This window comes from Pseudomonas sp. ASL4 (genome assembly GCF_056680395.1).
The window spans coordinates 5,200,134-5,254,554 of sequence record NZ_CM155280.1 but is presented as its reverse complement, the minus strand read 5'-3'; the positions used below and the strand labels follow the sequence as shown (position 1 = coordinate 5,254,554).

Sequence of the window (54,421 nt, the reverse complement as noted above, 5' to 3'; positions counted from 1 at the left end):
CAAATTTCCCTGGTTCTACAACTACGGCTCCTCCGGGACCATTTCCGCCCCGAAACTGGCGCTGTTCGGCCATGACCTGAACACGCCCGTCGGCCGTTATCTACTGACGCTGACGACGGTGCTGCTGTTGACCTGGGTTGCGATCAACCTGGTGAAAAGCCAGATCGGCCGCAACTGGATGGCGATCCGCGACATGGACACTGCCGCCGCCGTGATCGGCATTCCGGTAGTGCGTTACAAGCATCTGGCGTTCGCCGTCAGCTCGTTCTACCTCGGCATCGCCGGGGCGTTGTGGGCCTTCGCCTACCTGGGCACCGCCAGCGCCAGCAGCTTCGATATCAATCGGTCGTTCCAGATCCTCTTCATCATCATTATCGGTGGCATGGGCAGCATTGCCGGCAACTTCGTCGGCGCGGCGTTTATCAGTTTGCTGCCGATCCTGCTCAGCCACGCCGGGCAAGCCTTGTTCGGCGGTTCGGTGGACGCCGGGCAACTGCAAAACCTGCAAAAAATAATCTTCGGCGTGCTGATCATCCTGTTCCTGATCAAGGAACCGGAAGGCCTGATTCGCCTGCTGAGCAATCTTCGTGAACGGCTGAGTCACTGGCCGCTGCGCTTCTGAATTCCTGACCTGATTAGAGAGACAACATGCGTGCATCCTTGAAACGTTCCCTGATTGGCGCCGCTCTGACGCTGGCAGTTTTCGGCAGTGCAGTCCCGGTAGTCCAGGCCTCGCCAGACCAGCAATTCTTCCCGTTGGCCACTTACCGGGTCGGCGCCTACGCCTCCAGTGGCGTGCAGGTGTGGGCCGGGATGCTCGATTACCTGAACTACATCAACGAGGTGGAAGGCGGGATCAACGGCGTCAAACTGGTCTGGCAGGAATGCGAGACCGAGTGGACGGCGGAGAAGGGCATCGAGTGCTATGAGCGCTTGAAGAAAGGCCTGGATGGTGCTCCGGTGGCGATCTATTCCCCCAACGGCGCCCCGGCGGCTTATGCCCTGAGCGAACGGGCGGAGGTCGACAAGATCCCGCTGATCACCCTCGGCTACGGGCGCACGGAAGCCACCGACGGCACGGTGTTCCCCTACAATTTTCCGGTGATGCTGACCTTCTACAGCGAGGCGTCGAGCCTGATCAACTACATCGCCCAACGCGAGGGCGGCTTCGACAAACTCAAGGGCAAGAAAATCGCCACGGTCTACCACGACTCGGCTTACGGCCGGGAAACCCTTGGCCCGCTGAAGTTGCTGGCCGAGAAGTACGGTTTCGAAAACATCCAGATTCCGGTGGCTGATCCGGGTAACGAACAATCGGCGCAATGGCGGCAGATCCGCCAACTCAACCCGGACTGGGTGTTCTTGCGCACCTGGGGTGTGTCGACGCCGGTCGCGGTCAAAACCGCTGCACGTTTTGGCTTCCCGGTGGACCACATCGTCGGCGATATCTGGGCCAGCTCCAGCGAAGACGTGTTGCCCGCAGGTGCCGCCGCCAAAGGTTATCTGGCGCTGACGCCATACCCGGCCGGCACGGATTTCGAGATCCATAAACGCCTCAAGCAGTACATCCTCGACAAGGGCAAAAGCGACCTCAAGGACCTGAAGAATTTCGGCAGCGTCTACTACAACTCCGGGCTGGTGAATGCTGCGGTCATGGTCGAAGCGATCCGCACAGCGCAGGGCAAGTTTGGTAAACGCCCCTTGAATGGCGAAGAAGGTCGCTGGGGCCTGGAACACTTGAATATCGACGACGCGCGGCTCAAGGACATGGGTTACTTCGGGCTGATGCAGAACCTCAAGTTGTCCTGCAAAGATCACGAGGGCGGCGGTTCGGCGCGGGTCCAGCAGTGGGACGGCGCCAACTGGACGCTGATCAGCGACTGGATCCCGGCGGATCGTGCCTTGTTGCGGCCATTGATCGATGAAAAATCAGCGGCGTTCGCCAAGGAAAAAGGCCTGACACCACGCACCTGCAACGGGGATGAATAAACCATGAGCCAGGCCGCCAGTGACATTGCTGCCAATGACCTGTTGCAGGTCAAAGACATCGAAGTGATCTACGACGGCGCGATCCTGGCCGTGGCCGGGGTGTCGCTGACGGTGCCCAAGGGCGGTATCGTCGCTTTGCTGGGGGCCAACGGCGCGGGCAAAAGCACCACGCTCAAGGCGATTTCCGGGCTGGTGCGGGCCGAACGCGCGGAAGTCAGTCGCGGCAGCATCGAGTTTCTCGGCCGCGACACGGCGGGCGTCGATCCGAGCGTGCGGGTGCGCCAAGGCATGGTCCATGTGCTGGAAGGCCGACACGTGTTCCCGCAGTTGACCGTCGAGGACAACCTGCGCAGCGGCGGGTTTGTTCGGCGTTTGAGTCGCCAGGACATGGCCCGGGACCTGGAGCGGATCTACGCCTGGTTCCCCCGGCTGAAAACCAAGCGCAAGACCCAGGCCGGGCTGACATCCGGTGGTGAACAGCAGATGGTTGCCATCGGTCGCGCGTTGATGACACGTCCTACTTTGGTACTGCTTGATGAACCATCGATGGGTTTGGCGCCTATTATCGTCCAGGAGATTTTCGAGATCGTCGCCCAGCTCAATCGCGACGAACAGGTGAGCTTCCTGATTGCCGAGCAAAACATTAATGTGGCGCTCAAGTACGCCTCCCATGCCTACGTGCTCGATACCGGGCGGGTCGTGTTGTCCGGCAGCGCCGAGGCACTGCTGGCCCGTGGCGATTTGCACGACTTCTACCTGGGTAAACACTGACCATGAGAACGCCATGAATCAAACCTCCAGCGGACAGGCGACCGACGCCATCCGCCACGCAGACATCCTGATCATCGGCGGAGGCCTCAGCGGCGCGATGCTGGCGGCGCAGTTACTGCGTTTACCCGGCCAGCGTTCAGTGCTGGTGATTGAACCCCGCGCCGAACTCGGCCGGGGCGAGGCCTACAGCGCAGTCGAGTTGGGCCATACGTTGAACGGCAACGCGGCGAGGATGAGCGTCGACCCGGACAACGCCGATGACCTGACCCAATGGCTGACCGAATACATCGCGGCCGGTGGTTGGCCGGAGTCGGACCAGCAGCATGTGCCGGTCAGTGAGTTGTTTGCGCCGCGGGGGCTTTTCGGCCTGTACGTGCAGCAACGGCTGGCCGAAGCGAAAGCAGTTGGGGCGTTGAACGGTTCGAGTGTCGAGCATGTGCGGGCTGAAGTGGTTGACCTGCAAACCTTCGATGATTCAGTACGGCTGACCCTGAGCGACGGTCAACGCTTGCAGGGGGCTTTTGCGGTACTGGCCACGGGGATGTTCCCCGCCGCCCGCACGCCGCAGACCGAGTCCAGCGGTTTGAACGCGGCAGCGCTTGATCCGTGGGACGTCGCCGCCATGCGGCAGCTCGACCCGCACTCTACGGTGCTGATCATCGGCTCGGGCCTGACCATGGTCGATGCGCTGGTGTCGCTGGAACAGGCCGGGCATCGCGGGCCGATTGAAGTGTTCTCCCGGCATGGGTTGCTGCCGCATGTGCGGCGGCAACCACCGGCCTGGGTGGATTTTCTCGCCGAGGACCACAGCATTCGTACACCGCGTCAACTGGTGCGCGAGCTGCGCAGGCATTGCAAGGACGCCATTGCCCAAGGCATCGACTGGCAATCACCGCTCGACACCGTGCGCGCACACATCGGCCGGTTGTGGAGTCAGGCGACGGACGTGCAGCGTCGGCAATTCGTACGGCACGTGCGGCCGTGGTGGGAGAGTCATCACCACCGCTCGCCACCACTGAGTGCCGAGTTGGTGGAGCGCTTGCACGAGGAAGGGCGGCTGCGGATTCACGCCGCATCGTTCAAAGGCCTGGAGCCTGTTGTGGGCGGTGAAGTGCGCATCCGGATCCGGCGGCGTGGCGAGACTGAAACGGTGGTCGCCAGCGGCGCGGCGTTGATCAACTCCAGCGGCATCGAATACGACTGGCGCCGGGTCGCCCGACCGCTGCCGCAACAGTTGCTGGCCCGTGGGCTGATCCGGCCAGGGCCGTTGGCGCTGGGGATTGCGGCGGCGGTGGATGGCGCGGTGCTGGACGCCGAAGGGCGGGTTGCCCAACGGTTATTTGCCATGGGCCCGCCGTTGCGTGGCATGTGGTGGGAGAGTACGGCGGTGACGGACGTGGTGAGCCAGGCAAAGGCCTTGGCGGCGCATCTGGCGGATGTCCGCAAATAAGGAAGCGTGAGCCGATAAAGAAACCTGTGGCGAGGGAGCTTGCTCCCGCTGAGGCGCGAAGCGGCTCTTGCTTTACCTGAAAAGCAGAGGACTGCTGAGCAGTCCAGCGGGAGCAAGCTCCCTCGCCACAGGTTGATCTCGGCCTTTTATTTTTTCTTAACGTGTCAGGAATCGAAACGCCATGAAAGCACTGATCTTCGGCGCCACCGGCATGGTCGGCCAAGGCGTACTGCGCGAAAGCCTGCTCGCGGCGGATGTCGAGCAGGTGGTCGTCGTCGGCCGAACGGCGGTCGAGACGACGGACCCCAAGCTGCAATCGCTGGTGGTGCCGGACTTGACCCGGCTAGGTGCGGTCGAAACGCAACTGCAAGGCTTCGACGCCTGCTTTTTCTGCCTGGGCGTTTCATCGTCCGGCATGGATGAAGCGCAGTATTCGCGCCTCACCTATGACCTGACCCTGGCAGTGGCCGAGGGGTTGGCGCGGCTCAATCCGAACATGACCTTTGTGTACGTCTCGGGTGCTGGCACTGACAGTTCTGAAAAGGGCAAAAGCATGTGGGCGCGGGTCAAGGGGCGTACCGAGAACGCCTTGCAGCGCTTGCCGTTCAAAGCGGTTTACCTGTTTCGACCGGGGGTGATCCAGCCGTTGAATGGTGCGGTCTCCAAGACTTCGGCGTATCGCTGGACTTACATCGTGATGGGGCCGTTGTTGCCGCTTTTGAGACGGCTATTTCCGCGGCATGTGCTGACTACCGTTTCGGTTGGGCAGGCGATGTTGGGGGTTGTCAGAAAGGGTTATACGACTGCTGTGATGGAAGCGGCGGATATTCAGGCTGCGGCGCTCAGGGGTTAGTGAACTGGGCGCCGAACTCCTGTGGAAGCGAGCCTGCTCGCGATAGCGGTGTATCAGGCAGCAGTGATGTTGGATGTGACGGCCTCTTCGCGAGCAAGCCCGCTCCCACAGGGGGTTTGTGGTGTTTTATCGAGCCAGGTCAGGCGTTACTGAGCATTTCGATCAAACGCTCTGGCCACACCGTTTCGCGGGTTGCTTGCAGTTCGGTCACGGACCACCACTTGTGCTCGGTCATTACCCGAGCTTCGTCGACCGTCCAGCCGTCGCGGGACAGCAGTTCGCCGTCGGCGCGAACCACAAAATAGCGTTCCACGGACAAGACCTTTTCACCGCTGGGCAACATCATCGAAAAATGCCGTTCACCCACGCAAGCGCCCACGCTGTCGACTTGCAAGCCGGTTTCTTCACGCAGTTCACGAATCGCTGCAGCTTCGAAGGTTTCACCATCCTCAACACCACCACCGGGTGTTGCCCAATAGTCGCGACCATCGAGGGCATCGCCCTTGTGCTGGAAGCGAAACAACAGGACTTGATTGACGGGGTTGATGACGAGGAGTCTGGCGGCGTTGCGTTGGCGCATTGTTGATTCTCTGTCCATAGAAAGTGTCTGGCGGGCATAGAAAGATTGTGGCGAGGGGGCTTGCCCCCGTTGGGTTGCGGAGCGACCCCAATTCCGGCTCTGCGGTCTATCAGAGAGGAACCAGAGATTGGTTTTAGGGCTGCTGCGCAGCCCAGCGGGAGCAAGCTCCCTCGCCACAGGTTTCGAGTAAACCCAAGAATGCTGTCCTCACCCAGCGACAGCATTCACTTTAACGTTATTACGCAACCACTTGATAACACGGCACATAGGCCGCGCCACCCGGCAGTTTCATGCGGTGCTGGGCCACGAAGGCCTTGAGCAACTGATCCAGCGGTTGCATCACCGCCGCATCGCCACGGATCTGGTACGGCCCGTGCTCTTCGATCAGGCGGATGCCCTTGTCCTTGACGTTGCCGGCAACGATGCCGGAGAACGCCCGACGCAGGTTGGCGGCGAGTTCGTGGGCCGGCAGTTTACGGCTCAGTTGCAGGCTGGCCATGTTTTCGTGGGTCGGATCGAACGGGCGCTGGAAGCCCTCGTCGATTTTCAGCAACCAGTTGAAATGGAAGGCGTCGTTGCGCTCGCGGCGGAACTGCTTGACCTCTTTCAGGCCAGCGGTCATCTGCCGCGCCACTTCGGCCGGGTCGTCGATGATGATCGTGTAGTGCTGCTTGGCGGCTTCACCCAGGGTGGCGCCGACGAACGCGTCCAGTTGTTCCAGGTACGGTGCCGCATGTTTCGGTCCGGTGAGGACGACCGGGAAGGGCAGGCCTTCATTGTCCGGGTGCATCAGGATGCCCAGCAGGTACAGGAATTCTTCGGCAGTACCGGCGCCGCCCGGGAAGATGATGATGCCGTGGCCGACGCGGACGAAGGCTTCCAGGCGTTTTTCGATGTCTGGCAGGATCACCAGTTCGTTGACGATCGGGTTTGGCGCTTCGGCGGCGATGATCCCCGGCTCGGTCAGGCCGAGGTAGCGGCCGCCGTGGATGCGCTGCTTGGCGTGGGCAATGGTCGCGCCTTTCATCGGGCCTTTCATCACGCCAGGGCCGCAACCGGTGCAAATGTCCAGGCTGCGCAGGCCCAGTTCGTGGCCGACTTTCTTAGTGTATTTGTATTCTTCGGTGTTGATCGAGTGGCCGCCCCAGCACACGACGATCTTCGGCTCGACGCCAGGGCGCAGGGTGCGGGCGTTGCGCAGCAGGTGGAAGACGTAGTCGCTGATACCCTGGGAGGTGCTCAGGTCGATGCGCTGGGCGTCCAGTTCGTTTTCGGTGTAGACGATGTCGCGCAGGGCGCTGAACAGCATTTCACGGGTGCTGGCGATCATTTCGCCGTCGACGAAGGCGTCGGCCGGAGCGTTCAGCAGTTCCAGGCGTACGCCACGGTCTTGCTGGTGAATGCGGATTTCGAAGTCCTTGTAGGCTTCAAGGATGGTTTTGGCGTTATCAACGTGGGCGCCGGTGTTGAGGATGGCCAGGGCGCACTGGCGGAACAGGGTGTAGGTGCTGCCGGAACCGGCTTCGCTCAGTTGCTGAACTTCACGTTGGGACAGGGTTTCCAGGCTGCCTTTGGGGCTGACCGAGGCGTTGATTACTTGTCGTTGGGTCATTCAATGATCCTTAAAACGATGCCATTCATAGAGGAGGAGCGACTGGCATCCGAATAATATGTATCCATGAAAGAAGATGGCACGAACTGCGGTGTCTCGCCATGTTCTCCTTTTGACGATGAAAAGATGAAAAGGAGCCCCAGCATAGCTAAATCCTGCGATGAGGCGATAATGCCCCGCACGCTTTTTGCCCACTGACTCAAGGACGCTAGCCAAGATGTTCGAAATCCAGCCGATGAATGCCGAAACCTTTCGACGCCAGACCCGGCGCAGCACGGTGATCATCGCCCTGATTTTCCTGGCGCTGGCGATGGTGTTGTCGACCGGGGCCGTGGCGCTGTTCGGTGAGCCCGGCGGTGACAATCTGCGGTTCAATGTTGGTGGCGTGTTTGTCGCGGTGCTGCTGATGGCGGCGCTGATGCGCGGCAAGTTCTGGCACCAGGCGTGGATGGCCCCGGCCGTCTACGGCTGGCGGCTCAAGCGCAGTCTGATGCGCGTCACCAACGTCATGCACCAGGTGACGGCGGCGGTGGAGAAGGACGATCCGAACGCCATGAAGCTGCTGCGCTTCTACCATCTGGGGTTGAACCAGATGCACGAACTGGACGGCAACTCCAGCGATCACAGCCAGTTGATCCGCGAGATGGATAAACACAAGGAGCGGATGGAAGCGTTAGGTCTCGACATCGAGCAAATGCAACTGAACCCGGCGTGGCTCGAAGCCTTGAAGAAAACCCCCGCCTGACCCGTTTCAAACCCGCAGCCGCAGGGTTTCAAACAGTTGTAGGTCTTCCTTTTTGGCCGAACGGGCATGGCGCCGAATGACCTGCAACAGGCAATCGGTGAAGCACTGCGCCGGATTGCTCAGTGCACCGTTGCGGCGTGTCACGATGCTCAACTGTCGCGGTTCGAACTGTTCAGTCAGCGGCAGAGAAACCACTCGACCGAGGAAGGGCGGGGCAATACTGACGATGGACGGGCCCCAGGTGCACATGTCGGCCCGCTCGACCATCATCTGCAGGATCGCCAGTGAGTGGGCGCGGACGATACGGTTCTCATCGATCTGCGCGCCGTGTTGCCAGAACAACTCCTGCATCAGCCCGTCGTGTCCGTCTGGTGCGTAGTTCAGCGTCCAGTTTTCCTCCAGCAGTTCATGGATCGATCGAGCGTTCTGCCGGGCATGGCCCTGGCGGACCAGCACCGACGTCTGGTAATCGAGCAGTGTTTCGCAGGCAAACTCCTGGGTTGATTGCGCCGGGTGAAGCTGGCCGATTGCAAAGTCCATGCTGCCATCGCGCAGCAGCGGCTGGGCCACGGCCATCAGGCTTTCGAACAACTCCAGGCGGATTTGCGGCATGCGCTCGCGAAAAGCCAGGACCACTTCGGGCAGGAACGTCAGGGCGATCCACGGCGTGATCCCGACACAGAGCCGGCCCTGAGCCTTGCCACGCATGTGATCGAGCTCGGTTTGCGCGTGTTCCAGTTGCTTGATCACCAGTCGGGCGTGGGTCAGCAGCACTTTGCCGTACTCGGTGAAGTTCAGGCCGCTGGCGGTTCGGGTGAACAGCGGTAGTTGCTGGCTGGTTTCCAGCTCTCGCAGCGCTTTGGTCACGGCGGCCTGGGAAATCTCCAGCGAACGGGCGGCCGCACGAATGCTGCCGGTTTCGGCGCTGGCGATCAGCGCTTGTAATTGATGCAGTTTCATCTGCTCACCCTGATGACAACTAATGGTTGTCATCATAACCAAACTGCGTCTCCCCAGCCCAGAGCCTGTTCCCTAAGATCCACCCCATCAACCGCTCAGCTCTTGTCGAAGGGGAACAACAATGGATGTCGGCCATGTCCTGCCTGGTATTGCAGCGCTGCAAGATGAAATGATCGCGTTGCGTCACAGCCTTCACGCGCATCCCGAACTGGGTTTTGAAGAGTTCGCCACCGGCGAGCGCGTTGCTGAGTGTCTGGCGCGTTGGGGCTTCCAGGTCAGCACCGGCGTTGGCAAGACCGGCGTCGTTGGCACCCTGAAAAATGGCGAGGGCCGGTCCATCGGCCTGCGCGCCGACATGGATGCACTACCGATTCAGGAAACCACCGGTTTGCCCTATGCCAGCCGCATCGATGGCGTCATGCATGCCTGCGGCCACGACGGTCACACGGCCACCCTGTTGGCCGCCGCCAGGCATCTGGCGCAGACCCGGGCGTTCAACGGCACGTTGCAGCTGATTTTCCAACCGGCTGAAGAAGGGCTGGGCGGCGCGAGGAAAATGCTCGAGGACGGACTGCTCGAACGGTTCCCCTGTGACGCGATCTTCGCCATGCATAACGTGCCGGGCTATCCCGCCGGGCACTTGGGGTTCTACAGCGGACCGTTCATGGCGTCTGCCGACACCGTGACGATCAACATCATCGGCAACGGAGGGCATGGCGCGGTGCCGCACAAAGCGGTCGACCCGGTGGTGGTCTGCTCGTCGATTGTGATTGCGCTGCAAAGCATCGTCTCGCGCAACGTCAACCCGCAGGACGTGGCGATTATCACGGTGGGCTCCATCCATGCCGGAAGCGCCTCGAATGTCATCCCGTCCACTGCACAGATGAGCCTGAGCGTACGGGCATTGACCCCCGAGATTCGCCAGTTGCTCGAAGTCAGAATTACCGAGCTGGTCAACGGTCAGGCCGCCAGTTTCGGTGCCCGGGCCGAGATCGATTATCAGCATTGTCATCCGGTGTTGATCAACCATCCCGAGCCCACCGCGTTTGCCCGAGAGGTCGCCCGGGAGTGGCTCGGCGAAGAGCACCTGATCGACAACCTGCGGCCCTTTACGGCGAGTGAGGATTTTGCCTTCATCCTGGAGAAATGCCCCGGCAGTTACCTCGTAATCGGCAATGGCGATGGCGAAAGCGGCTGCCTGCTGCACAACCCCGGCTATGACTTCAATGATGCTTGCCTGCCAATTGGCGCGAGTTACTGGGTCAAACTGGTCGAAAGTTTTCTGAGTTGAGACGCCGGATTGTCGAGCGTCAATCTGTACAAACATCGTCTGCGGCCTGAAGAGGAACAATAAAAATGAACAAGATGATTGCGGCTGTTTCACTGGTTTGCCTGACGGCATCGAGCCTGGCCGGCGCGGCTGACTGGTCTGGCAAAGTCCTGAAACTGGGCGTCGACCCGACGTACCCGCCGCTGGAATACAAAAACCAGGACGGCACGCTGACCGGCTTCGGAGTCGATATCGCCGAAGCGCTGTGCGCGGAGCTCAAAGCCCGCTGTGTCTGGGTTGAAAGCAGCTGGGACGGGATGATCCCGGCGCTGCTGGCGCGTAAGTTCGACGCGGTGGCGTCGTCGATGACCGTGACGCCCAAGCGCCTGGAGCAGATTGCGTTTACCGACAAAGTCTCCAACGCGCCGGCACGACTGGTGGTCAAGCGAGGATCGGGTTTGTTGCCGACCCTCGAATCGCTCAAGGGCAAACGTATTGGCGTGGAGCAGGGCTCGACCCAGGAGGCGTATGCCAAAGCCGTCTGGGGTTCCAAGGGTGTGGACGTTCTGTCCTATCAGAATCAGGACCAGGTGTACGCCGACCTGGTGGTGGGACGACTCGATGCCTCGCTGCAGGGCGCCATTCAGGCCAGTTACGGCTTCCTGGGTACAACGGCGGGCAAGGACTATGAATTTTCCGGCGCGACACTGGATGATCCGGGCTTTTTCGGCGTCGGTGACGGCATCGGCTTGCGCAAGAGCGATGTCGAGTTACGCGAGGATCTGAACAAGGCGCTGGCGAACATTCTGGCTAACGGTACTTACGCGCGGATCAACAAAAAGTACTTCGACTTCGACGTCTACGGCGCGAAATAACGCCGCCTCGCGACTATGGGCAGGGCGGTCGACCAGGCCGCTCTGTTTCAGCATCCCCTTCACCTCAACCTAATAAGAACAAGGAGAGTGAAATGCTTCTGGAAGGCTTTGGCCCGCAAATCCTGCTGGGCACACTGGCCACGATCAAACTGGCGCTGTGGTCATTGTTGATCGCGGTCCTGGCAGGCCTGCTCGGTGCCAGTTCCAAGTTGTCCTCCAACCGTTTATTGCGGGCGTTGGCCACCGGTTACACCACGGTGATCCGCAGCATGCCGGACCTGGTGATCATGTTGCTGCTGTTCTTCAGCCTGCAGATGCTGCTCAACCGTATGACCGATTGGCTGGGCGTCAGTCAGATCGACATCGACCCGTTTTTGGCCGGCGTTCTGACCCTGGCTTTTATTTACGGGGCTTACTTTACCGAGACATTTCGCGGCGCCTTCCAGGCCGTGCCGGCTGGCCAGCTCGAAGCAGCGCGGGCTTACGGCATGAGCCGGGGAAAAACCTTTCGCAAGGTGCTGTTCCCGCAAATGCTGCGTCATGCGTTGCCGGGCATTGGCAATAACTGGCAGGTGTTGATCAAGTCGACTGCGCTGGTATCGATCATCGGCCTGACCGATGTGGTCAAGGCTACCCAGGACGCGGGCAAGGGCTCCATGCAGTTCTTTTATTTCACGTTGGTGGGCGGCCTGATTTACCTGGCCATCACTACGCTGTCCAACGGCGTGTTGCTGTGGCTTGAGCACCGTTACTCGGTGGGTGTCAGGAAGGCTGCGTTATGACCGGTATTTTCGAGGACTACTGGCAGGCTTACCTGTGGAGTGACGGGCCGCACTTTTCCGGGTTGGCGGTGACCTTGTGGCTGCTGATTCTGGCGGTGGTGAGCGGCTTCCTGCTCGCGGTGCCGTTGTCGATTGCCCGCGTCAGCCGCAATCCGCTGCTCCGTTTACCGGTCTGGTTTTACACCTACGTGTTTCGCGGTACCCCGTTGTACATCCAGCTGCTGTTCTTCTACACCGGGGTGTACAGCCTGCACGTGGTTCGGTCCCAGGATTTTCTCAACGCGTTTTTCCGAGATGGCTTTAACTGCACGGTGCTGGCGTTCGGGCTCAATACCTGTGCCTACATGACCGAAATCTTTGCCGGCTCGATCAGGGCGACTCCTCACGGAGAAATCGAGGCCGCTAGTGCCTATGGGATGAGCCGGTTCACCCTCTATCGCCGAATCATACTGCCGTCGGCGTTACGCCGGGCTCTACCGTTTTTCAGCAATGAAGTGATTCTGATGCTGCATTCCACCTCGGTGGCGTTTACCGCCACGGTGCCCGATTTGCTGAAGATTGCCCGGGACGTCAATTCGGCAACCTACGCCTCGTTCAGCGCGTTTGGCATTGCCGGAGTGCTGTATGCCGCCAGCGCATTTTTCCTGATCTGGCTGTTCCGGCGCGGCGAACTGCATTGGCTGGCCTATCTCAACCCACGCACGCATTGACCCATCGGACTTGCTCGAATGTATAAATTGATCGTTGAAGATGTCCATAAAAACTACGGCAGCCACGAAGTGCTCAAAGGTGTTTCGCTCAAGGCCAAGGCGGGTGATGTGATCAGCCTTATCGGTTCCTCCGGGTCCGGGAAAAGTACTTTCTTGCGCTGTATCAATCATCTGGAGCAACCGTCGGCCGGGCGGATTATCGTCAATTCCCAAGAGCTGCTGACCCGTAAAAACTCAAGGGGCGACTTGTGTGCGGTCGATCCGCGGCAGTTGCAGGTCGTGCGCAGCCAGCTATCGATGGTGTTTCAGCACTTCAATCTGTGGAGCCACATGACGGTGCTGGAAAACCTCATCGAGTGCCCGATGAGCGTGCTGGGTCTCGGTCGCTCGCAAGCGTTGGAGCGTGCGCGCCATTACCTCGCCAAGGTCGGTCTGCCCGCCAAGGTTGAGGGCCAGTATCCGGTCCATCTGTCCGGTGGCCAGCAGCAGCGCGTCGCTATCGCCCGCGCGCTGGCCATGGAGCCCCAGGTGATGTTGTTCGATGAACCAACCTCCGCCCTGGATCCGGAATTGGTCGGCGAGGTGCTCAAGGTCATGCAGCAACTGGCCGAGGAGGGCCGGACGATGGTGGTCGTCACCCATGAGATGGCCTTTGCCAGGCAGGTGTCGAACCACGTTATGTTTCTGCATCAGGGGCGGGTGGAGGAAGAGGGGGCGCCAGGCACGGTGCTGGAACAGCCCCGCAGCGAGCGGTTGCAGCAGTTTTTGAGCGGGAGCCTCAAGTAATGCGGGGCTGAACAGGTTGATCAGGCCGACGACCGCGTTTTTTCGGGCTAACCTGTCTGACGGTTGATGCCTCATAGTGGGCGGAGTACGAAGCGCCGCTAGACGGTACTCAACGGGCGAACGGGAAGATTCGCCACGTCATAAGGTTCAGGGAGCGTCATGGGACATCCGTCAGTCAAAGTGCGTATTGAAAGCCTTCAGCCGTCCTTTCTGGCCGAGCAAATCGAGGCCAAGCTCAAGGTTCGTTATGCCGTGGTTTTGCTGGTCGCGGTGTGCCTGTCCATGTCCGCCATTGCGATTTGGGAAGGCTGGAATTCGCGTGAGTACCACCTGCATGACCAGGAAGTGGCGATGTCCAACCTCGCCCAAACCCTCGCGTCCCAGGCGCAGTCAACGATCAAACAGGCCGACACGTTGCTGTTTACCCTGGTCGATCGCGTCGAAAAGGACGGGATGGGTCAGGCGCCGTATACCCGAATGCAAAGTTTGCTCAGTGCGCAACGCAGCGAGCTGTCCCAGCTCCATGGTTTGTTTATCTACGACGAAAACGGGCGTTGGCTCGTCAACTCCAACGGCGCCGTTGTGCCAGATGCCAATAATGCTGACCGTGAGTACTTCATCTTCCATCGTGACCATACCGACCGTGGCCCGCATATCGGCCCGTCGATAAAAAGTCGTTCGACCGGTGAGTGGATCATGACGGTGTCGAGAAGGATCAATCATTCCGACGGCAGCTTCGCCGGTGTGGCGTTGGCAACGATTTATCTCAATCATTTCCTCGCGCTGTACGACAGTATCGAGCTGGGTAACAACGGCGCGATCAATCTGATTGCGGACAACGGCACCATCGTTGTTCGTCGGCCCTTCAAGGAAGCCGACGTCGGCACCAGCGTTGCCAATGGGCCGTTGTTTACCCAGTTTCTACCCGTTGCCAGTTCGGGGACTGCAACGTTCAAGTCGGTGATCGATGGCGTTGAGCGGGTGTTCGGATTTCGACGGGTGAGTGGTTATCCGCTGATCGTCTCCGCAGCCATCAACAAGGAGGAAGTGCTGAACGGCTGGCGTCAGGAATCCACGAACAGTGCGATTATCGTGTCACTGCTGCTGGCGTTCCTTGGTGCGCTCGGTTATCGGCTCATTCGGGTCATGAAGCAGCAGAACCACATTCAAAGCGAACTGCTGGGGGCCCAGGAAAAGCTCATCGAAGTTAACCGCAGTCTGGAACTGCTGGCCCTCGAAGATGCGCTGACCGGGCTGTCCAATCGGCGTCAGTTCGATTTGTTCATGGTGGCGGAAATGGGCCGCTCCCGGCGCAGCCAGACCGGTCTTGCGCTGCTGATGATCGATGTCGATCACTTCAAGCTGTTCAACGATCTCTACGGGCATTTGGCCGGTGATGAGTGTTTGCGCAATATCAGCGTCATCATCAAAGACAACATCAAGCGCCCCGGAGACTTGGCGGCGCGTTATGGCGGTGAAGAATTTGCGGTGGTGCTGCCCGGCACCGACTATGTCGGGGCTTTCCTGGTGGCGGAAAAAATCCGTCGTGCGGTTCAACTGGCGGGTATCAAGCACACTGACAGTGCCGAAGGGACGGTGACGGTCAGCCTGGGTGTCTGCGCCTACGACCCGGCATCGCAAGCCACCTCCGACGATTTGATCGGCGCCGCCGACAAGGCGTTGTACGTGGCCAAGGCCAGTGGCCGGAACATGAGCGTCATCGCCAACTGAATTCAGATAAAGCGGTCGCTGCCCTGGACGAGTTGGGTCGCCAGCCAGGTTTGCTTGAGTTTCTCCAGCCACCAGCCAAGGGCACGACCGTCATGGTCGCCGCGCCAGCCGGCATAGAGGATGTTCGGCTCGCGCGGGTCGGCCATCTGCTTTTCCACCAGCGAGCCGTTTTTCAGCAAAGAGCCGACCCGATGCCGGGGTAACCAGCCCACGCCCAAGCCGTCGCATTGGGCGAGGATCTTGGCGCGCATGGTTGGCACGGCGAGCACTGGTTGCCCGCCGGAAACACCGTAGGTGCTGCCTTCGGTGGCACGGGAAGAGTCGGCGACGACAATCGCCCGGTGCTGTGTCACCAGTGTTCGGGAGATGGGTTCTTTGGCCTTGGCCAGCGGATGTTTCGGCGAGACGGCGAACACCCATTCCATTTCCCCCAACTGCATCCAGCGCAATGAAGGGATGGCGGGTGGTTCGTTGGTGGCGCCGATGATCAGGTCTGCGCGACCTTCACGCAGGGCTTCCCAGACCCCTTTGAGCACCTCCTGAGTGATGCGCAGCGGCACTCCGGATTCCAGCGCGTCGAACTCGTGAATCACCGGGATCAAGGTGTCGAATTCCAGCAATTCGTCAGTGACGATCCATAACCGGCTCTCCCAGCCGTTGGCCACTTGTTGCACGCGCTGAGTCAGCCGGGAGACGTCCTGCATCAGCCGCGCGGCCTCGTTTACCAGCAACTCGCCAGCGGCGGTGAGTTGCAGGCGGTAGCGGCGGCGGTCGAACAGCAAGGCGTCGAAGCGTTCTTCCAGTTGGCGCGCGGCGTAGGAAACGGTGGAAGGCGCCTTGCCCAAATGGGCGGCGGCGCGCGACAGGCTGCCGGTTTCGCGGATGGCTTGCAGCAATGCCAGGTCTTCAATCGACAGCATGTTTCAGATCCTCGACAGTCAAATGCGACACCGAACCTGTGGCGAGGGGGCTTGGCCCCGTTCGGCTGCGAAGCAGTCGTAATCCGGCCAACTCGGTGTGTCTGACAGAATGCGGGGGGGGCCGCTTCGCCGCCCAACGGGGGCAAGCCCCCTCGCCACAGTAAGCCCCTTAGCCACAGGTTTTGTGTCAGCCGAGCCTTACGCTGCCCGACGCAACTTCCACATCCGGATCAACCGAACATAGACCACCAGGTTAACCGCCAGCACCACGCTACCCAGCCCCAGTTGAATCGTCGGTGTCAGTCCGGCCGGGTAAATGACCGGCAAAACGTAATGCTCGACGAAACCGCCGCCATACACGGTTTGCCCGGCGGCTTCGCGCATCAGGTTTTCCCAATAGGTCAGCGGGCAGGTCAGGTGAAAGACTTCCACGATCACACCCCACGCGGCGGCGGGCAGGTGCCACCAGATCAGGTGGCGCCATTTGAGCATCAGCAGCCCGCCAAACAGCACGAACAGAATGAACAACAGGTGAAACAGCACCAGCCCGTCGGCGGCGATTCGGTAAAGCATGTCGGCTCCCTGACTCTTTAAGTGAATCGCTGCATGTTACTCGGGCTGGTGGCCTGCGCTCTATCGATTCAATGCGCCCAGTACGTCTTTCAAGCGCGCCACAGTGTTTTCGCCACTGCGCTGCATCGGCGCGCGCAGTTCGTCGTCGATCAAGCCTTGCAGGGCCAGGGCGGTTTTGACCGGGGCGGGATTAGGTTCGATGAACAGGCTTTGGATCAGTGGCAGTAACCGGAAGAACGTCGTTCGCCCCGTCGCGAGCTGGTTGTCGCGAATCTGTCGGTACAGCGCCACAAACAGCTCGGGATGCACATGGGCCGATGCGGCAATCGCACCTTTGGCTCCGAGGCACAAGGCGTTGAAAATTTGCGGATCTTCGCCGCACAGTACGTCAACCGTGCCACTGGCCAGCAGTGCGAGGGTTGTAGCGTGATTGCCGCCACAATCCTTGATCGCAACGATCCGCTCGTGGCTGACGATGTTGAGCAAGGTCGCTTGCTCGAACGCCACGCCGGTACGGTAGGGGATGTCGTAGAGAATGATCGGCACGCTGGAAGCGTCGGCGACAGTCTTGAAAAAGGCTTCGAGGCCGGCCTGGGACGGACGGATGTAGTACGGCGGCGGCACAAGCAGGCCTGCCAGGGGCCGTTTCAGGATTTCGCTCTGGAACTGCAGCAACTCGGTCAGGTTATTGCCGGCCAGGCCCATGACCACCTGCTCGGCCGGCACCAACTCAAGCACGGCGTCGAGCACCGCCAGTTGCTCATGTTTGCCCAGCGCCGCGGCTTCCCCGGTGGTGCCGCAGACCACAATGCCATCCACGCCGTTTTCCAGCAGATGGCTGACCAGCCGCCGCAACCCGACGAAGTCGATGGCGCCGTGGTGAAACGGCGTGACGATTGGGACCCAGATACCTTGAAACGATGACATGTACGTTCTCCTGAAGGTTGACCGATTTCGTCACCGTCAGAAGCGTAGAAGGAAAGTAAGCAAGGGAAGGGTGCCCGTCGCGCTCAATGTCCTGTCAGCTCATCTGACGGGACAGCGCGCCCCGGTCACATGAGCGACTGTTTCTTCGATTTGAGGGTGTTCGCAACGCAACCTTGCGCCTTGGCAATCAAGCCAATGACGACGGTGTTGAGGTTGAAGGTTGCGGACATGTTGCTGACACCCTGAATGAGGCGCTCAGTTTTAAAAGGCGCCGATGTGTTTGTCAACCGCGCTTTTAATCACGGAAATCGCCGAACTCGGCGCGCATCCGCCCATTGTGCTTGGCCCGGTAAAGCAATTTGTCGACCTGTTCGACGAAGTTCACTGCGCTATCGCCCAGGTGTACGACGGTGGTGCCAACGCCCAGACTCAGGGTCACCAGCGCTGAAACCGTCGACAACTCATGGGGAATTTGCTGCTGGCGAATCAAGTGCAGGCATTTGCGCGCCACCAGCCTGGCGGACTCGGCATCGGATTCCGGCAGCAGCCAGACGAACTCTTCGCCGCCGATCCGAGCGATGAAATCCCGTGGCCGGTTAGCGGCCCGGGACAAGGTTTGCGCCACGCGCCGCAGGCATTCGTCACCCTGAATGTGGCCGTAGTGATCGTTGTACTGCTTGAAGTAGTCGATATCCATAATCAGCAACGACAGCGGCAATCCGGTGCGCTGGGCATTGCTCCATTCGCGTTCCAGCACGGTGTCGAACATGCGCCGGTTGGCGATGCCGGTGAGGCCGTCCTGGAACGAATATTCTTCGAGCTGCTTCTGCAGGCGAATCAGGTGTTCTTCGGTTTTCTTGCGCTCGCTGATATCGAACATGAAGCCCACCAGCGCCTCCACTTCACCGTCCTTGCGCACCACGTGCACCACATCGCGAATCCACACGTAGTCGCCGTTTTCGGTCAACGCACGATAGTCGGCCTCATGATCGACGCCGGCCCGGGATTGCGACACGCAGAAGTCCACGACGTAGTCGCGGTCATCCGGGTGCATGCGCTCGACCCAGTCATTGACCGAGGTCCAACTGTCCTGCTTCCAGCCGAGCAAGCTTTCGATTTGCGGGCCGATGTAGCTGAACGTCATGGTTTTCCAGTCGATCCGCCAAGGAATCGCCTTGGTCGACTCAAGCAGGGTTTTGTAGACATCGCTGTCGGTGTCGACGGAACTCATAAAGGGCCGGCCTCAAGGAGAAATGCAGCGCCATCATGTTGATACTGCCGTGGCGAAGCAAGCCGGCAGCCGATGAAAGGCAGCGCAACGTGAGTAATGCCGATCAGTTAAGTCTGGCACCGAACCTGTGGCGAGGGAGCTTGCTCCCGCTGGGCTGCGAAGCGGCCCCTGCTTATCCCTAAAAAGCAGGGGACTGCTACGCAGTCCAACGGGAGCAAGCTCCCTCGCCACAGATGACTCATCGCCAATTCCATCTCTTAACTGACTGGCAGTTGGCAACGTGCGTTCCTTGAAAGTGCGCAAGATTGTTCAAGCCTTCGGCGCCGTCTGCTGGCACAGTCGTTGGTCCTTCCACGGGTTGTAGAGCGTTATGTCGAATTCACTCATGCCGCGCAGTGCCTTTCTGCGGGGGGCGGCGGCGATCATGCCGCTGTCCCTGGCCACCGCGCCCTGGGGGCTGTTGGCCGGTTCCATGGCCATCGAGGCCAACCTGACGCCCCTGCAAGGTCAAGGTTTGTCGAGCATCGTGTTTGCCGGTGCCGCGCAACTGGTGGCGATCGGCATGCTCAAGGGCGGGGCCGGGGTCTTTTCAATCCTGCTGACCACGCTGCTGCTGACCTCCCAGCATTTGCTGTACGGGATGAGCATGCGTTCGGTGATTTCACCGTTGCCGGGTCGCTGGCGGGTGGGGTTGGGCTTTTTGCTCACCGACGAGTTGTTCGCCCTGACCAGTCAACACGACAAACAGCAGTTCAACCGCTGGTACGCCTTGGGCGTGGGGCTGACGTTCTACATCGCCTGGAACCTCTTCACCCTGGCCGGCATCGTGCTCGGCAGCAGCATCCCGGGCCTGGAACATCTGGGGCTGGATTTCTCCATCGCGGCGACCTTTATCGCCCTGATTACACCCGTGGTGCGTAACGTGCCGACGGTGGTCTGTGTGGCGGTGTCGCTGTTCTGTTCGGTGCTGTTCAGCTATTGGCAATGGGGCTCGGCCCTGGTGTTGTCAGGGTTGGCGGGCATGACCGCCGGGTTTATCTGCAACAAGTTTTCCCGGGAGCGCACATGATCGTCTGGGCAGTGATTATCGGCATGGGTGTTTTGGTGTTTCTGAACCGCTACGTGTTTCTTGAGCCCCGATTGCCGGTGCGGTTGAGCAGCAATGCGCGGCAGTTTCTCGGTTTTGCGGTGCCGGGCATGCTCACGGCCATCTGCGGGCCGATTGTGTTTATGCCGGACAAACAACTGAACCTGCAGTGGGACAACCCTTATCTGCTCAGCTCGCTGGTGGCCGTAGGATTGGTGCTTTACACCCGTAATACGCTGCTCAGCATGCTGTTGAGCATGGGGTTCTTCTTTTTGCTGCGCTGGTGGCTTTGAGTCGGGCGGGTGAATCTGTTCTACGCTTAAAGCTGGTAGTTGATCGCTTCAGGAAGAGAGGTGGACATGGCAACTGAACCCAAGCAGCCGGACCTGGATGAAGACACGGATGAACCGAGTGAAGAAGAAATTGAGCGCCAGAGACGCTCGATGCCGGACTGGAAGCATCCTGACGATGGTAAAGAGCTGTCAGATCTCGACGTAGAAATTCCGCTTAAACCTTAAAGTCAAAAGATCGCAGCCTTCGGCAGCTCCTACAGGGGATTGTGTTCCTATGTAGATACCGTCTTGAATCTCACCGAGCAAGCGCAAATTCAGGGTCATATGGCTGGCCCGATTTGAGCACTGCGTAAACGTAATGCAGCAGCTTGCGCATGGCAGCACAGATGATCTGCTTGGGGGCCTTGCCGTTGGCCTTCAGGCGATCTTTCATGGCGATTATTGCTTTGTTGTGTTGCAACGCGACCAAGCCCGGCATGTATAGGCCTGCGCGCAAGCGCGCTGAGCCGATCTTCGAGATCGGGCTGCGGCCCTTGAGGAGCCCTGATTCCTGGAGTTCTGGATTCAGGCCAGCAGCCGCGACAAGTTTTCGAGGGTCGTCGTACTTGCGCAGGTCGCCCAGCTCAGCCAGCAACCGCTCAAGCGTTTTCTCGCCAATGCCGTCGATGGTCACGACCAAGTCGCGCATCTGGCGCATGTCGGGGTCGTCATCGATATGTTTTTTGATCGCCTTGTGGGTTTCAACGATTTCTTTTTCGATGTGGCCAATCACCGAGTTGATCGACTCTTTGACCTTTTCGTCGGACACGTCCAGACGATTACGCTCCATTTGCTCCATCTCTTGAAGGTCATCCAGGCGACGAACCATGGCCTTCAGTTGGCGGAACTTCAGCGGTTCCGGAGCCCAAAGCTTGAGCTTTTCATTTTTTTCTTTAGCGAAGTCGGCGATCAGCTTGGCATCACTCTTGTCGGTTTTGATCCGACGTAACTCGCTGCCCGCATACGCGTGAGTCGTGGCCGGATTCACCACGCAGACCCGATAACCCTTGTTGTAGACGAACTCGGCGAGCTCCAGATGATAGACACTGGTCGCTTCCATCACGATCAGGGTCGAAGGCTCGGCCTGCTTCTGCAACCAAACTTCAAACTCTTTGAAACCCTTGGAATTGTTAGCCAGTTTGGCCTTGGTTTTATGCTTGCCATTTGGCAGATGTGTAGCGATATCAAAGGTGTTTTTAGCGACATCGACGCCGACGAAACTGGACATAACACTCTCCCAATCAGATCAATTGCGATCATCACTGCACTCTGTCCGACCTTGCGAATGCGGGCTCTAGCCAGAGGCGGGCCCAAGATACCGTTCGAACTATACGAGTGAGTGCGGAGGGTTGGAGCACGATCTACGTCACAGGCAAAAAGCCTAAGGAGCTGCACGGCTTCCAGGTCCCTCCCTCGATGATCAGTCGAGAACTATCGCTCCTGACGGAGCAATAGTCGAGATACAAGGAGCTGCCGAAGGCTGCGATCTTTTAGCAGGCATCAAGCAGAATCAAATAGCTTCATTCCAGCGTATTTGCGTAATACCCAATTGCAACGCTTTGTCCCGCGCAGTTTCGAGGCTGGCGCATGGGGCAATCTTGTGACTGGTTTGGGGATAAGCATGGGCGGAGGCCGAACGAATCGCCTCGACATCGGAAAATCCCGCCGCCAGTTTGAAAAAGTGCTGTCGCACACCGTCGAGCAAATAGTGCACGGCATAAGGAATAAGTTCGCTCATGTATTCCTCCTGAAGCCATCAAGACTTAGGCCCGTCGTCAAATAGGAAATTCAGAGAGATCTGCGGTATTGCCCTCATGCAGAAAGGGTTCGCCTGAAAAAAGAGGCCGCTGCGCCTTTTTATTGAGAGTGTTTCTGTTCAGGGTTCGTTCAGTACTTATGCTGTATTAGCCCGCAAGCATTGCCCTAAACGTCTTCCAACTGAGGGAAGTCGGGATGAGCGGCTCGGTAACCGAGTGTTTTATCGATCCAGGCATTGAGTTCATTCACCATCACCGGCGGCTTGCCCGGATAGCTTTGCAAGGTTGAGCGCAGAGTGCTGTTGATGTCAGCGACTGAGCGCAGGTTTCGAGTCTTTATGTAATGGCCGATAAAGCCGTCGAGTTGCAAGTGTTCTGTCATCGAAAGATAGACACACTCCAGCCCACCGACTTGATGGATTGCAAAATCGTCGCGCACTTATTTCTCTGCAAGGTATGTAAAAGTTGTAGGGATTTATTCGGGTTGTTGACTCTTTGGTCAACTGGGAGGCGTTTATGGAAATACGGCGCGCATGCTATCTGCAGTCATTCTAAATGTATGTATGACGGTTGAAATGTCAGACCAGCGGTTGATGCGTCAAATGGCCACGCTTATATAAGTGTCTCTTTACTGAAACACTCGATGTAACGTTTAAATTTTTAATTTGTATAGACAAGTTCATCAGGCGTCGGCTGAAGATTTCAGCCTTATCTGCGTCAGATGACATGAGCCCGCTGCAACTCAGTCAATGACAACGCCTTGAGTCGTGCGAGCAATGGATCGCGGCGATCACGGGGATGGGCCAGGTCTACCGCCAATTCCTGGCGAATGCTGCTGGGTCGATTGTCCATCACCAGCACCCGATCACTCAGGTACAGCGCTTCATCGACATCATGGGTCACCAGCAGCAGTGCGATGGCGTGGCGCTCGGCCAGTTGCAGCAGCAGGTCCTGGAGTTTCATCCGGGTGAAGGCGTCCACTGCGCTGAACGGTTCGTCCAACAACAGCACCTGCGGGCGCGAATACAAGCCGCGCGCAATCGCCACCCGTTGCGCCATGCCGCCGGACAAGGCCTTGGGCAATGCCTGGGCGAAACCGCCGAGGCCGACTTCTTCGATCAATTGCGCAACCCAGGCCTTGTCGTATTGGTTGTCGGCGCTGAAACCGATGTTTTGTTCCACCGTCAGCCACGGCATCAGCCGCGGTTCCTGAAACACGAATGCGACTTCGCCGGCGTTGTTGTGCAGTTCGCCCTGAAAGTCCTTTTCCAGCCCGGCAACGATCCGCAGCAAGGTACTTTTGCCGCAACCGCTGGGGCCCAGCAAACTGACGGCTTCCCGGGGGTTCAATTGCAGATGAATGTTGTTGAGCACGGTGGTAGCGGCGAAGGTTTTGCGCTCCACGCGAATGTCCAGCAGGTGTTCGGTCATGGCTCAATCCTCTGCGCTTTGGCCGTTGAAGGTGTCGCGCCAGGCCAGGAAGCGTTTCTCCAGGCCGGCGAGGATGCCGTCGCTGAGTTTGCCCAGTACCGCCAGCACGATGATGGCGGCCAGGACGATGTCCGGACGTGAGGTTTCGCGACCATCACTGAGCAGATAGCCCAAGCCTTTGGTCGCGGCGATCAGTTCGGCGGCCACCAGAAACATCCAGGCCAGGCTCATGCCGCTGCGCAGTCCGGTGAACAGGCCGGGCAGGGCGGCGGGCAACAGAATCCGCCGCACCAGCCGGGCCCGACTGAAACCATACATCTGCCCGACTTCCACCAGTTTGCGGTCGATGTCGCGGATCGCCGCGACGCCGTTGAGGTACACCGGGAAGAAGGCGCCGATGGCGATCAGGACGATTTTCGAGGTCTCGTCGATGCCCAGCCATAGCAGCAACAGCGGCACCCAGGCCAGGCTCGGAATCGAGCGCAGACCGGCGAAGGTCGGCTCCAGATACGCTTCGGCTTCGCGGCTCAAACCGACCCACGCGGCAAACACCAAGGCCAGGCTGGCACCGATGGCGAACCCCAGTAGCACCCGCAACAGACTGGCGCTGATGTGTTTCCATAGCGCGCCTTCAGCCAGATCACTCAGGGTCAGGGCCACGTCGCTGGGGGCGGGCATTTGGTAGGACGGCAGCCAGCCGATGCGTACGACGAATTCCAGCACCAGGATGATCAGCACCGGCAGGGCGAGGCCTTTTAGGCGCAGTTTCCAGGCGTTGTTCAGGCGACGCGGTGCGGGCAATGTTAGAGGGGCGGGCAGGGTTTTACTTTTGCTGGTCATGGGGTTCTCCAGACAAAGATCGCATCCCTGTAGGAGCGAGGCTTGCCCGCGAAGGGGCCTTTGAAAACGCCAAAAGCTTCGCGGGCAAGCCTCGCTCCTACAGGGGCTGTGCTTTTATTGACGGGCCACGGTTTCTTTGAAGCCGGTGTCGATCAGTTGATCAATGACCTGGTCGACATTCACCCCACGGCGAACCAGTTCTTCGGACACCAGAATCGGCGCCGCGGCCTTGGAGGCAAGCACATCCTTGGCGGTCAATTGCGGGCTGCTCAGGTCGGTTCGCGACAGTTGCAGTTTGGCCACTTCCAGCGGTAGGCCGGATTCGCTGGCGAGCAGTTTCGCCAGTTCTTCCGGGTTTTTAACCGCCCATTCACGCGCCTGTTCATAGGCGTTGAGCACGGTTTCAATGGTTTTCGGGTGTTCCTTGGCGTAGCTGTCAGTGACGCTGACCACGCCGTAACTGTTGAAGTTGGTGTTGCGATAGAGCAACCGGGAACCGGCCTGGACCTGGCTGGCGGCCATGTGCGGGTCAAGCCCGGCCCAAGCGTCGACGTCACCTTTTTCCAGCGCGGTGCGACCGTCCGGATGTTGCAAATGCACCAGCTCCACATCGTCCTTGCTCAAGCCTGCCTGTTGCAGGCTACGCAACGTAAACAGATACGGATCGGTGCCTTTAGTGGCGGCGATTTTCTTGCCTTTCAGATCGGCCACGGTCTTGTAGGGCGAATCCTTGCGCACCACCAACGCGGTCCATTCGGCGCGGCTGTAAACGTACACCGACTTGATCGGGCTACCGTTGGCCCGGCTCAACACGGCCGCGAGGCTGGCGGAGGAGGCGAAGTCAACGCCGCCACTGTTCAGGTATTCCAGAGAGCGGTTGCTGCCTTGGCTCAGCACCCAGCCGACTTTGGTCTGGGGCAGGGCTTTTTCCAGGAAGCCGAAGTGCTTGAGCACCAGGCTGACTGGCGAGTAATAGGCGTAATCCAGATGCACTTCGGCCGGGGTTGTTTCGGCGGCCTGGACCATGGGTTGCATACTTAAGGCGATGGCGACGGCGCTGATCAGGTGCCTGGCTTTGGGGAAACGGAAGAGGGAACTCATGGGAGCAACTCCGGCAAGGCAACGGGATTCTTATGTCCTGATTATTGGTTTGTATAAATGCGTCCTGCATAAAAGGAATATTGCAGGCTCTGTGCCATGTGTTGGATTTCACGGTTTTCGGGGCTTTACGGGGTTTTTTAGGGGTATTCGATGTGCGCAGTGAAACAGTCTGTTGCGCCGCTGTTGCTGGGCAAACACTGACCGTTACTGGTCATGAGCTTATGCATAAATCGAATTTAAAAAGCTTGTGATAAGAGCGTTATGGTCTATCGGAATAACAGCCCCGGAGCCTCCGATGAACCTGTCCCGATTCCTGTGCAGCCTGCTGACCAGCGCACTGTTTACCGCGCCGTTTTCCTACGCCGCTGAACCGGTCGTCCTGCATGTCGGCGACCAGAACTACTACAACGTTCGCGCCTCGGTCGAGGCGTCGGGTGTGTTGGAGGGCGCGCCTTACACCGTCGACTGGAAACACTTCCAGGCCGCCGCGCCGCTGGCAGAAGCGCTGAATACCGGCGCGCTGGACCTGGGCTTTCTCGGTGATTCGGGCTTTCTGTTCCTGGCCGCCAAGCAAGCACCAGTGAAGCTGATTGGCGTGTCACGGCAGAACCCGGACACCATCGCCTTGTTGGTGCCCAAGGATTCGCCGGTCAAAACTATCGCCGACCTCAAGGGCAAGAAAGTCGCCTACTGGCCCGGCGCCTGGAGCCAGCAACTGACCTTGCGTGCGCTGGAGCAAGCTGACCTGCCGGAAGACTACGTCGACTTCATCAAACTGATGCCGATCGACGCTGCGGCAGCGTTACCCCAAGGCAGTATCGATGCGTTTCCGGTCTGGGAACCGTACATTTCCCAGCAGATTCTGTTCTCCGGCGCCCGGCCGATTCTCACAGCCAAAAACCTGATGCCCGGCCTCAGCGCGATTGCTGCCTCGACGCCGTCAATCGACAGCAAACGCGAGGCCATCGCCGACTTCCTCGGGCGCCTGAAAAAGGCCCGGGCCTGGGTCGACAACCACACTGACGAATATGCCGATCTCTGGGCAAAGAAGGCCAATCTCGATCAAGACGTTTCCCGCCATTGGTTGCGCCAGGCACACATGACCGTCGGCCCGGTGGATCAGCAAGCGGCGGCAGATTTGCAGAGTACCGCGGACTTCCTGTTCAAGGTCAAGGCACTGCCGGCAGCAATGGCGACGGCGCCGATCATCGACAACTCATTCCAGAAGTCCTTGGCCGAGTAACGCGTCACCCTGCAGCATGTCGATAAAGCGCTGTGCTGCCGGCGCCATGGCCTGGCCCGTGCGGGTGATCAGGCCAATCTGGCGGGTGACGCCGGGATGATCCACCGGCACTTTCACTAGATCATCGCGACCGTCATCGGCTGACTCGGGCAGCAGGCTCACACCCAGACCCTGACGCACCAGCGCCAGCACCGTTGACATGTAATTGGCTTCCAGTCCTGGCGACAACGGCAGTTGCGCGTCGGCGAACAATTGCTCCACAAGCTCCCGCACGCTGCTGTCGCGCCCGGTCAGGATGATCGGTTGCGCCGTCAGTTCGCTCAGTTTGACGGCGCTCCGTCGGGCCAGCGGGTGATTGGCGGGGATGAACAGGCACAGCCGATCCTCCAGCACTGTTTGAAACTCCAGCCCATGGCTCATCCGCGCCCGCACGCCGAGGCCGAAGTCCACTTCGCCATCACGTACCAGCGTGTCGATCCGTTGAGCCACGACGTCCCGCAGCCGTACTTCGACCCCCGGAAACTGCTCGCGAAACTGTTTCAGCAGCGGCGGTAGCGCGCCAGCACACAGCGACGGCAGGGCGGCGATGGTGACCACGCCCCGGCGCAACGACGCCAGATCCCTAGACGCGCTGACGATGTTGTCCAGGTCCAGCAGCAGCTTTTCCATGGGCAACAGCGCGCTTTGTCCTGCGCTGGTGAGCGCAACATGCCGTGGGCTGCGTTCGAGCAGGGCGACGCCGAGCCAGTCTTCCAGTTGTTGAATCTGCACGGTCAGGGCCGAAGGCGAGAGGTTCAGCGCGACTGCTGCCTTGGAAAAGCTGCCGGTTTGTGCCACGACCAGAAAGGCGCGGATGTGCTGGATCGAGTTCTTCATTTTGTTTTTCCGAATGCTGGCAGCCGAACATTTCAATTTACAAAGATTACCTGCAATTCCAATACTCGATGAAAACAACAACAGCGCATTTCATCGCCGCCGCGAGCAGAAATGCCAAACAGGACCTGCCCATGCTTGCCACACTCGGTGTCATCACCATTCTCTGTTTGCTTGTTGCTGTGATGAGCAAACGCCTATCGCCCCTGGTTGCACTGATCGCCTTGCCGATCATTGCTGCGTTGATCGGTGGTTTCGGTCTGCAAACCAGCGCCTTCATCATTACCGGCATCAAGAACGTCGCCCCGGTGGTCGGGATGTTTGTGTTCGCCATTCTGTTCTTCGGCGTGATGACCGACGCCGGCATGCTCGACCCGATCATTGACCGCATCCTGAAGCGAGTCGGCACTCGCCCGACGCGCATCGTCATGGGCACCGCGCTGTTGGCGTTGTTGGTGCATCTGGACGGTTCAGGAGCAGTGACGTTTCTGGTGACCATCCCGGCCATGTTGCCGTTGTACACGCGCCTCGGCATGGACAAACGCATTCTCGCTTGCGTCACGGCCATGGCTGCCGGCGTTAACTTCCTGCCCTGGACCGGCCCGGTGCTGCGTTCCTCGGCGGCATTGCATGTGCCAGTGGCCGACCTGTTTCAGCCGTTGATCCCGGTGCAGATCGTCGGCCTGGTGTTCGTCTTCACCTGTGCCTGGTTCCTCGGTCGCCGCGAAGAACGACGCTTGGGCCTGGGCGCCGGGGCGTCGGTAGAGGTGATGCCGCAACGGGTGCTGACCGAGGCCGAAGTTGCCCTGCGCAAGCCACGGCTGTTCTGGCTCAACCTGGTGCTGACGGTGGTGGTGATGGGCGTGATGATTGCCGGGGTCGTCGACCCGGTGGTGATGTTCATGCTCGGCACAGTGCTCGCCTTGTGCATTAACTACCCCAACGTCGACGCCCAACGCGCGCGCATCGACGCCCATGCGAAAACTGCGCTGACAATGGCCAGTATTCTGCTCGCCGCCGGGGTCTTCACCGGGATCATGCAGGGCAGCGGGATGCTCAAGGCCATGGCCGAGGTTGCGGTGGCGCAGATTCCCGCCGGGCACGGCAAGCTGATTCCGATGGTGGTGGGTTTTATCTCGATGCCCTTGAGCCTGCTGTTCGATCCCGATTCCTTCTATTTCGGCATCATGCCGGTGGTGGCCGAGGTCGGCCGGGCCTTGGGTGTCGATCCGCTGCAAGTGGCCCAGGCGTCGCTGCTGGGCGTGCACACCACTGGGTTCCCGGTCAGCCCGCTGACCCCGGCGACCTTCCTGTTGGTGGGGCTGTGCAAGATCGAACTGGCGGATCACCAGCGCTTCACCATCCCTTTTCTGTTCGCTGCCTCGGTGCTCATGACCCTGACCGCGCTGCTCATTGGAGTCTTCTGAATGAAAACCTTACGCATCGGTTCCGGTGCCGGTTACTCCGGCGACCGCATTGAGCCAGCGATTGAACTGGCCGAGCACGGCGATCTGGATTACCTGGTATTCGAATGCCTGGCCGAGCGCACCATCGCTCTAGCGCAGCAGGCGCGTCTGCTCGACCCGCAAGCCGGCTTCGACCCGCTGCTGGGCGAGCGCATGCGCCGGGTGCTGCCCTTTGTCGGGCGTGGCGCCGATGGTCAGCGCCGACGCTTGCGGGTGATCACCAACATGGGCGCGGCCAACCCGCTGGCGGCGGCGCGGGAAGTGCGGCGGATCGCCGGGGAATTGGGGTTGCCGGGGCTCAAAGTGATCGCGCTCAGCGGCGACGATGTGCTGGCGACCCTGCTGGATGATCCGTCGCAGACTCTGGATAACGGCAAGACGCTGGCGTCGTTGGGCGAGCGCCTGATTTCGGCCAACGCCTACCTGGGCGTGGACGGCATCATCGACGCATTGCGCGCGGATGCCGACGTGGTAATCACCGGTCGCGTGGCGGACCCGTCACTGTTCCTCGCGCCGCAGATATTCGAATTCGGCTGGGCGACGGACGATTGGACATTGTTGGGACGTGGCACGTTGGTCGGCCATTTGCTCGAATGTGCCGGGCAGATCAGCGGCGGCTATTTTGCCGATCCGGGGTTCAAGGACGTGCCGGATCTGGCGCGCCTGGGATTTCCGCTGGCCGAAGTGGACGCCACGGGGCGCGCAGTGATCAGCAAAGTCGCCGGGTCGGGTGGGCGCATCGATACCGCGACCTGCACCGAACAGATGATCTATGAAGTGCATGACCCGGCGGCTTACCTCACGCCGGATGTCAGCGCCGATTTTTCCGGTGTGTCATTCACCGTTCAAGGGCCGGATCAGGTGCTGGCTGTAGGCGCCGACGGCCGGGAGCGACCGCCATCCCTGAAAGTCTCGGTGGGTTATCTCGATGGCTGGATCGGCGAGGGACAGATCTCCTATGGCGGGCCGGGTGCGTTGGCGCGAGGGCGATTGGCGCGAGAAGTGGTGTTGGAACGCCTGAAACTGACGGGTGTGGCGTTTGAAGAGATCCGCGTCGAGTTGATTGGCGTTGATGCCTTGCACGGTCTTGAGCTGGGGGCGCGGGCGGACAGCGAACCCTGGGAAGTGCGCTTGCGTGTGGCTGCCCGGTGCGCCGATCGTGCCGAAGCAGTGCGCATTGGCAACGAAGTGGAAACCCTCTACACCAACGGCCCTTACGGCGGTGGTGGCGCCAGCAAATCGGTGCGCCAGGTGGTGGCGGTGGCGTCGCTGTTACTGCCGCGCGATGCCGTCACCGTGCAGATTCATTCGGAGGACATGGCATGAGTGGTATCAAGCTGCGTGAGCTGGCCCATTCTCGAACGGGCGACAAGGGCGACACTTCCAACATCTCGGTGATTGCCTTTCGGGCCGAGGACTATCCACGTTTGTGTCAGTGGCTGACGGTGGAACGAGTCACCGCGCATTTCGCCGAGTTGCTGGACCCATCCGGGCCACCGTTGCGACGCTACGAACTGCCCAACGTCCACGCGCTTAACTTTGTCTTGCCCGGCATTCTGCGCGGAGGCGTCACCCGTTCCCTTGCTCTTGACGCCCACGGCAAGGCGCTGGGTGCGGCGTTGCTCGATCTGGAACTATGAAACACCCAAAATAGCGGCACTTGAACCAAAACTGTGTACCCTAATCCAACCTGAGCCCGCAGCCACCTGCGGGCTCACGGGAGGATCATCGGGCGAGGGGTTTTTGCCATTAACGTGACGACCGCAACGGTCTGGCCCAAGGCAAAACATGACACGACTGTTCAAGGTTCTATCGGCGCTCACCCTGGTTGTCGGGCTGGCGGGCTGCATTGCGGCTCCGATCGAAATGACGCCCCAGACGCAACAGCGCCTGCAAGCGCAGCCGCCGATCCGCTTTCTGCTGACCTTTGACGACGGCCCGAGCGCATCAAGCTTCTGGAACCCGACCGACACGGTGCTCGACAGCCTCGCGCAAAACCCGGTGCAGCCGAACATCAAAGCGGTGTTCTTTGTGCAGACCGGCGCGCCACGGGCCGGCGACAGTGACATCGGTCGCCGGGTCATGCACCGTGAGCATGCCGAGGGGCAAATCCTTGGTTTTCACACCGCCACCCACTTTCACACCAACCATCGCTCGTTGAGCCCTGAAGATCTGGAAAAGTCACTGACCCAGGGCAGTGCCGATATCGCCGCCATCACCGGGGCGCCGCCGACCCTGGTGCGTCCGCCGTTCTGGAATTACGACAAGCGCACCTTCGCCGCGTATCAGCAACATGGCATGCACGTGTTATTGACCGACCTGAGCGCCAACGACGGCAAGATCTGGGGCTTCAACGCCAGCCCCCGGCGACGGGCGAACATGTTGCGTCAGCTCTCGGAAGTCCGTGAGCGCATCGCCCAGGGTGAACTGCCTGCGGTCGATGGGGTGATTCCGGTGGTGGTGACTTTCCACGACCTCAATCGCTACACCGCCCGGCACACCCGCGAATACCTGCAAATCCTGCTCGACAGCGCCAGCGCTACCGGGGTGAAAACCGCTCCGAAGCCGTTTTATGACGATCAAGCCCAGTTGCTCCGAGCCGCGATGGCCCGCACGGTCACCGAAAGTTCAGAACCGGTCCGTTTGCCGGGGATCTGGAACTGGTTTTGGGACGGGGATAGCCATTGAGATTGACCAAAGTGAGACGCAGATAACACTTATTGTTGGTATTCGCGAGCGCGGGAAGGAAAGCGGTTCTATGCTGTTCAGATTGGATCCGATCAACAGCCATGGAGGCCCCCGTCATGGTTTCAGTCCCAGAGCTTTGCCACATTGTGCAGTCCGGTTTTCGTCCGCTCTCGTGCGACTGCACGGTGAACCGCGACGGGACGCTACGGATCAAGGTCTACGAGCCTTCGACCGGGCGGACCTCTCTGTTGCTTCCCTATGTCTCGCCATCGCGACTGACCACAGTTCGCGACATTGCAAACCTGATTGGCGAACTTCGCACCGAAATGAGTGCAGGACGCCGGGCGTTTGCTGGTTGACGGACTGAGTCCTAAAACTTAGACACTTAACCTGTGGCGAGGGGGCTTGCCCCCGTTGGGCTGCGAAGCGGCCCCCGGCATTCTGTCAGACATACCGCATATGCAGGATTTACGACTGCTTTGCAGCCGAACGGGGGCAAGCCCCCTCGCCACAAGCAAGCTCCCTCGCCACAGGTATTCATTGCACACCCAATCTCATTTCAGTCCCGCGGCAGCAGTTCATCAATCATCTGCAAACAATGATTCAACCCCGGTGACACGTCGCCCACCCGTCGACTGAGAATAATCGGCGAGGTGGCATTGTCTTCCAGCAGCGGCGTGAAGCCGATGTCGTCGCGGTGCAGCAATTGCACCGAGGCCGGCACCAGGGTGACACCGATGCCGGCGCCCACCAGACCGATCGCGGTCTGCAGTTCATTGGTCCATTGCGCCACATGGATGCTCACGCCGTAGGATTCGAATAGCGCGATCACATGATCGGCGTAACTCGGTCGCGGGTTGCCGGGATAGAGCACGAAAGGCTCCTTCGCCAGTTCGCGCAGGCTGATCGGGCGGGTCAGCAACGGATGGCCGGCGGGCAGGGCGGCGACTAGCCGATCCTCGGTCAGCACGGTCTGGATGATCGCCGGGTCGTCGATACGGATTCGACCGAAACCGACATCAATCCGCCCAGCCTTGAGCGCCTGCACCTGTTGCAGGGTGGTCATTTCCGACAACCCCAGTTCGAGCTCCAGATGCTCATGGTTGCGCAAGCGGCGGATCAGTTCCGGCAGCACGCCGTAGAGTGTCGACGGCGCGAAACCGATGCCCAGCCAGGTCTGTTCGCCCAGACCGATCCGTCGCGTGTTGTCGCAGACCTTGTTCAGTTGCTCCAGCAGCGCACTGGAGTGCTCATGGAAAAACCGCCCGGCCTCGGTCAGCTTCAGCGGCCGCCCACGTTCAAGCAGTTGCACCCCGAGTTCGTCTTCCAGTTGCTGGATCTGCCGGCTCAGGGGCGGCTGGGCGATGTGCAGCCGTTCGGCGGCGCGGGTGAAGTTGAGGGTTTGAGCCAACACCTGAAAGTAACGCAGGTGACGCAGTTCCATAAGGCCTCCAGACGCTGATCAGTTGAATACCTTTAAGGTATCAAGCCAGACCAATTCTATATTGGCCGCTATTGAAAAGCCGTATGAGAATCCGATTCAGAACTTAAAGAACCTGACGGGTATCGACATGCGTGCAACAGCCATTGAATCGATCGAGACGATCATCGTCGATCTGCCGACCATCCGCCCGCACAAACTGGCGATGCACACCATGCAGAACCAGACCCTGGTGATCATCCGCGTGCGCTGCGCCGATGGCATTGAAGGGATTGGCGAATCCACCACCATCGGTGGCCTGGCGTACGGCAACGAAAGCCCGGACAGCATCAAGACCAACATCGACAAACATTTCGCACCGTTGCTGGTCGGCGAGGACAGCAGCAATGTCAACGCCGCGATGTGGCGCCTGGAGCGGAGCATCCGCGGTAATACGTTCGCCAAGTCAGGCATCGAAACCGCCTTGCTCGACGCCCAAGGCAAGCGCCTCGGCCTACCGGTCAGCGAATTGCTCGGTGGTCGGGTTCGCGATGCGTTGCCGGTGGCCTGGACCCTGGCCAGCGGCGACACCGACAAAGACATCGCCGAAGCCGAGCAGATGCTCGACCTGCGCCGCCACCGGATCTTCAAGCTGAAAATCGGCGCCGGCGAAGTCAATCGCGACCTGGCGCACGTCATCGCGATCAAAAAAGCCCTCGGTGATCGCGCCAGTGTGCGGGTCGACGTTAACCAGGCCTGGGACGAATCAGTCGCGCTGCGCGCCTGCCGGATTCTCGGCAGCAACGGCATCGACTTGATCGAGCAACCGATCTCGCGCAACAACCGCGCCGGCATGGTGCGCCTGAATGCCATCAGTCCGGCGCCGATCATGGCTGATGAGTCCATCGAATGCGTGGAAGACGCCTTCAACCTGGCGCGCGAGGGCGCCGCTTCGGTGTTCGCCCTGAAGATCGCCAAGAACGGTGGCCCACGCGCCGTGCTGCGAACCGCTGCAATTGCCGAAGCGGCCGGTATCGGCCTGTACGGCGGCACCATGCTCGAAGGCGGGATCGGCACGCTGGCCTCGGCCCATGCCTTTATTACGTTGCACAAACTGGCCTGGGACACTGAACTGTTCGGCCCGTTGCTGCTGACCGAGGACATTCTCACCGAGCCATTGGTCTATCGCGATTTTGAGCTGCACGTACCGAACACACCGGGGCTGGGGCTGACGCTGGATGAGGAACGCCTGGCGTTTTTCCGTCGCGACAAGTCATCGACCGCTATTCAAAACGCCTGAGGAGAGCATCATGCTGTTCCACGTAAAAATGACCGTAAACCTGCCGCTCGACATGAACCCCGAGCGCGCCGCACAGCTCAAGGCCGACGAAAAAGCCCTGGCCCAGCGCCTGCAAGAGCAGGGCAAGTGGCGTCACCTGTGGCGCATCGCCGGGCTTTACGCCAATTACAGCGTGTTCGACGTCGACAGCGTTCAGGAACTGCACGACCTGCTGATGCAATTGCCGCTGTACCCGTACATGGCCATCGAGGTCACCGCGATGTGCCGGCATCCTTCTTCGATTCGTGAGGATGACCGCTGAACCCAGCCTGTTCAGTTCGCTACGATAATAATGACAAGATGAGGAACCACCATGAACGTCAAGATTTCCCACACTGCCAGTGCCCAGAAGTTTCTCGAAGAGGCCAGCGGTCTGCTCAACGAGGCCGGTGATCCGCGGGTCAAGGCGCTGGTTTACCGGATCCTGCGCGATTCGGTGAACATCATCGAAGACCTCGCCGTGACCCCGGAAGAGTTCTGGAAAGCCGTCAATTACCTCAACGTGCTGGGTGCGCGGCAAGAGGCTGGCCTGCTGGTCGCCGGGCTCGGCCTGGAGCATTACCTCGATTTGCTGATGGACGCCGAAGACGAGCAGGCCGGCAAATCCGGCGGCACGCCGCGGACTATCGAAGGCCCGCTGTATGTGGCGGGTGCGCCGCTGTCAAATGGCGAGGCGCGGCTGGATGACGGCGTCGATCCGGGCGTGGTGCTGTTCATGCAGGGCCAGATTCGCAACACTGCGGGTGAACCGTTGGCTGGGGCCGTGGTGGATGTCTGGCACGCCAATACCGGCGGCACTTATTCTTACTTTGATACCGCTCAATCGGAGTTCAACCTGCGTCGGCGCATCGTCACCGATGCCGAGGGTCGCTACCGTTTTCGCAGCATCGTGCCGTCGGGCTACGGCTGCCCGCCGGACGGTCCGACCCAGCAACTGCTGGATCAATTGGGTCGTCATGGTCAGCGGCCGGCGCACATTCACTTCTTCATCTCGGCGCCGGATCATCGCCACCTGACTACCCAGATCAATCTCGATGGCGACAAATATCTGCACGACGATTTTGCCTATGCCACCCGCGATGAGTTGATTGCCCACATCGCCTTCAGCGACGATCCACAACGCGCAGCGGCCCACGGTGTCAGTGGTCGGTTTGCCGAAATCGACTTCGACTTCACGCTACAGTCGTCTGCGCAACCCGAGGAGCAGCAACGCATGGAGCGTGTGCGCGCACTGGAGGACTAAGCGCATAACCCTTGTGGGAGCGAGCCTGCTCGCTCCCACAAGGGTTTTCGGTTAACTGGCTGGCACTACGTCGGCCGACTGACACAGCATTGCGAGTACCGCCCTGGAATGGCCCGACGTAACCCATAACAACAATGAGAGTGAACCGATGATGCAAGCGCAACTGTTGAGTCAGCGCAGCCGAGTGTTCGATCACGCCGACCCCTACGCGGTGTCGGGCTACGTCAATCAGCATGTCGGCAACCATTGCATTCTCATGCCCCGCGCCGGCCGACCGCTGGCCAGCCTCGATCACCGCAAGTTCGCCAGCCTGGACCTGTGCCGCATCAGCTACGGCACCAGCGTGCGGGTAACTTCTGGCGCACTGGAGAGCATTTATCACCTGCAAGTCTTGCTGCGCGGCCACTGCCTATGGCGTGGTCATGGCCAGGAACACTACTTCGAACCTGGTGAATTGCTGCTGATCAATCCCGACGAACCGGTGGACCTGACCTATTCCGACGACTGTGAAAAATTCATCCTGAAAGTCCCCACTCGTTTGCTCGAATCGGTGTGCGACGAGCAACGCTGGCGGTACCCGGGGCAAGGGGTGCGGTTTCTGGAGAACCGTTATCAGCTCAATGAGCTGGAAGGTTTCGTTAACCTGCTGGCGATGATTTGCCAGGAGGCTGAGGCCACGGAGCAGATTCTCAAGGTTCAGGAGCACTACGCGCAGATCATCGTCAGCAAGATGCTCAGCCTGATGAAAACCAATGTCAGCCGCGTTAGCCTCGGTTCACCGTCGGCCACGTTCGACAGCATTGCCGACTACATCGCGCGCCATCTCAAGCAAGACATCGACAGCGAAGAACTGGCCCGCCAGGCGCGGATGAGCGTGCGTTCGCTATATGGCTTGTTCGAACGCAACGCGGGGGCCACGCCGAAAAACTACATCCGGCAAAAGCGCCTCGAACGCATCAACGCCTGCCTGAGTGACCCGACCTGCAACGTGCGCAACGTCACGGAAGTGGCCATGGATTACGGCTTCTTGCACCTGGGACGGTTCTCCGACAGCTACCGCAAACAGTTCGGCGAACTGCCGTCCGACACCCTCAAGCGCCGGCACTAGACTGAGCACCAAATACCTGTGGCGAGGGGGCTTGTCGGATCGCCGCACCGCCCGTTCGGCTGCGCAGCAGTCGTCAATCCAGGCGCCTCGGTGAAACTGTGAGAATGCCGGGGGCCGCTGCGCGACCCAACGGGGGCAAGCCCCCTCGCCACAGGTTCAGCGTCGCTCTCAGGTGACAGGTATCAAGCAAGCATTGTCGGCTGCACAAAACGGATAAAGGTCTGCACCCAGCGGATAGTCCGTCCCATTCCTCCGTCCTAGCATGGCCCTGCCTGAATAAAAACAATGGAGGCGGCGGCCATGTCCCTGCGACCCGAATACCTTCACTCCCTGCTTGAAGACGACAAAGACCACGGCATCTACCGCTGCAAACGCGAGATGTTCACCGACCCACGGCTGTTCGACCTGGAGATGCAGCACCTCTTCGAAGGCAACTGGCTGTACCTGGCCCACGAAAGCCAGATCCCCAGGATCAACGATTTCTACACCACCACCATGGGGCGCCAGTCGATCTTTATCGCGCGCAACAAGGACGGTGAACTGAACGCGTTTATCAATGCCTGTAGCCATCGCGGCGCGATGCTCTGCCGGCACAAGACCGGCAACAAAAGCTCCTACACCTGCCCATTCCACGGTTGGACCTTCAACAACTCCGGCAAGCTGCTGAAGGTCAAGGACCCGGCGGCGGCCGGCTACCCGGCGAGCTTCAATTGCGAAGGCTCCCACGACCTGACCAAAGTCGCGCGTTTTGAGTCCTATCGCGGCTTCCTGTTCGGCAGCCTCAAGGCTGATGTGGTGCCGCTGGTGGAGCATTTGGGCGAGTCGGCGAAGATCATCGACATGATTGTCGATCAGTCCGCCGATGGCCTGGAAGTGCTGCGCGGCTCATCCAGCTATATATACGAAGGCAACTGGAAACTCACCGCCGAAAACGGTGCTGACGGCTATCACGTCAGCTCCGTGCACTGGAACTACGCGGCCACCCAAAACCAGCGTAAACAGCGCGAGGCTGGCGATAGCAATCCGACCATGAGTGCCGGCAGTTGGGCCAAGCAGGGCGGTGGTTTCTATTCCTTCGACAAGGGCCACATGCTGCTCTGGACCCGTTGGGCCAACCCCGAAGACCGTCCGTTGTACGAGCGTCGTGATGAACTGGCGCAGGACTTCGGCCAGGCCCGCGCCGACTGGATGATCGAGAATTCGCGCAACCTGTGCCTGTACCCGAACGTCTACCTGATGGACCAGTTCAGCTCGCAGATACGCATCGCCCGGCCGATCTCGGTCAATCGCACGGAAATCACCATCTACTGCATCGCCCCCAAAGGCGAAAGCGACACCGCGCGGTCCAGCCGGATTCGGCAGTACGAGGATTTCTTCAACGTCAGCGGCATGGCGACCCCGGATGATCTGGAGGAGTTTCGTTCCTGCCAGACCGGTTATCAGGGCAGCGTCACGACCTGGAATGACATGTCCCGCGGTGCCGAGCATTGGATCGAAGGCGCCGACGACGCGGCCAAAGAGATCGACCTGCATCCGCTGCTCAGCGGCGTGCGCACCGAAGACGAAGGCTTGTTCGTACTGCAACACAAATATTGGCAGCAGACGATGCTCAAGGCCTTGGCCGCTGAACAGTCCGAGCTGATCGCCGTGGAGGCCGTGCAATGACCATCACCTATGAGGCCGTGCGCGATTTTCTCTACCGTGAGGCCCGCTACCTCGACGACAAACAGTGGGACGAGTGGCTGGAGCTGTACGCCCCGGACGCCACCTTTTGGATGCCGTCCTGGGACGACAACGACGAGCTCACCGAAGACCCGCAGCGGGAAATCTCGCTGATCTGGTACGGCAACCGCACCGGCCTGGAAGACCGCATCTTCCGCATCAAGACCGAGCGTTCCAGTGCGAGCATTCCGGACACCCGCACCTCGCACAACCTGAGCAACATCGAGCTGCTCGAACAAGCCGACGGCCTGTGCAAAGTGCGCTTCAACTGGCACACCCTGAGCTTTCGCTACAAGACCGTCGACAGCTATTTCGGCAGCAGTTTCTACACCTTGGATGTGCGCGGTGAAAACCCGTTGATCAAGGCCAAGAAAGTAGTCCTGAAGAACGATTACGTTCGCCAGGTCATCGATGTTTACCACCTGTGAGGCGGCTGTCATGACTCATTCCATCGCATTCAATTTCGAAGACGGCGTCACCCGTTTCATCGACGCCAACCCCGACGAAACCGTGGCCGATGCCGCGTATCGTCAGGGCATCAATATTCCGCTGGATTGCCGCGATGGCGCGTGCGGCACCTGCAAATGCTTCGCCGAGGCCGGTCGTTACGATTTGGGCGAGGAATACATCGACGACGCCCTCAGTGCCGATGAAGCCAAGCAAGGTTTCGTCCTCACCTGCCAGATGCGCGCCCAGAGCGATTGCGTGGTGCGGGTGCCGGTATCGTCGGATGTCTGTCGCACCCGTCAGGCCAGTTTTGAAGCGACCATCAGTGCCGTGCGCCAGTTGTCCGACAGCACCATCGCGCTGTCGATCAAGGGCGAGGCCCTGAACAAACTGGCGTTCCTGCCGGGGCAGTATGTGAGCCTCGGGGTTCCCGGCAGCGCGCAGACCCGCGCCTATTCGTTCAGCTCGTTGCAGCGCGACGGCGAGGTCAGTTTCCTGATCCGCAACGTGCCCGGCGGCTTGATGAGCAGCTTCCTCACCGGCATGGCCAAGGCCGGCGACAACATGACCCTGGCCGGACCGTTGGGCAGTTTCTATTTGCGCGACATCCGCCGTCCGTTGCTGTTGCTTGCCGGCGGCACCGGGCTGGCGCCGTTCACCGCGATGCTGGAAAAAATCGCGGAGCAGGGCAGCGAGCAACCGCTGCATCTGATCTACGGCGTGACCAATGACTTCGACCTGGTGGAAATGGATCGACTCGAAGCGTTCGCTGCACGGATTCCGAACTTCAGTTTCAGCGCCTGCGTGGCCAACCCCGATAGCCGGCATCCGCTCAAGGGTTATGTGACCCAGCACATCGAGCCTCGGCATTTGAACGATGGCGACGTCGATGTCTACCTGTGCGGCCCGCCGCCGATGGTTGAGGCGGTCAGTCAGTTCATTCGCGAACAAGGCATTGCGCCGGTCAATTTCTACTACGAGAAGTTTGCTGCCAGCGCGGCATAAATTTTTCGGCAGCTCCTACGGGAGAGGGTCGTTGTCATGAGGTATGTATGAACAGATTTGATGAAAAAGTCGCGTTGATTACCGGGGCTGCGCAAGGCATTGGTCGGCGCGTCGCCGAGCGCATGGCCGCTGAAGGCGCGAAGTTGATTCTGGTGGATCGCGCGGAGCTGGTATTCGAAGTCCAAAAACAACTGGGGCAGGGCAGTCAGGTACTCGCTCTGACCGCTGATCTTGAGGATTACAGCGAATGCAGCCGGGTGATGCGAGCCGCCGTCGAACGTTTCGGGCGCCTGGATGTGTTGGTCAATAACGTCGGCGGGACGATCTGGGCCAAACCGTTCGAGCACTACGACGCGCAGCAGATCGAAGCCGAAGTTCGCCGCTCGCTGTTCCCGACGCTGTGGTGTTGTCATGCCGCGCTGCCGTTCATGCTTGAGCAAGGGAGTGGTGCCATCGTCAACGTTTCATCCATTGCCACCCGCAGCGTCAATCGCGTGCCTTATGGCGCTGCGAAGGGTGGGGTCAACGCGCTGACCGCCTGCCTGGCATTCGAAACCGCCGGTCGCGGGGTTCGGGTCAACGCGACTGCCCCCGGTGGAACCGAAGCACCGCCGCGACTTATCCCGCGCAACACCACAGAGCAAAGCGCTGAGGAAAAGGTTTGGTATCAGCAGATCGTCGACCAAACCCTCGACAGCAGTTTGATGAAGCGCTACGGCACGCTAGATGAGCAGGCAAGCGCTATCTTGTTTCTGGCCAGCGACGAGGCCTCTTACATTACCGGCATGATCATGCCGGTGGGCGGCGGCGACCAGGGCTGACACGACTCGTTAAAAACATCACACAAACAGGAGTCATGGTGGTGAGCCACGACATAGCCCACCTTACAAGCGGCGCTGATACGCTTTGACGATGCGCAGCGTGGCGTCGCTGATTTTCAGGTTGTGAATGGCATCCAGTGGATGCCACATGCAATCGATAATCTCATTCAGCGGCCGGGCCTCATGCAGGTTCACCACCGACGCTTCGTAAACATGGTGCCGGGTGCTGCCGTCTTCCAGTTCCATCAGGTACAACATGCCATCGACCCCGAGCCCGGTTTCTTCCGCCAGCTCTCGCGTGGCCGCGTCCACTTTGGTTTCCCCAGGCTCGACCTTTCCGCCAGGCAAGGTCCAGCGACATCGGGGCTTGCGCACCAGGAGGACATGTCGGTCTTGCTCGCAAATAACGGTGGCGCGTACTTTCATGTGTTACCTGATTGCCGTTTGTCACAAATAAGTCATAAAAATGCAATATTCAGGCCGAGGCCCGTGCGGCGGGAGTTTGAAGGGTTGGAGTGGTCGTGCAAGCCGAAAGTGCAACCGGATGCTGCCATGCCCTCGCGACGTCTGGTCGGCACGTTGGCAAAGGCCGGGTGTAAGGTAGTCGCCTCAATCGTGGGTTTTCACAGCCCATATGGAGGTGACGATGAGCATTGAGATGCTGACCAAGATGCACATGAACGGTTACGACGTACTCAGCGTGAACCACGGCCCTTGGCGGGTATGCACCAAAGATGACCGCCTGGGCGCCTTTGCCAGTCGGGAAGAGGCACTGGCCTTTGCGGCGTCTTTACCGGCGTATAAGGCGCGGTCTAGACGACCGGCGCGTAGCCAGTAGTCAATCGAGTGTGGTTAGCCCCGGTTTTTGCCGGGGCTTTTCATGGATGATCGTTCAGTAGCCTCCACCACTGCTGACAGAGTGGGAGGGCTCCCTGGCTCTCTGTTGGGCATTGCTCCACTCCGCGCAGCTCATGAAGCTGGTGTGGTCGACCTTGCCCGCGCCATCGAAACTGACGTTGTAGAGCTGTTGATGACCGGCCTGAACCAGTTTGTAGTCAAAGCAGGTGCCGGGCTCCACCGTGCGATCAGTGATGGCCAGCGGTTTGCCGCCAATCTGCTGGACTTGATCCTGGCTCATGCCGTTTTCGATCTTGGCGACCAACGGCTGGTTGCGATAGACCTGTGAATCGGAGCCGCAACCGCTCGACGCCGCCAGCACGGCGAGCAGTGCGAACAGAGGCTTGTTCATGGCAGTGGTCCCGTTAGTGAGCTTTCGTTCGACTGATGTGCCGCGCCTTCACTTCATCGGCGTAGCTTTTGAGTCGTTCTTCGTCCCCCTGGAGCACCTCGCGCAGCCTTAGGGCTACTTGGGCATCCACTTCGTTGCCAGCCAGGCGAAACTGTTCCGCCAGGCGCAAAAGTTCTACCGCCGACCAGCGCAGATTCGATTCCACACTTTGTAGGTCGCGCTGAAGTTCCTGCTCGAATTCGTTAAGCCGCATGATGATCTCCTGCAAAATCCCCGCTACGAAAGATTAGTCCCGATTGCGGCGTGGAGTGTGCCGTTTGCAAGGGCATGCGTCGGTTCTGTCGCTTTCGCCAATCGTTCGCTGGATGTCTGAGCGGCTACGCGCTACATTCGCCGTTTTTCAGGGTGAGGAAGCGTCATGCGGATGTTGATAGCGGGGGTAGCGGTGGCTATGTTGGCGGGATGTTCATTGCCTGCGTCCCTGGTGCCAGGCGAGCCCAACGTCAGCAAATACAGCGCCAAGCCGCCCAAAGAGTACCTCGCTTGCGTGCTGCCTTTGTGGCAGGAGCAGATTCCAAAAACGACGCAGATAGGCATTTCCAACGGCTACCGCCTGACCGCGCCGAGCATCATCACGGCGGATGAGATTCTGGATATCGTGAAATCGAAGGATGGCAGCCGGGTGTCGCTGTATCAGGGGCCGCCTTGGGCGAAATCCGCGGCGATGAGAAAAGCGGTGCGTGACTGCCTGTAAGGCCTGAAGCTGTAACGACTTTGAAAAAAGCAGAAGCCGGATTTTCCGGTTTCTGCTTTTTTTTAGTCTGTAACGTCAGTTACTGGGATCGTTTGCTCAGTGCCAGCCGCGCTTTTCTTCTCGTTGCGCTCAACCAGCCATTCATCCACTTGTCCGGAGAACTCCGGCGGGGCCTTACGCCCAACACCGTTTGGATTTATCCGCAAGCAGCCAATTGTGAAACAGCTTGGGCGGCTGCCGATCCACTGATTCCGATTGCTTGATGGATCGCTCAGGACTGACCAACGGTATCGATTTCCGCACAAATAGTGTTGATATATAACGGGTTACGTTCTTAATTAACCGAACGGTGCGCAGAAATATATTGTTTCAAAGTGTTTTAGTAGGTTAATATCGCCCCGCGTTCACCACCACGGTTTATGCATTTTTAAGTCCCAGGCGTCCATCAGCTGCCTGGGATTTTTTTTTGCCTTCGATTTGCCAATCAAAACGCGTATTGCACGCGGGTGTAGTAGTAACCACCGGTAAAGCCAAACGGTGAGTAGCTGCCCCAGTTGTCGCCGAACGAAGAATTGGGCACGCCGATGTGGTCGGGGTATTTGTCGAACAGGTTCTGCGCACCCAGGGCCACGGTCAGTTGCTTGGTCAGCGCATACGCCACGTCGAGGTCAGTAATCCATTTGGCGGAATACTCGCGGTCCAGGCTCGGATCGCTCGAGCTGTTGACCTCGGTGTATTTGCCGTAACGGGTCAGGCGCAGATTGACGTCGACGTCGCTGATGCCCCAATCGGCGGAGAAAATCATCTTGCTGCTTGGCGAGGTCTTGGTAATCAGCGCCCGGGATTGGCGGCCCATCAGTTGAAAGTTGCCCCCCAACGCAGTCAATTGCTCCGGTGTGTCGTTCACGCTGAGGATTTGCGTGTGGTTGTAGTTCAGCGCCGCGGTCCACTTCACCGTGCCATAGCGGTTCAGGTTTTGCCGATAGTTGCCGACCACATCGACCCCGGACGTGCGGGTGTTGGCGCCGTTGGTGAAGTACTGCGCGCCCGCAGTGGCCGGCACGCCGATGCTGTCGAGCAGGCTGGCGACGCCCGGGCCCTGGAAGCGTTCGCTGAGCACCAGCCGATCGCGCAGGTTGATCACGTAGCCGTCGACGGTCAGGCTCAGGTCTTCGCTGGGGGTCAGTGCGAAACCGAGGCTGAAGTTGGTCGAACGCTCTGGCTTCAACGCTTGGGCCCCAAGGGCTTGGGCGCCCGCTGAATCCACCGGCAGGATCACATAGTTGTAGGACTGGTAGACGCCATTGATGGTGTCGAACCCGGTCGAGCGCGCGGTGAAAATCTGGTTGGCCAGCGACGGAGCGCGAAAGCCATTGCTGACGCTGCCGCGCACCGAGAACAGCGGGTTGAACTCGTAGCGGGTGCTGAGTTTGCCACTGCGCGTACCGCCGATGCCTTCGTTGTAGTGCTCGTAGCGCCCGGCGACGCCGAAGTACCACTGCTCGACCGGGTAGAAGCCGAGGTCGATGTAACTGGCGACGCTGTTGCGGCTGACTTTCTGCGCATCTTCAGGGGTGATGCCGTTGGTGACTTGCGCACCCGGATCAGGACGTTGCCCGGCGCGCGGACTATCGTCCGGGAACACGTAGCCGCCATCAATATAAGAGGCCTCGGACCCGGCGCGGGTCTCGTAGCTTTCCCGCCGATGCTCGAAACCGAAAGCCACATCCATCGGTTTAGCCAGACCGATCTCGTAGCTTTTCTTCAGGTCGAGGTTACTGGTGAGTTGGTCTGCGATGTAGATGCCAGAGGTGAACTTGTTCGGCGTGTTTTCCCCCAGTGACGGGTTCTGGTTGTCGTAAGTCCGTTGTTTGGCGTAGTTGCGCCCGTAGGTGCTGCTCAGGTCCCAGGCCCAGCCGCCGAAGTTGTCACCCTTGGCGCCGAAGGCCGACTGGAAGTCGGTTTCGTTGACCAGCCAGTAAGGGCTGTAACCGTCGGGATAACCATTAGGGCCGGTGGTGATGGTGTTGCGTCCGCTGGGCAGGCGGAAGTTCTGGCCGTCGTTGTTCTCGCGGGTAGCCAGGGTCGAGAACGAATACAGCGTCACGGCGTCGTTCAGCGGCAGATCGAGGTTATAGCCAGCATCGGCCAATTGGCTGCGGGGCAAGCCGTAGCCTTTATAGGTGTGGTGGCTGGCGTCGGCCTCGCGCGGGTCCGGCGAGCCGTCGGCCTGCGGGTAGTAATGGGCGCTGTAGCCGTTGCTGCCGGCCTTGTTGTCACGTTCCTGATAGCGGGTGTCGAGGGAGACGTTGAGCACTCCGGCTTCGCCCACCTGAAAACCATAATTGAGCGCTTCCTGGCCGGTGCCGCGTTTGCCGTCATAGCCCTGGCCGAGGGTTGTGTCGGAGCTGCCGCCGGTGGTCTGCTTGAGGATGATGTTGATCACCCCGGCGATCGCATCCGAACCGTATTGCGCCGCCGCACCGTCGCGCAGCACCTCGATATGGTCGATGGACGCCACCGGGATCAAATCCAGGTCGCTGGGTGCTGCACCGCTGTTGATCCCATTGATATTCAACGTCGCGCTGGTGTGCCGGCGCTTGCCGTTGACCAGCACCAGCACATGGGACGCGGTCAAACCGCGCAGGGTTGCCGAGCGCACCACGCCGCTGGCATCCCAGCCTGCGCGGTCCGGCAGGTTGAATGACGGGATGAATTTGCTCAGCGCTTCCAGCAGGCTGGGTTTGCCGACGGAGCGCAATTGTTCGCCGGTCACCACGTCGATGGGTGTCGGGCTGGTGGTGACGGTACGTTGTTCGGCACCACGGTTGCCGGTGACGACAACGGTGTCGAGGGTCGGCGACCCGGTTTCAGCGGCTTCGAGGCTGAACGAGGTCAGGCTACAGGCAAAGGACAGCGGCAGTAATAAAGGACGGTAAGCAGGTACTGGGCAGTTGCGCATAAGGGTGAAGCTCCTGAGTGTCGGGTGATGTCCGTGTCATTTCTTGCGGGCGGCGACGGCTTCGATTTCCACCAGACCGCCGGGCAGCGGCAGGGCCACGACCTGAATCGCCGTGCGTGCCGGTTTGTTCGGTTGTGCGGTACTGCCGAAAAACGGCGTATAGCCTTCCTGTAACCCGGCGAAATCGAGCTTGTTGCTCTTGGCCGGATCGCCCACCAGGAACACCCGCAGTTGCACCACGTCACCGAGGTCCAGGCCTTGGCTTTGCAACACGCCTTTGAGTTTGTTCAGGATTGAAGTGGTTTGGGTTGCGGTATCGCCATAGGCCGCGAAGGAATCCTTCGGCGCTTTCGGGTCGTGCACGTCGGCGAGCAATCCGCTGACAAACAGCAGCTCGGTTTGCGCCGGCACCGACACTGCCAGCGAAATCGGGAAGTTCGAGTTGGGCAGGGCGATGCGTTTGATCTCGTCGGCGTGGCTGGTGAGGGCGGTTGCGGTCATGAGCAGTCCTGTGAGCAAAGTAAGGGTTTTCATCGTTCAGTCCTTTAATTGAAAAGAGTCAGGGGAGATGAACCTGTGGGAGCGGGCTTGCTCGCGAAGGCGGTGTGTCAGGCAACATTGATGGCGGCTGATACACCGCCTTCGAGAGCAAGCCCGCTCCCACATGGTTTGCGCTTAACTGACTGGCATCAGGCAGCAACGCCCGATGGGGTACGTTCGGCATGTCGGCCAATCAGCCCGACGATGCGTCGCGCCGAGTCGGCGGCGCTGTTCTGCCAGATGCCGACACCGCCGTGGGCGAGGGCGTCGCTGGCCAGGTAAGTACGGCCCTGGGGCTCGTTGAGGATCTGGTAGGCGCTCTCGCCAACTTCATCGTTGACGATCCACGGGCCTTTGCTGAAAGGCACCTTGGCCCAGTTGATCGCCACCGGTTTTTGCAGCTTGGCGCTGTGTCCGGGGTGCAGCAGTTCGACGGCTTGCCGCGAGGAGGCAAACTGTTCGGCGATGGTTTTTTTGCTGAAGGATTGGGCCGATTCGCTGGTGTTGTAAGCCGCGACCAGAATCCCCTGGGCGCTGTTCAACCGATCGCTCGGATACCACAGACCTTTGACTTCATGATCCAGGTAAGACAATCCGCCGTAGATGTTGAAGTCGGTTTCCCAGAAGCGTGGTGACTGCCAGGCCACTTTGTTCGCTTGGTCGCTTTGGGCGCTGAGAATCGCTTGCTTGAACGGCGGGCTGAAGTTGCTCGGCAGTTTGGCCAGCAACGGCAGGGGCACCGTGACCACGGCGTAATCGGCGTTCAGGGTTTGGGTCTTGCCGGTCTTGCGATCCCGGTAGGTGATGCGGCTGCCGTTTTCGGAAGTCTGGATGTCGCTGACTTCGGCGTTGAAGCGCACCGCATCCTTTAGCTTGTCGTAGAACGCATAGGGAATCCGGTCCATGCCGCCGACCGGCTGGAACATGGTCGAGGAAAACTCCGGGATTTCATCGAACACCAACGCACCCCAGAGCTTGGGGTTGAGCAGGGTTTGCAGCTCCAGCGGCGCCCGGGTCACGCCGGTTTGATCGCCGGCACCCGGTACGCGGGTGTAACCCGAGCGTACCGAGCCCTTGTATTGGAAGTCGGCATTCAGGTCGCCATAGACCTTGAGGAAGTTCAGCAGCGCCTGGCGGTCATCGACGCTCAAGTCCTGATCGAGGGCTTTGCGGCTGACGGTGCGCGCCAGCAGTTCGGACAACTGGCCGCGAGTGTCGTTGACTGCCTGGCGCAACTGGAACGCCGGTTTGTTTGGGTCCGGCAAGGCCAGTGCATTGCGACTGCTGTTGACCAGCACTTGCAACTCGACGCCCAACTCGCGGCAGTAGCCGAGGATCGTCTGGTGATGGCTGGGAATCCGCGCCGGGCCGGCGTTGAAAAAGTGGCCTTCATCGAAGTCGACGGTCTGGCTGACGCCATCGTCGAAATCGACTTTGGTGCCGCGACGCAGGGTCCAGTTGCGCCCGCCAACCCGCTCGCGGGCTTCCAGAATGGTCACTGTAAAACCGGCCTTGCGCAGCTCGTAGGCACTGACCAGGCCGGAAATCCCGGCACCGACCACCACCACGTTTTTACCTTTACCACTGCTGCCCAGTTGCAGCGGGGTGAAGGTGGCGGCCATTGCCTGAGGGGTGAGTCCCAGCGCGCCGAGGGCGCTGACCGCGGCACTATAGCCGCCGACGGCGGCGATGCGGGTAATCATTTCTCTGCGGGTGAAAGCCATGGTTTAGCTCCTTGAAGTCATGCCTCTCAAACTGACGCGGACTACCTGTAGGAGCTGCCGAAGGCTCGGGCCGCGTTCGGCAGCTCCTACGGGGGATTCGCGTCCGTTGAGAGATGCGTCGATGTTTTCGGGGTTCAGAGGTCGTAGCGCAGCGACAACAACAGGGTTCGCGGGTCGTTGATCGAGTAGTAGCGAGCGCCACTGGACGGCACGAAGCCGACCGATTGCGGGTAGGCGCGGTCGAGCAGGTTTTTCACCGCCAGCGTGGTGGTCCAGTGACCGTCGCTGGAGATGTAGCGGGTGTTGGCGTTCCAGAAGGTTTGTGTCGGAATTTCCTGGATGTCGTCGTTCAGCGCGTTGGCGTAGGACTTGGTCTGGAACTGCGCATCGGTGCCCGCCAGCAAGGTGCCGGGCAGCCCGGCCGGGATGGTGTAGTTGAGGCCGACGCTGGCGTTCCAGCGTGGTGAGAACACCAACTGTTTGCCGTTGGCATCGACACCGGCGCCGCTGGCATTTTCGAAGTCGTCGTACTTGCTTTGCAGGTAGCCGACGTTAGCGGTCAGTTGCAGGTCGCGGGTCAGTGCGGTCAGGGTTTCCAGCTCGACGCCGTAGGTGTGGGCCCGACCGACGTTGGTCCGCAGGCTCACGCCCAGCGCCGGGTCGTAGGCGTTGGTTTGCAGGTCCTTGTAGTCGTTGTAGAACAGCGCGACGTTGGCCCGCAGGCGTTGGTCGAAGAAGTCACCCTTGAAGCCGGTTTCCCAGGTGGTCACGTCTTCCGGTGAGAACGCTTGTTCGGCAGCGGCCTGGGTCGGCGCACGGTTGTCGTAGCCGCCAGCCTTGAAGCCTTTGGCGACGTAGGCGTACTGATTCAGATGCGGGGTCCAGGCGTATTCGAAGCCGATTTTCGGGCTGGTGGACTGCCACGACTTGCTCGACTCGGCAGTGAAGTTGGTCCCGGTGATCTGCCGATCGGTGTTGATCGCGTAGTTGGTGTAGTCGAAGTTCTTGTGTTCGCGGGTAAAGCGCAGCCCGGCGATCAGCGACAGCTGTGGCGTGAGTTTGTAACTGCCCTGGCCATACAGCGCGTAGCTCTCGGTGTTGGTCGTGCTGTATTGGCCCTGGCCGATCACTTGGTTGCGCGCAACCGAATAGGTGAGGTTGTCGCGATCGGCTTCGAACTTCTCGCGGTACAGGTACAGGCCGGTGCTGAAGCTGAACTTGTCGTAGTCGCCGTTGAGCTGGAATTCCTGGGTGGCGTAGTCCTGCTTGTAGGTGATCAGGTTTTGCTGAATCAGGGCTGCCTGCCCCGAGTTGTCATAGTCCACCGGCTGGTTGAACGCCGAATAGGCGGTCACCGATTTGAAGTTCAGGTGGTCGTTGATCGAATAGATCGCACGCAGTATTGAGCTGCCCTGATCGAGACGGTTCTTCGGGTCGAGGCTGCTGTAGCTCTTGAATTTGTCGAAGTGGCCGTTGGCATCAAAGGGTGTGTAGCTGGTGGTGTCGCCACGGTCAAAGGTGCCGGCCAGGGTCAGTTGCACATCCCATGGTGAATCGATCGGGTTGAAGCGCAACTTGCCGCGGTAGGACTGGATATCAACGTTGTTCACATCCTTGTCGCGCGTCGGGTCGGAGACAGTGCCGTCGCGGGTCAGGTGAATGGCTGAAAAACTCCCGAACAACGCGTTGTCCACCAGCGGGCCGCTGATCAGGAAGCGCTCGTTCTGGGCGTTGTAGTTGCCGGCACCGAGCTCGAAGAAACCACGGGTTTCCTGGGTCGGGTCGCGGGTGATCACGCGAATCGCGCCGGCGCTGCTGTTGCGTCCGTAGAGCGTGCCTTGGGGGCCGCGCAACACTTCCACGCGCTCGACGTCGTTGAAGTCGAGCATCGAGGAAATCGCCCGCGGGATGTACAAATCATCGGCGTACACCGCGACGGCGGATTCCTGGATCGGATCGGTCTCGCCGATGCCACGAATGCCGTAGGTCTGCGCGCTGTAGGAGATCGACTGACGGCTGAGCGTCAGGTTCGGCACTTGCCCGGAGAGGTCGCGGACGCTTTTGATCTGCTTGTCTTCAAGGGCTTTTTCGTCGAACGCAGAGATTGCCAGCGGGGTCTTTTGCAAGTCCTCTGCGTGGTGTTCGGCGGTGACTGTTACAACGGGGAGGGCACCATCCTTGGTGTTTTCTTCGGCGTGGGCCGACAAGCCGAACAGGGCCAGCGATACGGCCAGCGTCAGACGGTTTGCTGTGAAGGTGTTGTGCATGGTGAACCCCAGGTGTGTAGATGTTGCGTTGGCGTTGTTATGTTTTTTTTGGGCAAAGCGTTGCCGGGGCCATGATTCGAAAGCCATGGCGGCGGGGGGCTTGAGCCGGTTTCGGGTTTGGGTGTGGCAGTTGACCGTGGAGTGGTGTCGGCCGGAAAAACGTGCAGTTCCGTGGGCCTCCACCTGGTCAGGGGTCGGTGATGGTTGTAACAATATTTGTATAATACGGTGCTGTAAAAGTCCGATTAGTTATAAGTTAATTATAAAATATAGGTATTTATTGGCTGTGTAGAGATGCGTAAAGCTGATGTTGTGAGCGAGAGAGTATTTGTGGCGAGGGAGCTTGCTCCCGCTCGGCTGCGCAGCGGTCGCAATGCGGGTAAATGCGGTGTGCCTGAGGGAATGTCATAGCAAATTTTGGGGCCGCTTCGCGCCCCAGCGGGGCAAGCTCCCTCGCCACAGGTGCGGGGGAGCTTTCACAATTGTATTTGTGTCTGGTCTTAATACCCGCGCTGTACGTTCGCCAGATTCTCCGGCGCCAACCCGTTAAGGAACCGCTCAAGATTGGCCAGGAAACTGTCGGCAATTTCGTGTCGACTGTTGCTGGAAATCGCTGAGGTATGCGGCGACAGGCGAACCCTCGGATGAACATAGAGCGGGTGCCCGTCGGGCAGCGGTTCGGGTTCGGTAACGTCCAGCGAGGCCAGTCCGATCGCTCCGCTGTCCAGCGCCTCAAGCAACGCTCCATGGTCCAGCAAACCACCGCGGGCGATGTTGATCAGGTGCAGGCCAGGCTTGGCACTGGCGAGCACCGCGCTGTTGACGATATGCCGTGTCGCACTGGTCAGTGGCGCCGCCAGCACCAAGTGATCGGCGCGGGCAAACAGATCATGGATATCCCGCGCGGCCTCGACACCTTCCACCTCGAATGGCGTCTGACTCTGACGCAACGCCAGCACGTTGATGCCCAGTGCGTGGGCCTTGGCCGCCAGGCTGCGGCCAATCGCGCCGAAGCCAAGAATCCCCAGCGTAGTGCCCTTCAGCGGTGTCAGTGCTGTGAAGTTCCATTGCGCGTCATGTACCCAAATGTCCGGCAGGCGCTTGGCGGCGGCGAAGATCGCCGCCAGGGCGAATTCGGCGATATTCTCAGCGGCGCTGCCTCGGGACGTACTCACCGGCGGGCCGTTGAACAGCCATTGGGGGTAGAAGTCGATGCCGGAAGACACCACCTGAATCCACTTCAACCCATAAGGCCAACCTGGTGGAGGCGTGTTTGGCGCCAGATAGCCGCGCACATTGATCGGCCGCGCCAGCAGAATACTGACCTCAGTCGGCAGGTCGCTGGGCACGCCGGCCGGCACGCCAATCACTTGGGCGTCGGAGTGTGTTTGCGCGAGGCGTTGGCGGATCACCTCGTTGAAGTCTTCATCCAGTTGGCTGGCAATCACAAGCTGGCTCATGGGCGTTCCTTTTGCTGGCGCTGGGCGAAAACAGCTTTGCCGACGCCTTGCAGCACGGCATCGTTTTGCGGTGTGTGAACGCGACTGCACAGTACATCGCGGTAATGCCGTTGCAGTGGATTGTGGCGTGACAGGCCGGGGTTACCGGACGCTTCAATGGCCAGCTCGACGGCGCGAATGGCGTTGCCGGTCACCAGGTATTTCAGCTGCGCAGCATGACTCGCCGGCGTGCGTCCCTCGGTGGCGGCATCCAGCAGGCTGCGGTTGGCGAACAACAGCGTGTCGATGTGCCCGACGGTTTCCTGAAAGCGCGGCAGGGTCGACAGCGCTGCGCCGAGGTTGGACGGCTTGCGTTGTTCCAGCCAGCCTACAAACCAGTCTCGCGCGGCTTGTGCAACGCCGTCGTAGACCGATGAAAGCAACACCGACATCCACAGAAAGCCATCGCCATCGAGCTCGGGTTGCGGCGCGCTCCAGGGGCTGACGCTGACCGCGTGATCCAGCGGCACCAGCACGTTGTCGAACACCACTTCATGGCTGCACGTCGCGCGCATGCCGAGGTGGTCCCAATCTTCGATGATGCTGATGCCGGGCGTGTCCTTGTGCACCAGCCAGGCGCCGACCAGCGGGTCTTCATCGGTACTGCGCGCCCAGACGCTGAACCAGGTCAGGCCATGACTGCCGGTGGAGTAGATTTTTCGGCCGCTGATCCGCCAACCCGCCGCAGTGCGCCGGGCGACAGTCGCCGGCAAACCGCCACGGGCCGGGGTGCCGAGGTCAGGCTCGACCCGCAGGGCGTTGATCAACGCGCCTTGCTCGACGGCGTCTTGCGCCACTTGCAGGCGTAGCGCTTCAGGCCAGTTTTTACTGTCTTGCAGGCGTGTGTGCTGGAGGTACTGCATCACAAGGATCAGCGCTGTCGACGGTTCCCCCTTGGCGATGGCGTTGATCGCCTTGCGGGCCTGAACCAGGCTCGCGCCGCCACCGCCGAGGGCTTTGGGCACCGTCAGTGCGACCAAACCGTGCTCATGCAGCAGCTTGAAGTTGTCATGGGGGAAGGCACCGCTTTCGTCATACCGGTGCGCCGTGGTGCCGAGTTGCGCGCCGATGGTTTCCAGCAGTGCTTCGAAATTGGCCGCTTCGACTGAACGCAGCAAGGGCGGGTGTTGAGAAGAAAGACTCATGGTGAATTCACTCGATCAGAAGGTAAGAGCCAAGAGGTGTGCCAACGCAATCAACTGTGGCGAGGGAGCTTGCTCCCGCTGGGTCGCGAAGCGGCCCCCTGCATTCTCCCGTCATACCGGGGCGCCTGGATTTACGACTGCTTCGCAGCCGAGCGGGAGCAAGCTCCCTCGCCACAGGGATCCAGTTCATAGCGGCAATAGTCGGAAGTTTTTGTCCCACAACGGACTGACATCCAGCCGCTCAGTCAAAACCCCCGCATCGAAGAACAAATCCGCAACCTCCTGCTGCGAGGCAATCGCCTGGTCGTCCACTTCGAGCACTTTCCACGGTTGGCTGCGGCTGTTGTACATGTCGAGGAACACCGCTTTGTCGACACCCAACAATTGCGCCGATTTGGCAGCCCACGGCTCGGGGTTGTTGTTGATCCACTCCAGCGTGCGCGCCGTGCGCTGCAAGTAGTCCTGAATCGCCAGTTTGCGCAGCGGGTCTTCGAGGGCGGCGGGGCGCGCGGCCATCAAGTAGTTGCCGGACAAATAACCCTCAGCGGTTTTCAAGACCCGGGCGCCGCTGCGGAATTTCGCCAACTGGATAAACACCCCGTAAATCACCCACGCATCGAGTTGGCCGCTCTGGAAGGCACTGAAACCGTCCTGCGGCGTCAGTGCCACCGCAGTGATGTCCTTCATGGTCAGGCCCTGTTCCTTCAAGGCCTTGATCAGAAAATAGTGCGAGGTGGTGGAGCGCACATAACCGACCCGTTTGCCGCGCAACTGCTCGACGGATTCGATGGTTGAGTCCTTTGGAATCAGGAACACCTGATTGTTCACATCGCCCTGAATCACAGCGATCAGTCGTGGCTGGCGATGGCTCTGGATCGAGAAAATCGGCGGGATCTCGCTCATGGAGCCGATGTCCAGGCTGCCCGAAGCCAGCGCTTCGACGATCAGGTTGCCGCCGGCAAATTCCGCATAGTCGACTTTGTAAGGGCGGTTGGATGTGCCGGCGTCGTCGGTGAAATACGATTCCTGGCCGCGGTAGGTGGCGACCCCCAAGGTCAGGTCCGACAGTTGAGTGTTTTGCGCGAACGCGCGCGAGGTCAATCCGAGGGAGGAAAGCCCCAGCGCCCCGACGGCAATCGAACTGGCCGTCAGAAAGCCGCGACGATTGAACTGCCCCTGTGTGATGTTTTTCGTCATGGTCAGGCTCTTTCAGATAGCGAGTTGTAAGGGCGTTTGCCCGAGCAGTTGTTCAACAGCGCGCAACACCGGGTCGGCTTCGGTGCGCACCAGCCAGTCCGGGCTGACCTCGGCGAAAGCCACGGTGCCGTCCCGAGCGATGACTACTAACGTCGGCTGCGGCAATTCCCAGGTGCCAGTGCCGGTGGTTTCGCCGATGCCATTGCCCTTGGCCAGTGAGGCTTTGCGCGAGGCTTCATCGAAGCTGTAGAGAATGCCCAGGCGCCGGCCGAGTTGATTGTCCGGATCGCTGGCAACCTGAAGTTCGAGGTTGTGCCGGGTCTTGATTTCTATCAGACGCTCCGGCACTTGCGGACTGACCGCTACCAACGGAACCCCGAGCGCGTGCAGTTGCGG

Annotated in this window: 58 protein-coding genes (2 of these 58 only partly in view); 32 read left to right on the top strand and 26 right to left on the bottom strand. The window is 59.9% G+C overall.

Annotation, left to right across the window (positions count from 1 at the left end):
- The 5 genes from AC1MEW_RS23720 to AC1MEW_RS23700 all read left to right on the top strand — a co-directional run.
- Positions 1–622 carry the 3' portion of a branched-chain amino acid ABC transporter permease gene (locus tag AC1MEW_RS23720; RefSeq protein WP_201257507.1) on the top strand. Its footprint begins 428 nt before the window's first position, so 622 of the gene's 1,050 nt are visible here — the last part of the coding sequence; its start codon lies off the left edge, out of view; its stop codon occupies positions 620–622.
- Positions 623–648: 26 nt separating this feature from the next.
- Entirely contained in the window at positions 649–1,989 is a 1,341-nt protein-coding gene (locus AC1MEW_RS23715) for an ABC transporter substrate-binding protein (RefSeq protein ID WP_480423784.1), read from the top strand.
- A gap of 3 nt (positions 1,990–1,992) precedes the next feature.
- Positions 1,993–2,760, top strand: coding sequence for an ABC transporter ATP-binding protein (locus AC1MEW_RS23710; RefSeq protein ID WP_201257505.1), 768 nt, complete (start codon positions 1,993–1,995; stop codon positions 2,758–2,760).
- Between the two features lie 13 nt (positions 2,761–2,773).
- Positions 2,774–4,210: an FAD/NAD(P)-binding protein gene (locus tag AC1MEW_RS23705; protein ID WP_480423782.1), complete on the top strand. Its 1,437-nt coding sequence runs from the start codon at positions 2,774–2,776 to the stop codon at positions 4,208–4,210.
- Between the two features lie 181 nt (positions 4,211–4,391).
- Positions 4,392–5,063: an NAD(P)H-binding protein gene (locus AC1MEW_RS23700; RefSeq protein WP_322268234.1), complete on the top strand. Its 672-nt coding sequence runs from the start codon at positions 4,392–4,394 to the stop codon at positions 5,061–5,063.
- 139 nt (positions 5,064–5,202) lie between these two features.
- Here AC1MEW_RS23700 and AC1MEW_RS23695 read toward each other — a convergent pair whose 3' ends face one another.
- A complete protein-coding gene (locus AC1MEW_RS23695) occupies positions 5,203–5,643 on the bottom strand; it encodes an NUDIX hydrolase (protein WP_201257502.1) in 441 nt (146 codons plus the stop codon).
- Between the two features lie 238 nt (positions 5,644–5,881).
- Positions 5,882–7,255, bottom strand: a complete 1,374-nt coding sequence (gene ppnN, locus AC1MEW_RS23690) for a nucleotide 5'-monophosphate nucleosidase PpnN (protein ID WP_201257501.1) — start codon at positions 7,253–7,255, stop codon at positions 5,882–5,884.
- Positions 7,256–7,472: 217 nt separating this feature from the next.
- Here ppnN and AC1MEW_RS23685 point away from each other — a divergent pair, with 217 nt between their 5' ends.
- Positions 7,473–8,000, top strand: coding sequence for a DUF3087 domain-containing protein (locus AC1MEW_RS23685; protein ID WP_201257500.1), 528 nt, complete (start codon positions 7,473–7,475; stop codon positions 7,998–8,000).
- A 6-nt stretch (positions 8,001–8,006) separates the two neighbouring features.
- Here AC1MEW_RS23685 and AC1MEW_RS23680 read toward each other — a convergent pair whose 3' ends face one another.
- Entirely contained in the window at positions 8,007–8,996 is a 990-nt protein-coding gene (locus tag AC1MEW_RS23680; RefSeq protein ID WP_201257499.1) for a LysR family transcriptional regulator, read from the bottom strand.
- An 85-nt stretch (positions 8,997–9,081) separates the two neighbouring features.
- Between AC1MEW_RS23680 and AC1MEW_RS23675 the strand changes: the two genes are divergently transcribed.
- The 6 genes from AC1MEW_RS23675 to AC1MEW_RS23650 all read left to right on the top strand — a co-directional run bounded on the left by AC1MEW_RS23675 (position 9,082) and on the right by AC1MEW_RS23650 (position 15,114).
- Positions 9,082–10,251: a M20 aminoacylase family protein gene (locus AC1MEW_RS23675; RefSeq protein WP_480423781.1), complete on the top strand. Its 1,170-nt coding sequence runs from the start codon at positions 9,082–9,084 to the stop codon at positions 10,249–10,251.
- Positions 10,252–10,316: 65 nt separating this feature from the next.
- Entirely contained in the window at positions 10,317–11,105 is a 789-nt protein-coding gene (locus tag AC1MEW_RS23670; protein WP_201257497.1) for an ABC transporter substrate-binding protein, read from the top strand.
- 92 nt (positions 11,106–11,197) lie between these two features.
- Complete coding sequence (locus AC1MEW_RS23665) at positions 11,198–11,887, top strand: ABC transporter permease (RefSeq protein ID WP_201257496.1); 690 nt, start codon at positions 11,198–11,200, stop codon at positions 11,885–11,887.
- Positions 11,884–12,597: an ABC transporter permease gene (locus AC1MEW_RS23660; RefSeq protein WP_201257495.1), complete on the top strand. Its 714-nt coding sequence runs from the start codon at positions 11,884–11,886 to the stop codon at positions 12,595–12,597. Before AC1MEW_RS23665 ends, AC1MEW_RS23660 begins: the two co-directional genes overlap by 4 nt.
- 18 nt (positions 12,598–12,615) lie before the next feature.
- The gene (locus AC1MEW_RS23655) at positions 12,616–13,383 is read left to right on the top strand and encodes an ABC transporter ATP-binding protein (protein WP_201257494.1); all 768 of its coding nucleotides are present in this window, start codon (positions 12,616–12,618) and stop codon (positions 13,381–13,383) included.
- A gap of 159 nt (positions 13,384–13,542) precedes the next feature.
- Complete coding sequence (locus tag AC1MEW_RS23650; protein WP_201257493.1) at positions 13,543–15,114, top strand: sensor domain-containing diguanylate cyclase; 1,572 nt, start codon at positions 13,543–13,545, stop codon at positions 15,112–15,114.
- Between the two features lie 2 nt (positions 15,115–15,116).
- Here the strand turns inward: AC1MEW_RS23650 and AC1MEW_RS23645 are convergent, their stop codons facing one another.
- The 4 genes from AC1MEW_RS23645 to AC1MEW_RS23630 form a co-directional block, all read right to left on the bottom strand.
- Positions 15,117–16,034, bottom strand: coding sequence for a LysR family transcriptional regulator (locus tag AC1MEW_RS23645; protein WP_480423778.1), 918 nt, complete (start codon positions 16,032–16,034; stop codon positions 15,117–15,119).
- A 198-nt stretch (positions 16,035–16,232) separates the two neighbouring features.
- On the bottom strand, positions 16,233–16,607 hold the full coding sequence (locus AC1MEW_RS23640) for a DUF2784 domain-containing protein (protein ID WP_480423777.1): 375 nt from the start codon (positions 16,605–16,607) through the stop codon (positions 16,233–16,235).
- Positions 16,608–16,667: 60 nt separating this feature from the next.
- Positions 16,668–17,534, bottom strand: a complete 867-nt coding sequence (gene dapA / locus AC1MEW_RS23635; protein WP_201257490.1) for a 4-hydroxy-tetrahydrodipicolinate synthase — start codon at positions 17,532–17,534, stop codon at positions 16,668–16,670.
- Between the two features lie 295 nt (positions 17,535–17,829).
- On the bottom strand, positions 17,830–18,765 hold the full coding sequence (locus tag AC1MEW_RS23630; protein ID WP_480423776.1) for a diguanylate cyclase: 936 nt from the start codon (positions 18,763–18,765) through the stop codon (positions 17,830–17,832).
- Positions 18,766–19,135: 370 nt separating this feature from the next.
- Here AC1MEW_RS23630 and AC1MEW_RS23625 point away from each other — a divergent pair, with 370 nt between their 5' ends.
- The 3 genes from AC1MEW_RS23625 (at position 19,136) to AC1MEW_RS23615 (ending at position 20,370) form a co-directional block, all read left to right on the top strand.
- Positions 19,136–19,834 (top strand): AzlC family ABC transporter permease, encoded by a 699-nt coding sequence (locus AC1MEW_RS23625; RefSeq protein WP_201202932.1) that lies wholly within the window; start codon positions 19,136–19,138, stop codon positions 19,832–19,834.
- Positions 19,834–20,145, top strand: coding sequence for an AzlD domain-containing protein (locus AC1MEW_RS23620; RefSeq protein ID WP_177333631.1), 312 nt, complete (start codon positions 19,834–19,836; stop codon positions 20,143–20,145). The genes AC1MEW_RS23625 and AC1MEW_RS23620 overlap by 1 nt, the downstream gene beginning before the upstream one ends.
- Before the next feature lie 66 nt (positions 20,146–20,211).
- Positions 20,212–20,370 carry a hypothetical protein gene (locus AC1MEW_RS23615; protein WP_201257488.1) on the top strand — a complete coding sequence of 53 codons (159 nt, stop codon included), beginning with the start codon at positions 20,212–20,214 and terminating at the stop codon, positions 20,368–20,370.
- Positions 20,371–20,440: 70 nt separating this feature from the next.
- Here AC1MEW_RS23615 and AC1MEW_RS23610 read toward each other — a convergent pair whose 3' ends face one another.
- From AC1MEW_RS23610 to AC1MEW_RS23585, 6 genes are all read right to left on the bottom strand, one after another.
- On the bottom strand, positions 20,441–21,412 hold the full coding sequence (locus AC1MEW_RS23610) for an IS110 family RNA-guided transposase (protein WP_480423023.1): 972 nt from the start codon (positions 21,410–21,412) through the stop codon (positions 20,441–20,443).
- Between the two features lie 282 nt (positions 21,413–21,694).
- Positions 21,695–21,922 (bottom strand): DUF6555 family protein, encoded by a 228-nt coding sequence (locus AC1MEW_RS23605; protein WP_480423775.1) that lies wholly within the window; start codon positions 21,920–21,922, stop codon positions 21,695–21,697.
- A 185-nt stretch (positions 21,923–22,107) separates the two neighbouring features.
- Positions 22,108–22,380, bottom strand: coding sequence for a hypothetical protein (locus tag AC1MEW_RS23600; protein WP_201257486.1), 273 nt, complete (start codon positions 22,378–22,380; stop codon positions 22,108–22,110).
- Between the two features lie 278 nt (positions 22,381–22,658).
- Positions 22,659–23,372: an ABC transporter ATP-binding protein gene (locus AC1MEW_RS23595; RefSeq protein ID WP_201257485.1), complete on the bottom strand. Its 714-nt coding sequence runs from the start codon at positions 23,370–23,372 to the stop codon at positions 22,659–22,661.
- 3 nt (positions 23,373–23,375) lie between these two features.
- On the bottom strand, positions 23,376–24,212 hold the full coding sequence (locus AC1MEW_RS23590) for an ABC transporter permease (protein ID WP_201257484.1): 837 nt from the start codon (positions 24,210–24,212) through the stop codon (positions 23,376–23,378).
- Between the two features lie 114 nt (positions 24,213–24,326).
- Complete coding sequence (locus AC1MEW_RS23585; protein WP_201257483.1) at positions 24,327–25,313, bottom strand: aliphatic sulfonate ABC transporter substrate-binding protein; 987 nt, start codon at positions 25,311–25,313, stop codon at positions 24,327–24,329.
- A 295-nt stretch (positions 25,314–25,608) separates the two neighbouring features.
- On the opposite strand from AC1MEW_RS23585, the gene AC1MEW_RS23580 reads away from it, so the two are divergent.
- The gene (locus AC1MEW_RS23580) at positions 25,609–26,556 is read left to right on the top strand and encodes an ABC transporter substrate-binding protein (RefSeq protein WP_480423774.1); all 948 of its coding nucleotides are present in this window, start codon (positions 25,609–25,611) and stop codon (positions 26,554–26,556) included.
- Here AC1MEW_RS23580 and AC1MEW_RS23575 read toward each other — a convergent pair.
- Positions 26,530–27,432, bottom strand: coding sequence for a LysR family transcriptional regulator (locus AC1MEW_RS23575; protein WP_322268249.1), 903 nt, complete (start codon positions 27,430–27,432; stop codon positions 26,530–26,532). The two genes, AC1MEW_RS23580 and AC1MEW_RS23575, sit on opposite strands and share 27 nt — an antisense overlap.
- 131 nt (positions 27,433–27,563) lie before the next feature.
- Between AC1MEW_RS23575 and AC1MEW_RS23570 the strand changes: the two genes are divergently transcribed.
- From AC1MEW_RS23570 to AC1MEW_RS23550, 5 genes are all read left to right on the top strand, one after another.
- Positions 27,564–28,856, top strand: coding sequence for a CitMHS family transporter (locus tag AC1MEW_RS23570; protein WP_201257480.1), 1,293 nt, complete (start codon positions 27,564–27,566; stop codon positions 28,854–28,856).
- Positions 28,857–30,221 (top strand): acyclic terpene utilization AtuA family protein, encoded by a 1,365-nt coding sequence (locus tag AC1MEW_RS23565; RefSeq protein WP_480423773.1) that lies wholly within the window; start codon positions 28,857–28,859, stop codon positions 30,219–30,221.
- Positions 30,218–30,535 carry an AtuA-related protein gene (locus tag AC1MEW_RS23560; RefSeq protein WP_201257478.1) on the top strand — a complete coding sequence of 106 codons (318 nt, stop codon included), beginning with the start codon at positions 30,218–30,220 and terminating at the stop codon, positions 30,533–30,535. The genes AC1MEW_RS23565 and AC1MEW_RS23560 overlap by 4 nt, the downstream gene beginning before the upstream one ends.
- Before the next feature lie 148 nt (positions 30,536–30,683).
- Positions 30,684–31,583, top strand: a complete 900-nt coding sequence (locus AC1MEW_RS23555) for a polysaccharide deacetylase family protein (RefSeq protein ID WP_201257477.1) — start codon at positions 30,684–30,686, stop codon at positions 31,581–31,583.
- 116 nt (positions 31,584–31,699) lie between these two features.
- Positions 31,700–31,942 (top strand): DUF1652 domain-containing protein, encoded by a 243-nt coding sequence (locus tag AC1MEW_RS23550; RefSeq protein WP_201257476.1) that lies wholly within the window; start codon positions 31,700–31,702, stop codon positions 31,940–31,942.
- A 200-nt stretch (positions 31,943–32,142) separates the two neighbouring features.
- Here the strand turns inward: AC1MEW_RS23550 and AC1MEW_RS23545 are convergent, their stop codons facing one another.
- The gene (locus tag AC1MEW_RS23545; RefSeq protein WP_480423772.1) at positions 32,143–33,027 is read right to left on the bottom strand and encodes a LysR family transcriptional regulator; all 885 of its coding nucleotides are present in this window, start codon (positions 33,025–33,027) and stop codon (positions 32,143–32,145) included.
- 127 nt (positions 33,028–33,154) lie between these two features.
- Between AC1MEW_RS23545 and AC1MEW_RS23540 the strand changes: the two genes are divergently transcribed.
- From AC1MEW_RS23540 to AC1MEW_RS23505, 8 genes are all read left to right on the top strand, one after another.
- Positions 33,155–34,303, top strand: a complete 1,149-nt coding sequence (locus AC1MEW_RS23540) for a muconate cycloisomerase family protein (RefSeq protein WP_480423771.1) — start codon at positions 33,155–33,157, stop codon at positions 34,301–34,303.
- A 10-nt stretch (positions 34,304–34,313) separates the two neighbouring features.
- Positions 34,314–34,604, top strand: coding sequence for a muconolactone Delta-isomerase (gene catC, locus AC1MEW_RS23535; protein WP_322268253.1), 291 nt, complete (start codon positions 34,314–34,316; stop codon positions 34,602–34,604).
- Between the two features lie 51 nt (positions 34,605–34,655).
- The gene (gene catA / locus AC1MEW_RS23530; RefSeq protein ID WP_322268254.1) at positions 34,656–35,585 is read left to right on the top strand and encodes a catechol 1,2-dioxygenase; all 930 of its coding nucleotides are present in this window, start codon (positions 34,656–34,658) and stop codon (positions 35,583–35,585) included.
- A 148-nt stretch (positions 35,586–35,733) separates the two neighbouring features.
- Positions 35,734–36,693, top strand: coding sequence for an AraC family transcriptional regulator (locus AC1MEW_RS23525; protein ID WP_322268255.1), 960 nt, complete (start codon positions 35,734–35,736; stop codon positions 36,691–36,693).
- Positions 36,694–36,993: 300 nt separating this feature from the next.
- A complete protein-coding gene (gene benA / locus AC1MEW_RS23520) occupies positions 36,994–38,358 on the top strand; it encodes a benzoate 1,2-dioxygenase large subunit (RefSeq protein WP_322268257.1) in 1,365 nt (454 codons plus the stop codon).
- Positions 38,355–38,843, top strand: a complete 489-nt coding sequence (gene benB, locus AC1MEW_RS23515; protein ID WP_201202789.1) for a benzoate 1,2-dioxygenase small subunit — start codon at positions 38,355–38,357, stop codon at positions 38,841–38,843. Before benA ends, benB begins: the two co-directional genes overlap by 4 nt.
- 10 nt (positions 38,844–38,853) lie before the next feature.
- Positions 38,854–39,867 carry a benzoate 1,2-dioxygenase electron transfer component BenC gene (gene benC / locus AC1MEW_RS23510; RefSeq protein WP_480423770.1) on the top strand — a complete coding sequence of 338 codons (1,014 nt, stop codon included), beginning with the start codon at positions 38,854–38,856 and terminating at the stop codon, positions 39,865–39,867.
- Positions 39,868–39,914: 47 nt separating this feature from the next.
- Complete coding sequence (locus AC1MEW_RS23505) at positions 39,915–40,688, top strand: 1,6-dihydroxycyclohexa-2,4-diene-1-carboxylate dehydrogenase (RefSeq protein WP_201256448.1); 774 nt, start codon at positions 39,915–39,917, stop codon at positions 40,686–40,688.
- 63 nt (positions 40,689–40,751) lie between these two features.
- On the opposite strand, the gene AC1MEW_RS23500 is transcribed toward AC1MEW_RS23505, so the two are convergent.
- Entirely contained in the window at positions 40,752–41,114 is a 363-nt protein-coding gene (locus tag AC1MEW_RS23500; RefSeq protein ID WP_201256449.1) for an NUDIX hydrolase, read from the bottom strand.
- A gap of 220 nt (positions 41,115–41,334) precedes the next feature.
- Here AC1MEW_RS23500 and AC1MEW_RS23495 point away from each other — a divergent pair, with 220 nt between their 5' ends.
- Positions 41,335–41,526: an SPOR domain-containing protein gene (locus tag AC1MEW_RS23495; RefSeq protein ID WP_201256450.1), complete on the top strand. Its 192-nt coding sequence runs from the start codon at positions 41,335–41,337 to the stop codon at positions 41,524–41,526.
- Between the two features lie 54 nt (positions 41,527–41,580).
- On the opposite strand, the gene osmE is transcribed toward AC1MEW_RS23495, so the two are convergent.
- Positions 41,581–41,937: an osmotically-inducible lipoprotein OsmE gene (osmE, locus tag AC1MEW_RS23490; protein ID WP_322268259.1), complete on the bottom strand. Its 357-nt coding sequence runs from the start codon at positions 41,935–41,937 to the stop codon at positions 41,581–41,583.
- Between the two features lie 13 nt (positions 41,938–41,950).
- Positions 41,951–42,190, bottom strand: coding sequence for a hypothetical protein (locus tag AC1MEW_RS23485; RefSeq protein WP_201256452.1), 240 nt, complete (start codon positions 42,188–42,190; stop codon positions 41,951–41,953).
- A 165-nt stretch (positions 42,191–42,355) separates the two neighbouring features.
- Here AC1MEW_RS23485 and AC1MEW_RS23480 point away from each other — a divergent pair, with 165 nt between their 5' ends.
- Together AC1MEW_RS23480 and AC1MEW_RS23475 are read left to right on the top strand one after the other, a co-directional pair.
- Positions 42,356–42,691: a hypothetical protein gene (locus AC1MEW_RS23480; RefSeq protein WP_201256453.1), complete on the top strand. Its 336-nt coding sequence runs from the start codon at positions 42,356–42,358 to the stop codon at positions 42,689–42,691.
- A 20-nt stretch (positions 42,692–42,711) separates the two neighbouring features.
- Positions 42,712–42,954, top strand: coding sequence for a hypothetical protein (locus tag AC1MEW_RS23475; protein WP_201256474.1), 243 nt, complete (start codon positions 42,712–42,714; stop codon positions 42,952–42,954).
- A 221-nt stretch (positions 42,955–43,175) separates the two neighbouring features.
- Here the strand turns inward: AC1MEW_RS23475 and AC1MEW_RS23470 are convergent, their stop codons facing one another.
- From AC1MEW_RS23470 to AC1MEW_RS23435, 8 genes are all read right to left on the bottom strand, one after another.
- Complete coding sequence (locus tag AC1MEW_RS23470; RefSeq protein WP_480423768.1) at positions 43,176–45,653, bottom strand: TonB-dependent receptor plug domain-containing protein; 2,478 nt, start codon at positions 45,651–45,653, stop codon at positions 43,176–43,178.
- A gap of 36 nt (positions 45,654–45,689) precedes the next feature.
- Positions 45,690–46,187, bottom strand: a complete 498-nt coding sequence (locus AC1MEW_RS23465; RefSeq protein ID WP_201256455.1) for a RidA family protein — start codon at positions 46,185–46,187, stop codon at positions 45,690–45,692.
- Positions 46,188–46,342: 155 nt separating this feature from the next.
- Positions 46,343–47,917 carry a flavin monoamine oxidase family protein gene (locus AC1MEW_RS23460; RefSeq protein WP_480423766.1) on the bottom strand — a complete coding sequence of 525 codons (1,575 nt, stop codon included), beginning with the start codon at positions 47,915–47,917 and terminating at the stop codon, positions 46,343–46,345.
- Positions 47,918–48,051: 134 nt separating this feature from the next.
- Positions 48,052–50,184 (bottom strand): TonB-dependent receptor, encoded by a 2,133-nt coding sequence (locus AC1MEW_RS23455; RefSeq protein ID WP_201256457.1) that lies wholly within the window; start codon positions 50,182–50,184, stop codon positions 48,052–48,054.
- 500 nt (positions 50,185–50,684) lie between these two features.
- Positions 50,685–51,644, bottom strand: coding sequence for a D-isomer specific 2-hydroxyacid dehydrogenase family protein (locus tag AC1MEW_RS23450; RefSeq protein WP_480423765.1), 960 nt, complete (start codon positions 51,642–51,644; stop codon positions 50,685–50,687).
- On the bottom strand, positions 51,641–52,828 hold the full coding sequence (locus AC1MEW_RS23445; protein ID WP_480423764.1) for an acyl-CoA dehydrogenase family protein: 1,188 nt from the start codon (positions 52,826–52,828) through the stop codon (positions 51,641–51,643). Before AC1MEW_RS23445 ends, AC1MEW_RS23450 begins: the two co-directional genes overlap by 4 nt.
- Before the next feature lie 186 nt (positions 52,829–53,014).
- The gene (locus AC1MEW_RS23440) at positions 53,015–54,025 is read right to left on the bottom strand and encodes an ABC transporter substrate-binding protein (RefSeq protein WP_480423762.1); all 1,011 of its coding nucleotides are present in this window, start codon (positions 54,023–54,025) and stop codon (positions 53,015–53,017) included.
- A gap of 12 nt (positions 54,026–54,037) precedes the next feature.
- Positions 54,038–54,421 carry the 3' portion of a peroxiredoxin-like family protein gene (locus AC1MEW_RS23435; protein WP_480423761.1) on the bottom strand. The gene runs 300 nt beyond the window's last position, so the window shows 384 of its 684 coding nt (coding positions 301–684); the start codon falls outside the window, past its right edge; it ends in the stop codon at positions 54,038–54,040.

What these genes read in the sequence shown, in the direction of transcription:
- AC1MEW_RS23465 (WP_201256455.1), bottom strand. Translation starts at nt 46,187, where the DNA reads ATGAAAACCCTTACTTTGCTCACAGGACTGCTCATGACCGCAACCGCC.
- AC1MEW_RS23715 (WP_480423784.1), top strand. Translation starts at nt 649, where the DNA reads ATGCGTGCATCCTTGAAACGTTCCCTGATTGGCGCCGCTCTGACGCTG.
- AC1MEW_RS23670 (WP_201257497.1), top strand. Translation starts at nt 10,317, where the DNA reads ATGAACAAGATGATTGCGGCTGTTTCACTGGTTTGCCTGACGGCATCG.
- AC1MEW_RS23640 (WP_480423777.1), bottom strand. Translation starts at nt 16,607, where the DNA reads ATGCTTTACCGAATCGCCGCCGACGGGCTGGTGCTGTTTCACCTGTTG.
- AC1MEW_RS23605 (WP_480423775.1), bottom strand. Translation starts at nt 21,922, where the DNA reads ATGAGCGAACTTATTCCTTATGCCGTGCACTATTTGCTCGACGGTGTG.
- benC (WP_480423770.1), top strand. Translation starts at nt 38,854, where the DNA reads ATGACTCATTCCATCGCATTCAATTTCGAAGACGGCGTCACCCGTTTC.
- osmE (WP_322268259.1), bottom strand. Translation starts at nt 41,937, where the DNA reads ATGAACAAGCCTCTGTTCGCACTGCTCGCCGTGCTGGCGGCGTCGAGC.
- AC1MEW_RS23485 (WP_201256452.1), bottom strand. Translation starts at nt 42,190, where the DNA reads ATGCGGCTTAACGAATTCGAGCAGGAACTTCAGCGCGACCTACAAAGT.
- AC1MEW_RS23540 (WP_480423771.1), top strand. Translation starts at nt 33,155, where the DNA reads ATGCGTGCAACAGCCATTGAATCGATCGAGACGATCATCGTCGATCTG.
- AC1MEW_RS23585 (WP_201257483.1), bottom strand. Translation starts at nt 25,313, where the DNA reads ATGAGTTCCCTCTTCCGTTTCCCCAAAGCCAGGCACCTGATCAGCGCC.
- AC1MEW_RS23525 (WP_322268255.1), top strand. Translation starts at nt 35,734, where the DNA reads ATGATGCAAGCGCAACTGTTGAGTCAGCGCAGCCGAGTGTTCGATCAC.
- AC1MEW_RS23695 (WP_201257502.1), bottom strand. Translation starts at nt 5,643, where the DNA reads ATGCGCCAACGCAACGCCGCCAGACTCCTCGTCATCAACCCCGTCAAT.
- AC1MEW_RS23440 (WP_480423762.1), bottom strand. Translation starts at nt 54,025, where the DNA reads ATGACGAAAAACATCACACAGGGGCAGTTCAATCGTCGCGGCTTTCTG.
- AC1MEW_RS23645 (WP_480423778.1), bottom strand. Translation starts at nt 16,034, where the DNA reads ATGCTGTCGATTGAAGACCTGGCATTGCTGCAAGCCATCCGCGAAACC.
- AC1MEW_RS23660 (WP_201257495.1), top strand. Translation starts at nt 11,884, where the DNA reads ATGACCGGTATTTTCGAGGACTACTGGCAGGCTTACCTGTGGAGTGAC.
- AC1MEW_RS23625 (WP_201202932.1), top strand. Translation starts at nt 19,136, where the DNA reads ATGTCGAATTCACTCATGCCGCGCAGTGCCTTTCTGCGGGGGGCGGCG.
- AC1MEW_RS23590 (WP_201257484.1), bottom strand. Translation starts at nt 24,212, where the DNA reads ATGACCAGCAAAAGTAAAACCCTGCCCGCCCCTCTAACATTGCCCGCA.
- AC1MEW_RS23685 (WP_201257500.1), top strand. Translation starts at nt 7,473, where the DNA reads ATGTTCGAAATCCAGCCGATGAATGCCGAAACCTTTCGACGCCAGACC.
- dapA (WP_201257490.1), bottom strand. Translation starts at nt 17,534, where the DNA reads ATGTCATCGTTTCAAGGTATCTGGGTCCCAATCGTCACGCCGTTTCAC.
- AC1MEW_RS23555 (WP_201257477.1), top strand. Translation starts at nt 30,684, where the DNA reads ATGACACGACTGTTCAAGGTTCTATCGGCGCTCACCCTGGTTGTCGGG.
- benA (WP_322268257.1), top strand. Translation starts at nt 36,994, where the DNA reads ATGTCCCTGCGACCCGAATACCTTCACTCCCTGCTTGAAGACGACAAA.
- AC1MEW_RS23705 (WP_480423782.1), top strand. Translation starts at nt 2,774, where the DNA reads ATGAATCAAACCTCCAGCGGACAGGCGACCGACGCCATCCGCCACGCA.
- AC1MEW_RS23550 (WP_201257476.1), top strand. Translation starts at nt 31,700, where the DNA reads ATGGTTTCAGTCCCAGAGCTTTGCCACATTGTGCAGTCCGGTTTTCGT.
- AC1MEW_RS23450 (WP_480423765.1), bottom strand. Translation starts at nt 51,644, where the DNA reads ATGAGCCAGCTTGTGATTGCCAGCCAACTGGATGAAGACTTCAACGAG.
- AC1MEW_RS23665 (WP_201257496.1), top strand. Translation starts at nt 11,198, where the DNA reads ATGCTTCTGGAAGGCTTTGGCCCGCAAATCCTGCTGGGCACACTGGCC.
- AC1MEW_RS23460 (WP_480423766.1), bottom strand. Translation starts at nt 47,917, where the DNA reads ATGGCTTTCACCCGCAGAGAAATGATTACCCGCATCGCCGCCGTCGGC.
- AC1MEW_RS23710 (WP_201257505.1), top strand. Translation starts at nt 1,993, where the DNA reads ATGAGCCAGGCCGCCAGTGACATTGCTGCCAATGACCTGTTGCAGGTC.
- AC1MEW_RS23545 (WP_480423772.1), bottom strand. Translation starts at nt 33,027, where the DNA reads ATGGAACTGCGTCACCTGCGTTACTTTCAGGTGTTGGCTCAAACCCTC.
- AC1MEW_RS23675 (WP_480423781.1), top strand. Translation starts at nt 9,082, where the DNA reads ATGGATGTCGGCCATGTCCTGCCTGGTATTGCAGCGCTGCAAGATGAA.
- AC1MEW_RS23580 (WP_480423774.1), top strand. Translation starts at nt 25,609, where the DNA reads ATGAACCTGTCCCGATTCCTGTGCAGCCTGCTGACCAGCGCACTGTTT.
- benB (WP_201202789.1), top strand. Translation starts at nt 38,355, where the DNA reads ATGACCATCACCTATGAGGCCGTGCGCGATTTTCTCTACCGTGAGGCC.
- AC1MEW_RS23630 (WP_480423776.1), bottom strand. Translation starts at nt 18,765, where the DNA reads ATGAGTTCCGTCGACACCGACAGCGATGTCTACAAAACCCTGCTTGAG.
- ppnN (WP_201257501.1), bottom strand. Translation starts at nt 7,255, where the DNA reads ATGACCCAACGACAAGTAATCAACGCCTCGGTCAGCCCCAAAGGCAGC.
- AC1MEW_RS23615 (WP_201257488.1), top strand. Translation starts at nt 20,212, where the DNA reads ATGGCAACTGAACCCAAGCAGCCGGACCTGGATGAAGACACGGATGAA.
- AC1MEW_RS23495 (WP_201256450.1), top strand. Translation starts at nt 41,335, where the DNA reads ATGAGCATTGAGATGCTGACCAAGATGCACATGAACGGTTACGACGTA.
- AC1MEW_RS23575 (WP_322268249.1), bottom strand. Translation starts at nt 27,432, where the DNA reads ATGAAGAACTCGATCCAGCACATCCGCGCCTTTCTGGTCGTGGCACAA.
- AC1MEW_RS23570 (WP_201257480.1), top strand. Translation starts at nt 27,564, where the DNA reads ATGCTTGCCACACTCGGTGTCATCACCATTCTCTGTTTGCTTGTTGCT.
- AC1MEW_RS23445 (WP_480423764.1), bottom strand. Translation starts at nt 52,828, where the DNA reads ATGAGTCTTTCTTCTCAACACCCGCCCTTGCTGCGTTCAGTCGAAGCG.
- AC1MEW_RS23455 (WP_201256457.1), bottom strand. Translation starts at nt 50,184, where the DNA reads ATGCACAACACCTTCACAGCAAACCGTCTGACGCTGGCCGTATCGCTG.
- AC1MEW_RS23610 (WP_480423023.1), bottom strand. Translation starts at nt 21,412, where the DNA reads ATGTCCAGTTTCGTCGGCGTCGATGTCGCTAAAAACACCTTTGATATC.
- AC1MEW_RS23565 (WP_480423773.1), top strand. Translation starts at nt 28,857, where the DNA reads ATGAAAACCTTACGCATCGGTTCCGGTGCCGGTTACTCCGGCGACCGC.
- AC1MEW_RS23480 (WP_201256453.1), top strand. Translation starts at nt 42,356, where the DNA reads ATGCGGATGTTGATAGCGGGGGTAGCGGTGGCTATGTTGGCGGGATGT.
- AC1MEW_RS23500 (WP_201256449.1), bottom strand. Translation starts at nt 41,114, where the DNA reads ATGAAAGTACGCGCCACCGTTATTTGCGAGCAAGACCGACATGTCCTC.
- catA (WP_322268254.1), top strand. Translation starts at nt 34,656, where the DNA reads ATGAACGTCAAGATTTCCCACACTGCCAGTGCCCAGAAGTTTCTCGAA.
- AC1MEW_RS23470 (WP_480423768.1), bottom strand. Translation starts at nt 45,653, where the DNA reads ATGCGCAACTGCCCAGTACCTGCTTACCGTCCTTTATTACTGCCGCTG.
- AC1MEW_RS23505 (WP_201256448.1), top strand. Translation starts at nt 39,915, where the DNA reads ATGAACAGATTTGATGAAAAAGTCGCGTTGATTACCGGGGCTGCGCAA.
- AC1MEW_RS23700 (WP_322268234.1), top strand. Translation starts at nt 4,392, where the DNA reads ATGAAAGCACTGATCTTCGGCGCCACCGGCATGGTCGGCCAAGGCGTA.
- AC1MEW_RS23680 (WP_201257499.1), bottom strand. Translation starts at nt 8,996, where the DNA reads ATGATGACAACCATTAGTTGTCATCAGGGTGAGCAGATGAAACTGCAT.
- AC1MEW_RS23655 (WP_201257494.1), top strand. Translation starts at nt 12,616, where the DNA reads ATGTATAAATTGATCGTTGAAGATGTCCATAAAAACTACGGCAGCCAC.
- catC (WP_322268253.1), top strand. Translation starts at nt 34,314, where the DNA reads ATGCTGTTCCACGTAAAAATGACCGTAAACCTGCCGCTCGACATGAAC.
- AC1MEW_RS23595 (WP_201257485.1), bottom strand. Translation starts at nt 23,372, where the DNA reads ATGACCGAACACCTGCTGGACATTCGCGTGGAGCGCAAAACCTTCGCC.
- AC1MEW_RS23650 (WP_201257493.1), top strand. Translation starts at nt 13,543, where the DNA reads ATGGGACATCCGTCAGTCAAAGTGCGTATTGAAAGCCTTCAGCCGTCC.
- AC1MEW_RS23560 (WP_201257478.1), top strand. Translation starts at nt 30,218, where the DNA reads ATGAGTGGTATCAAGCTGCGTGAGCTGGCCCATTCTCGAACGGGCGAC.